Origin of the sequence: Proteus hauseri (genome assembly GCF_040139125.1) — a bacterium.
GTDB classification, from domain to species: domain Bacteria; phylum Pseudomonadota; class Gammaproteobacteria; order Enterobacterales; family Enterobacteriaceae; genus Proteus; species Proteus hauseri_B.
Genome location: NZ_JBEEUB010000005.1, coordinates 230,686 through 285,995, shown reverse-complemented (window position 1 = coordinate 285,995; position 55,310 = coordinate 230,686). Strand labels below are relative to the sequence as shown.

At 36.4% G+C, this 55,310-nt stretch carries 37 protein-coding genes, 1 tRNA gene and 3 pseudogenes (1 of these 41 running past the window's edge); 17 read left to right on the top strand and 24 right to left on the bottom strand.

The window, feature by feature from the left end; genetic code table 11:
- The 8 genes from ABN099_RS10945 to yieE form a co-directional block, all read right to left on the bottom strand.
- The coding region (locus ABN099_RS10945; RefSeq protein ID WP_349463805.1) for a hemagglutinin repeat-containing protein at positions 1–12,453 on the bottom strand (12,453 nt) is incomplete at its 3' end.
- Positions 12,454–12,534: 81 nt separating this feature from the next.
- The gene (locus ABN099_RS10940) at positions 12,535–14,247 is read right to left on the bottom strand and encodes a ShlB/FhaC/HecB family hemolysin secretion/activation protein (RefSeq protein WP_349463804.1); all 1,713 of its coding nucleotides are present in this window, start codon (positions 14,245–14,247) and stop codon (positions 12,535–12,537) included.
- 491 nt (positions 14,248–14,738) lie between these two features.
- On the bottom strand, positions 14,739–16,118 hold the full coding sequence (locus ABN099_RS10935; RefSeq protein ID WP_349463803.1) for an APC family permease: 1,380 nt from the start codon (positions 16,116–16,118) through the stop codon (positions 14,739–14,741).
- A gap of 975 nt (positions 16,119–17,093) precedes the next feature.
- Positions 17,094–19,118: a ligand-gated channel protein gene (locus ABN099_RS10925; RefSeq protein ID WP_349463801.1), complete on the bottom strand. Its 2,025-nt coding sequence runs from the start codon at positions 19,116–19,118 to the stop codon at positions 17,094–17,096.
- A gap of 156 nt (positions 19,119–19,274) precedes the next feature.
- Positions 19,275–20,063, bottom strand: a complete 789-nt coding sequence (locus ABN099_RS10920; protein WP_349463800.1) for an ABC transporter ATP-binding protein — start codon at positions 20,061–20,063, stop codon at positions 19,275–19,277.
- Positions 20,063–21,151 (bottom strand): FecCD family ABC transporter permease, encoded by a 1,089-nt coding sequence (locus ABN099_RS10915; protein ID WP_349463798.1) that lies wholly within the window; start codon positions 21,149–21,151, stop codon positions 20,063–20,065. Before ABN099_RS10915 ends, ABN099_RS10920 begins: the two co-directional genes overlap by 1 nt.
- 575 nt (positions 21,152–21,726) lie before the next feature.
- Positions 21,727–23,214, bottom strand: coding sequence for an amino acid permease (locus ABN099_RS10910; protein WP_349463796.1), 1,488 nt, complete (start codon positions 23,212–23,214; stop codon positions 21,727–21,729).
- A gap of 118 nt (positions 23,215–23,332) precedes the next feature.
- Positions 23,333–24,226: a DNA-binding transcriptional regulator YeiE gene (gene yieE / locus ABN099_RS10905; RefSeq protein ID WP_349463795.1), complete on the bottom strand. Its 894-nt coding sequence runs from the start codon at positions 24,224–24,226 to the stop codon at positions 23,333–23,335.
- Between the two features lie 185 nt (positions 24,227–24,411).
- Between yieE and ABN099_RS10900 the strand changes: the two genes are divergently transcribed.
- The 5 genes from ABN099_RS10900 to yeiP all read left to right on the top strand — a co-directional run bounded on the left by ABN099_RS10900 (position 24,412) and on the right by yeiP (position 29,421).
- On the top strand, positions 24,412–25,500 hold the full coding sequence (locus ABN099_RS10900) for a YeiH family protein (RefSeq protein ID WP_349463794.1): 1,089 nt from the start codon (positions 24,412–24,414) through the stop codon (positions 25,498–25,500).
- 191 nt (positions 25,501–25,691) lie between these two features.
- Positions 25,692–26,537, top strand: coding sequence for a deoxyribonuclease IV (nfo, locus tag ABN099_RS10895; RefSeq protein WP_349463793.1), 846 nt, complete (start codon positions 25,692–25,694; stop codon positions 26,535–26,537).
- A 196-nt stretch (positions 26,538–26,733) separates the two neighbouring features.
- Positions 26,734–27,171: a nucleotide triphosphate diphosphatase NUDT15 gene (locus ABN099_RS10890; protein WP_349463791.1), complete on the top strand. Its 438-nt coding sequence runs from the start codon at positions 26,734–26,736 to the stop codon at positions 27,169–27,171.
- A 292-nt stretch (positions 27,172–27,463) separates the two neighbouring features.
- Positions 27,464–28,705, top strand: coding sequence for a tryptophan permease (mtr, locus tag ABN099_RS10885; RefSeq protein WP_349463790.1), 1,242 nt, complete (start codon positions 27,464–27,466; stop codon positions 28,703–28,705).
- Positions 28,706–28,848: 143 nt separating this feature from the next.
- Positions 28,849–29,421 carry an elongation factor P-like protein YeiP gene (gene yeiP, locus ABN099_RS10880; RefSeq protein WP_193014319.1) on the top strand — a complete coding sequence of 191 codons (573 nt, stop codon included), beginning with the start codon at positions 28,849–28,851 and terminating at the stop codon, positions 29,419–29,421.
- A gap of 188 nt (positions 29,422–29,609) precedes the next feature.
- Here yeiP and ABN099_RS10875 read toward each other — a convergent pair whose 3' ends face one another.
- Positions 29,610–29,936 carry a hypothetical protein gene (locus ABN099_RS10875; RefSeq protein ID WP_349463788.1) on the bottom strand — a complete coding sequence of 109 codons (327 nt, stop codon included), beginning with the start codon at positions 29,934–29,936 and terminating at the stop codon, positions 29,610–29,612.
- Positions 29,937–30,200: 264 nt separating this feature from the next.
- A complete protein-coding gene (locus ABN099_RS10870; protein WP_349463787.1) occupies positions 30,201–30,512 on the bottom strand; it encodes a hypothetical protein in 312 nt (103 codons plus the stop codon).
- Between the two features lie 349 nt (positions 30,513–30,861).
- On the opposite strand from ABN099_RS10870, the gene ABN099_RS10865 reads away from it, so the two are divergent.
- Together ABN099_RS10865 and mepS are read left to right on the top strand one after the other, a co-directional pair.
- Positions 30,862–31,575, top strand: a complete 714-nt coding sequence (locus ABN099_RS10865; RefSeq protein WP_349463786.1) for a phosphatase PAP2 family protein — start codon at positions 30,862–30,864, stop codon at positions 31,573–31,575.
- A gap of 368 nt (positions 31,576–31,943) precedes the next feature.
- Positions 31,944–32,552: a bifunctional murein DD-endopeptidase/murein LD-carboxypeptidase gene (mepS, locus tag ABN099_RS10860; protein ID WP_349463785.1), complete on the top strand. Its 609-nt coding sequence runs from the start codon at positions 31,944–31,946 to the stop codon at positions 32,550–32,552.
- Positions 32,553–32,738: 186 nt separating this feature from the next.
- Here the strand turns inward: mepS and ABN099_RS10855 are convergent, their stop codons facing one another.
- From ABN099_RS10855 to rsuA, 3 genes are all read right to left on the bottom strand, one after another.
- A complete protein-coding gene (locus ABN099_RS10855; protein ID WP_349463784.1) occupies positions 32,739–33,086 on the bottom strand; it encodes a YejG family protein in 348 nt (115 codons plus the stop codon).
- Positions 33,087–33,607: 521 nt separating this feature from the next.
- Positions 33,608–34,792 carry a Bcr/CflA family multidrug efflux MFS transporter gene (locus ABN099_RS10850; protein ID WP_349463783.1) on the bottom strand — a complete coding sequence of 395 codons (1,185 nt, stop codon included), beginning with the start codon at positions 34,790–34,792 and terminating at the stop codon, positions 33,608–33,610.
- Between the two features lie 36 nt (positions 34,793–34,828).
- Positions 34,829–35,533, bottom strand: coding sequence for a 16S rRNA pseudouridine(516) synthase RsuA (gene rsuA / locus ABN099_RS10845; RefSeq protein WP_349463782.1), 705 nt, complete (start codon positions 35,531–35,533; stop codon positions 34,829–34,831).
- A gap of 194 nt (positions 35,534–35,727) precedes the next feature.
- On the opposite strand from rsuA, the gene ABN099_RS10840 reads away from it, so the two are divergent.
- Positions 35,728–37,485 (top strand): DEAD/DEAH box helicase, encoded by a 1,758-nt coding sequence (locus ABN099_RS10840; RefSeq protein ID WP_349463781.1) that lies wholly within the window; start codon positions 35,728–35,730, stop codon positions 37,483–37,485.
- Positions 37,486–37,627: 142 nt separating this feature from the next.
- Positions 37,628–37,912, top strand: a complete 285-nt coding sequence (gene rplY, locus ABN099_RS10835) for a 50S ribosomal protein L25 (protein ID WP_349463780.1) — start codon at positions 37,628–37,630, stop codon at positions 37,910–37,912.
- A gap of 95 nt (positions 37,913–38,007) precedes the next feature.
- On the opposite strand, the gene yejK is transcribed toward rplY, so the two are convergent.
- The gene (yejK, locus tag ABN099_RS10830) at positions 38,008–39,012 is read right to left on the bottom strand and encodes a nucleoid-associated protein YejK (RefSeq protein WP_349463778.1); all 1,005 of its coding nucleotides are present in this window, start codon (positions 39,010–39,012) and stop codon (positions 38,008–38,010) included.
- A 166-nt stretch (positions 39,013–39,178) separates the two neighbouring features.
- Here yejK and ABN099_RS10825 point away from each other — a divergent pair, with 166 nt between their 5' ends.
- From ABN099_RS10825 to ABN099_RS10815, 3 genes are all read left to right on the top strand, one after another.
- The gene (locus tag ABN099_RS10825) at positions 39,179–39,406 is read left to right on the top strand and encodes a YejL family protein (RefSeq protein WP_064719573.1); all 228 of its coding nucleotides are present in this window, start codon (positions 39,179–39,181) and stop codon (positions 39,404–39,406) included.
- A gap of 26 nt (positions 39,407–39,432) precedes the next feature.
- A complete protein-coding gene (yejM, locus tag ABN099_RS10820; RefSeq protein WP_349463776.1) occupies positions 39,433–41,169 on the top strand; it encodes an LPS biosynthesis-modulating metalloenzyme YejM in 1,737 nt (578 codons plus the stop codon).
- Positions 41,170–41,266: 97 nt separating this feature from the next.
- Positions 41,267–41,343, top strand: a tRNA-Pro gene (locus ABN099_RS10815).
- Here ABN099_RS10815 and ABN099_RS10810 read toward each other — a convergent pair.
- From ABN099_RS10810 to ABN099_RS19075, 6 genes and pseudogenes are all read right to left on the bottom strand, one after another.
- The gene (locus ABN099_RS10810) at positions 41,322–42,005 is read right to left on the bottom strand and encodes a hypothetical protein (RefSeq protein ID WP_349463775.1); all 684 of its coding nucleotides are present in this window, start codon (positions 42,003–42,005) and stop codon (positions 41,322–41,324) included. The two genes, ABN099_RS10815 and ABN099_RS10810, sit on opposite strands and share 22 nt — an antisense overlap.
- Before the next feature lie 57 nt (positions 42,006–42,062).
- Entirely contained in the window at positions 42,063–42,386 is a 324-nt protein-coding gene (locus tag ABN099_RS10805; RefSeq protein WP_349463774.1) for a hypothetical protein, read from the bottom strand.
- 64 nt (positions 42,387–42,450) lie between these two features.
- A complete protein-coding gene (locus tag ABN099_RS10800) occupies positions 42,451–43,137 on the bottom strand; it encodes a DUF7424 family protein (RefSeq protein WP_349463773.1) in 687 nt (228 codons plus the stop codon).
- Positions 43,138–43,291: 154 nt separating this feature from the next.
- A pseudogene (locus ABN099_RS10795) lies at positions 43,292–43,542 on the bottom strand (DUF3383 family protein); the annotation flags it as partial.
- Positions 43,543–43,583: 41 nt separating this feature from the next.
- Positions 43,584–44,100 (bottom strand): annotated as a pseudogene (locus ABN099_RS10790) (phage gateway protein).
- Positions 44,087–44,200 (bottom strand): annotated as a pseudogene (locus tag ABN099_RS19075) (phage collar protein); the annotation flags it as partial. The pseudogenes ABN099_RS10790 and ABN099_RS19075, both read right to left, overlap by 14 nt.
- A 913-nt stretch (positions 44,201–45,113) precedes the next feature.
- On the opposite strand from ABN099_RS19075, the gene rlmF reads away from it, so the two are divergent.
- From rlmF to ABN099_RS10775, 3 genes are all read left to right on the top strand, one after another.
- Complete coding sequence (gene rlmF / locus ABN099_RS10785; protein WP_349463772.1) at positions 45,114–46,079, top strand: 23S rRNA (adenine(1618)-N(6))-methyltransferase RlmF; 966 nt, start codon at positions 45,114–45,116, stop codon at positions 46,077–46,079.
- A 525-nt stretch (positions 46,080–46,604) separates the two neighbouring features.
- On the top strand, positions 46,605–46,814 hold the full coding sequence (locus tag ABN099_RS10780; RefSeq protein ID WP_349463771.1) for a hypothetical protein: 210 nt from the start codon (positions 46,605–46,607) through the stop codon (positions 46,812–46,814).
- 846 nt (positions 46,815–47,660) lie between these two features.
- Entirely contained in the window at positions 47,661–48,095 is a 435-nt protein-coding gene (locus ABN099_RS10775; protein WP_349463770.1) for a hypothetical protein, read from the top strand.
- A gap of 440 nt (positions 48,096–48,535) precedes the next feature.
- On the opposite strand, the gene ABN099_RS10770 is transcribed toward ABN099_RS10775, so the two are convergent.
- Together ABN099_RS10770 and ABN099_RS10765 are read right to left on the bottom strand one after the other, a co-directional pair.
- Positions 48,536–48,715: a hypothetical protein gene (locus ABN099_RS10770; protein WP_349463769.1), complete on the bottom strand. Its 180-nt coding sequence runs from the start codon at positions 48,713–48,715 to the stop codon at positions 48,536–48,538.
- Between the two features lie 367 nt (positions 48,716–49,082).
- On the bottom strand, positions 49,083–49,910 hold the full coding sequence (locus ABN099_RS10765) for a topoisomerase II (protein ID WP_349463768.1): 828 nt from the start codon (positions 49,908–49,910) through the stop codon (positions 49,083–49,085).
- Positions 49,911–50,631: 721 nt separating this feature from the next.
- Here ABN099_RS10765 and ABN099_RS10760 point away from each other — a divergent pair.
- Complete coding sequence (locus ABN099_RS10760; RefSeq protein ID WP_349463767.1) at positions 50,632–52,035, top strand: SMI1/KNR4 family protein; 1,404 nt, start codon at positions 50,632–50,634, stop codon at positions 52,033–52,035.
- A 471-nt stretch (positions 52,036–52,506) separates the two neighbouring features.
- On the opposite strand, the gene ABN099_RS10755 is transcribed toward ABN099_RS10760, so the two are convergent.
- Positions 52,507–53,262, bottom strand: a complete 756-nt coding sequence (locus ABN099_RS10755) for a class I SAM-dependent methyltransferase (RefSeq protein ID WP_349463766.1) — start codon at positions 53,260–53,262, stop codon at positions 52,507–52,509.
- A gap of 528 nt (positions 53,263–53,790) precedes the next feature.
- Here ABN099_RS10755 and ABN099_RS10750 point away from each other — a divergent pair.
- Positions 53,791–54,102 (top strand): hypothetical protein, encoded by a 312-nt coding sequence (locus ABN099_RS10750; RefSeq protein ID WP_349463765.1) that lies wholly within the window; start codon positions 53,791–53,793, stop codon positions 54,100–54,102.
- Positions 54,103–54,466: 364 nt separating this feature from the next.
- Here ABN099_RS10750 and lpxL read toward each other — a convergent pair whose 3' ends face one another.
- Positions 54,467–55,310: the 3' portion of an LpxL/LpxP family Kdo(2)-lipid IV(A) lauroyl/palmitoleoyl acyltransferase gene (lpxL, locus tag ABN099_RS10745; RefSeq protein ID WP_349463764.1), read on the bottom strand. 86 nt of this gene lie beyond the right edge of the window; only the last 844 of its 930 coding nucleotides appear in the window; its start codon lies off the right edge, out of view; its stop codon occupies positions 54,467–54,469.

Genomic DNA, 55,310 nt, shown 5'->3' with positions numbered 1-55,310 from the left:
ATATTTCTGCTGCGCTTTCTCTCGTTCTATTGGATCTGTACTATTTCTAAGTGTCTTTTTTGCTATATCGAGCTCTGTCTTTTCAGACACGCTCAACCAATTATTCTCAACCACCACCTTCCCGGCTTGGGCGGCATTGGCAACGCCGGCACTATTATCGCTAATTAACCCGCCGGCAATGCCTGAAGCTAACGTTGCCCATGCACTTATATTCTGCTTTTCAGTTTCAGTAAGTTCTTCCGGGGTTTTGCCATAAAGTGAGTGCGATAAAATACCCATGGTTTCGCCGGTCATCGCACCAGCGGCTTGTGCTGCCGCATTTTCGCCTTTTGCTAATGCAAGACCGGCATTCACTAAACCGTGGGCAAGGGTGCGCTGAATATCACTTTCAACGCTATTGCTTTGAATTTGGTTTTTCACTTCATTGGCAAGATAAGGCGCTGAGCCATTAGCAATCGCGGTGACAATATTGCCACCCATAATGCCTTGCGTAAATGCGGTAACTGCTTGAATAGCTCGGGTATATTTACCGCCCGTGCCAAAGTCAGACTGGTTGGTATAATCTTGTAAACGTTGTTGGAAGAGGTAATTTTGAACATCACGTTCGGTGACGTTATCGTTAGTTTCTGAAAGGGCTTGGTAGATATCATCATAAGCAGTGTCTGAAAGGCGATTTAGTGTTGACTCTTCTTTGGCAATATTGGTGCCACGAATGGTATCAACCGTGGTTGCCAAATCGATAATCTGTGCACCAATTTCACCCACTAACTGCTGTTTCTGTTGGCGGTTTTGCTCTTTCTCTTTATCGAAAATTTTATTTAACGTGCTGTGGGCGTTATCGGTATCTTGGCTTAATTGCGCGATATCTTGCTGCTGATTATCGCTATCACGCACTGTCCATGTGCCTTGTGAAACCGCAGATTGGGTGGTGTTTTCATCGCTGTCACTATGGTTGCCTGCCATGGCTAACGCATGCCCCATATTCGCCAGCATATTGCCTTCAACGCCACCTGAAGTACTTACACCACCAGATTGATGCTCAACTTTATATTCTGCGTAGTTATGGATATCACTAAAGCCTAATGTGCCTGTATCGAGCTGATTATTTTTAGCCTCTGCGGTACTGCTAATTACTGCGCCATCAAGCTGGGTATGTTTACCCACGCTAATATCAAACCCTTGATTGCCTGCAAATAAGCCCGTTTGTTCTTCCACTGAACGGTATTTACTGTCCATTTTATCGCGACTAAACGAAATATTTGCCGAACCACCCGGTGTGCCCATTACATTGACACTACCACCGACACTTTCACTCGATTGCTTCGATTTGTAGTCATCAATCGCTTGCTGGCTTTCAAGATGTAAATCCCCCCCCACCTTAGCAATAACTTTATCGCCTTGCGCTTGAGCGCCTTTCAGCGTTGTATCTTGACCACTTTGTAATGTGAGCGTTTGCCCTGCATTTAATGTGCTATTGGTGTAATAGGTGTGGTCGCCCTCTTCAAAGCCTTTCGCTCGGCTACCATTGGCATTAATATTTACCCCGACTCCACCCGAGCCCACTGTAACGCCTACACCAACAGAGGCGCTTTTGCTGCTATTTTTGCTGTCTATCGTCTCTTGGTTTTGTGCCGATTGTAATGTGATATCTCGCGTAGCACTTAGGGTAAGATCACCACCTGCCTGTAGCTCACTGCCGGTAATGGTGATATCGCCTTGCTCTTTTCCTGTTGCCGTAATAGAGAGGTTTTCACCTGCGCTTAAGCTACTGCCTTGGGCGATGTCTTGTTGCTGTATACGTTCAGATTCAGAGGCACTTTTACCATAAGCAACATTAACGCCAATTAATGTTGTGCTCTCATTATCAGTGCCAGATTGCGCATTATCTAATGCAACCGCACCAGCTGCCTGAGCACCCGAAAGCCCCGCTTTAATGCCTTGAAGTGTGCTAATTTGGCTATCATCAGCTTCTTTAGATGCCTTATAACCTGAAATAGCGCCATTGATTGCACTTCCTGCAGTACCACTTAGTGCGACGGTAAAACCGCTCTGCTTAGTTTTGGTTTTGCTTAGCTCGGTGTAACTGTTTTCGGTAGCCAGAATATCAACAGAATCCCCTGTAAGAGATATCTCTTTTTTGGCTATCATTTCACTACCATCAATGGTGAGATTGTCCCCTGAGCTAATGCGAATATTGCCATCCGTACTGCCAATCACACTGCCTTTTTGAGTCACCGCATTACTATTATTAAGCTGCTCAAATGCAGATTTACCCACAGTAAAGCCGATACCACCAGTCCCACCAATGCCTGATTTTTTAATTTTTTCTTCATAAGATTGGAAAGCAAGCTCTTCTGCAGTGGTAAGCGATAGTTGATTACCCGCATCAAGATTTATATCTTGTGTAGCAATAATCTCACTGCCCTGTGCAATTAAATCATTGCCGGCAGAAATAGAAATTTCATTTCCTTTTAGCTGTGTTCCCGTTGCTTGTTTATTATGAATTTCAGCATGCGTTGTTCGCGTTTCAGAAGAGCCAAACGATTTATCTTTAGTTACACTGTGTGCGATTTGGTCAATAGAGGAATAACCACTCTGTAATGAGATATCATTACCTGCACTTAATCCTAGCGAGCCTGTTGCTTGAATATCGGTTGCAGTAAGTCGAATATCTTCGCCCGAGGTTATTGATATATCACCCGCATAAAGATGAGATCCAATCTCCTCTTCGGTGGTTTTATGCAGATAGTTATTACTATCCCAATCAATATTCTCTTGGCGACGCGTATTTATAGTACCTAATTCAATATTTTTACCTGCGGTTAACGCCAATTGGCTGTTATCACCACTTGCTAGAATATCTGTTGCTGTTAACGCTAAATTGCGCGTTGCTTTTAATGCAATCTCACCATCGGGTGATTCTAAATAAATGGCGGCACCACGGTTTAGCCATTGGTCGGTACTATTACCCGATACTGTTGCTGTACTAATAATGTCATTACCTGCTTGCAGATTAATGCGGCTTTGTCCTGCAATTTGTCCGCCTTCATTTTTAATATCTTGCAACGCAAGTAAATCTACCGTTTGCCCTTTAATTAGCCCTTGGTTAATTAAATTATTGGTTGAAGCTTGTAAGCTTGTTTTACTTAAAATAGTGCCTTCATTTTTTAACTCAGGAATATTATTTAAAATAACTTCACTACCTGAAAGTAATGCACCACCATTTTGTAAATCACCCGGTAGAACACGCGCATAAACTTGGGGCACTAATACTTTTTCAACGGAGCCATTAGGTAATGTTATCTCTCTACTGGTTAATAACACCATATCCGTCGTGATCATTGCCATCTGTTCAGCGGTTAATGTCACACCCGGTTTAATGCCAAACTCTTCACTAAAGCGAATACCCGCATCCATTAAAGCGTGATATTGCTGTTCGTTGTCATTATGTCCATCAAGATATTGATTACCGGTTAGCTGAATAATTTGATCACGGACTATGCGTTGTTCATAAAAACCATCGCCAATACGTTTATGCGTATTATTGTGATCAACAGATAATGCATTCTGCATATAATCTGAGCTTAACCACTCTCTTTTATTGGTAAAGCGGGAGTCAGTTTCAACAATATATTGGCTATCAGTTCCTTTATTGACATTAAATAAACGGTTTTCAGGAAGCTTTAATATAGGCGCTACGGTCTGAATTTTAACGTCTATGGTTTTCTCTTCAGTTGGCTTTTCTAACTGAGGAACGGTAATCACTTTACCAATAAGAAGCTCAGGGTGTTTCTCTGAACGTTTTACTTCTGGTAATACGCTATCAGGCTGCGTAATTGCGGTTTGTTCAGCGTTAAATGTTGAAACCGTATCACCACTTTTTAATACGATTTCTGTCGATTGATTACCATTAATCGCATCATCGAGTTTTGTGGTGGTTATTTTATCAAAGAGATCAAGATCACCTTGGTCTGTTAATAAACTCTCTTTATATTTTGTTAACGATAGATCATCACCCAAATCATAATCTGTTTTTTCAGGCGTAATAGCGGTTAGCTCAGCGGTATCAACATCTACTTGATTATGATGAGCCATTAACCGACCAAATCTTCGTGTCGTAAATACTTTTATTTCACTCTGTTCACTTAGTTCAGGGCGTTTATCTGAAGTGAGATCGGTATTTTCTTTATATTCAAGTAGTCCTAATGGTAAGGATTTAACCACTTCAAAGGGCCCATAATCACTACTTGAAGTCGAACTGCTTTTTTTCTTACCACCAGCTCTACGTTTACCCGGTCTTTTATGCTTTATTGCTGTACCTTCATGGTATTCAATACGCTGACCTGCGGTTTCCTGATTATTAATATGCATACCATCAATAATCAGTTTGCCACCTGCAATAATATGGCTATCAATATTGTTTAAATTATCACCTTTTAACGTGATATCTTTGCCCGCCAATATTAATGCTGGATCACGATGTAATAATTTTGACTCTTCTGTAATTATCTTATATTTAAACTCATAGAAGTCTTTATATTGACGACCATTAAGATTTAATACATGTTCACGCGTATTAATGTTGTACCAAATGCGCTTATCATCAGAATCAAATTTATCGCCACTATGGTCGACACCAAATTGATACATAGGAACTTCAGATACTTTTTCGGGATCACTGATTTTTAAATAGAGATCACGGTTATTAATTTCTGAAATATGAGCAAATAAATTTCCACTTGCCTCAATAGATGCACTTTCATTATTTAATACATCAGCAGCAACACTTTCTGGCAGGCTTTCTGTTTCAAAACCCGCAATAACCATATCGCCACCACTGTAAATAAGGGCGTGATTACGGTTATTTATTGTATTACTCAATAGCTGTAGGTTTTCACGAGAGGCTAATACTGGGGCAATATCTTCAAGCTGGGCATAATTATCAAATTGCTGGCTTTTTAGCTGGATATTATCACCATAAATTCGCCCACCCGCTTGGTTATAAATAGCTTCAGCAGCTAATGTGAGCGTGCCACCAAAAGCATCAATTAATCCTGTATTTTGCAGTTTTTCTGAAATAGTTAATGTCAGCTGTTTGGCACTAATTTCGCCGTTACGTTTTTCATTATCATCAATACTTCTTTTGCTGCGCGTTGTAACTAAATCATCATTTTCTACTGGGGCTACTGACTCACTGTTATTTAAGTTCGTCGCTTGAAGTGAAAGCTGATTACCCGCATAAATAAATCCAGCGTTATGAATTTCATCCTCTGAAGAGAGTGTTAAAGAATTCTGCGCTTTAAGTGTGGCATCTTGTTCTAACTTAAAGGCTGCTTTTAACTGAATTTCACTGTCACCCGCCGAAATAATTTCGCCATCACCACTTAGCTTTTCAGCCCATAAACGAAGCTGTTGTGTCGCGGCTAATAACCCCTTTTTATTATCAATCGCTAATTTATTTTCGCTTTTACCTTCAATGGCTAACATTGCAGCAGATATCAAGCCATGTTGATTATTAAGGTTTTCAGCCGGAATTAATTTAAGTTGTTCACTGGCTTGAATAACGCCTTGATGATTAAGCAAATCATTCACTGCAATATGAATGTTATTTGCTTTTAAGCCTAGATTTTCATCGTCCGTTTGCTGATTATCAAGCTGTTGAGCCGTTACAGTGAGTTGTTCTTGAGATTGGATCTGTCCTATCTGGTTATTTAATCCCTGACTGAGCGTAATTTCAGTATTGTTACCCGCAAGAATAACGCCTTGTTGGTTATCAATACTCTTACCGTTAATCAGTAAGTTATTTGCTGATAAGAGTGTTCCTTGCTGATTATCTAACTCACTTTGGTTTAACTGAATATCCAGTTTGTCAGTTGCCTGAATATGCCCTTTTTGGTTATTAAGCCCTGCAACGTTAAGTTGGGTTTCAGTCGTACCAATAACTTTGCCATTTAAATTGATCAGATCATTTTGTCTGGTATTTAACTTAAGCCGGCTATCTGATTGCAATAATCCATCAGTATTAACCAATTCTTGAGAATGGATATTTAACTCTTTTTTGGCGTATACCGTACCTTGATTATTCTGCAACTCACCGCTGTTAATGGTGACTGTATTAAGTGCGGTTATTTTCCCTTGCTGGTTATCAATATCGCCACTGTTTAATGAAATCGCACCAGAAGATACAAGCGTCCCTTCACGATTAATAAGTGGTGTATTGGAGTGGCTAATTGTTAATAAATCGCCGGAAGAGATTTTTCCTTGATAGTTATTTAACTGTTCTGTTTGTAGGTCTGCTTTTTGACCCACCGTTATTAGCCCTTGCTGATTATTTAATTTTTCAGGGCTAATGAGTTTCAGCATACCAGCAACAGAAATTAATCCATTCTGGTTGTCTAGCTGCTTAACCGTTGCGTTCAGATTATGTTGAGTAATTATGCCCGCTGTCGCGTTGTTATCCGTATTCGTTAACTTACCATCTGCATTAATGGTGAGCGCTTTAACGGCGTAAATTAGCCCCTTCGCATTATTTATATTATTGGCATTAATGGTTAATTGATGGCTATTACTGGCGATGCTGCCTTGTCTATTATCAAGATCGGTTGAATTAATAGTTGCTTGCTTATTAGTGGTTATTTTGCCCACATGATTAACCAGTTGCCCACTATAAATAGTAAGATTAGCTAATGCGCTTATTAGCCCATTTTGGTTATTAATATTCTGTTTCTGCGTGTTAATAACGACATTTTGACTCGCACTAATCACACCTTTTTTATTATCAATTTCAGCTGATTTTAAATTTAACCCGCCCTGCTTGCTGCCTAGTTGTGCTTGGTTATTAATCAGTTTTGCGCTAGAAATATTTAAGTCGTCATCAGAAATAACTCGCCCTTGAGTATTATTAAGCTCACCACTTTTTAGGTCTAATTTTCCTTGGCTAATAATGCCACCCGATAGCGTTTGGCTATTGTTTAATTCATAGCCTTGTGTATCTAAAGTTAAATTATTGGCTGAATAGAGTGTGCCTTGCTGGTTATCTAACGTTTGAGTCGTTAACTTAAAGCCGTTTGCCTGACTAATAACTTCGCCACTACGGTTGTTCATTCCTAAGTTATTAAGCAATAAGGATTTAGCAGAAAAGATATAGCCAGATTGATTATTTAAATTACCTGTCACAAGGTTTAATACCCCATGACTAATAATCCCTGCTTGAGACAACGTGTTGCTATTATCTAATTGATTATTTTTCGTTGTGATATCTAATTGCGTTTTTGCCGTAATAAGACCATTTTGGTTATTAATAGCACCACTTTCGATTAATACCCGTTCTTCTATGCTACCAATCTTACCTTTCTTATTATTAATATCTTCAACAAACAGTGACTGTTTAGCCGTTGACGTGATTTTACCTTCAAGGTTATCAATATTACCGGCGTTAATTTCTAATTCGCCTTTACTTATAATACCACCACTTGTTGCCGTATCACTATTATCAATGCGCTGTTTGTCAGTGTTAATATTTAATGCTGTATTCGCCGTGATCAGCCCTGCATGGTTTAATAGTTCATGGCTGGCGATAATTAACTTGCCTGTTTGGCTGGCTAATACACCTTGCGTATTATCTAGTCGCTGTCTGTTGGTATTAATATTTAATTCTGTTTTGGCTGTAATTAATCCTGATTGATTAAGTAACTGAGCGCTTTCTATTACCAGTTTTCCAGTTTGGCTTGCTAATGTGCCTTGGTTATTATTAATGTTACCTAATGTCAGCTTATTTTCTTGTTTTGCTATAATGCGACCTTGCTGATTATCTAATGACTTGGCTGTTATTTCGATATCACTATGGCTGATCACACCAAGGTCATTTAGTGTATTGTTATTACTAAATTGATCAGATAATTCTATTTGCAGTTTTTCTGATGAATAGATCAACCCCTCACCATTATCAAGTTCACTGCCTTCTAATACTAAGTCTTGCTTAAGACTTGCTAGTTTACCTTGTTGGTTATTTAACTGATTGAAGGTAATTTTGCTACCATTCTCAGCCGTTAAATTCCCTTTATTGTTGTTAATATCACCTGCATTAAGCGTTAAATTAGCTTTGGTTAAAATGCCACCATTATTTTTGCTGTTGCTATTATCAATAATATTTCCGTAGGTATTAATGACCATCTCTTTTAGGGCGTAAATTAACCCAGAAATATTTTTGATTGAGGCTGAGTCAATAGAAATGGTGCCATTATCAGCGGAAATAACACCGTCGTTATTGACGAGTTGTTGCTGATGCGTGTTGATTATTGCATTGTATTTTGCAATTAACTGACCATCTTGATTGTTGATTTCGCCACTATCAATGGTGATATTTTTTTGGCTAACAATTCCGCCACTTTTCAAGGTTTGCGAGTTATCGATAGCATATTTATTTGAATCTAAATTAAGAGAACCTTGGGCAGAAATAACCCCACTACGGTTATCAATTTGATGTGTATTTAAAATAAGTGATGACTTCTCACTTCCTAAACGACCTTGATAGTTAATTAAATCGCCATAAGATAAAATATTCGCACTATTGCGCGCAATTATTTTACCGAGTGTATTATCTAATTTACCTTGCGTTTCAATGGATAGTGCATCGTGGCTAGTGATTTTTCCTTTAGCATTATTTAACTCACTTCCCATTATAAGCGTCATTAATTTATTAGAGACAAGTGATCCTTGCGTATTATTTAACGCTTGTTTTGTCTTAATTTCTAACGTCTCAAGAGCACTTATTTCTCCTTGGGTATTGTTTAATTTACCATTAGTTAAAATATTAACTGAAGCATTACTAATCAACTTGCCTTTGGTATTATCTAATTCACCCGTTGTAATATTGAGTGTGTTTTTACTAAAAATCTGACTATTGGTTTTAGTACTTTGGTTACTTAAACGCTCACCTTGGGTATTTATGGTGATGTTATTGGCACTTATTGAACCATTATCATTAATCAGTTGTTTACTGGTAATTGATAAATCGCTATTTAGGCTGCCTAATATGCCTTGTTGATTAATTAAGTTACCACTTTTAATGGCTAACTGATCAGCGGAAACAATACGACCTTGCGTGCTATCAATATCACCACTATTGATAGTTAATGTCCCTTTTGTTTCGATACCTTTATTACCCTCAATTGTTTGACGATTAATCAGGTTATCACGCAAAGTTAATTGTAATTGTTGAGGAGAAAACAGATGCCCTTGGCTATTATTTAGCGATATTCCTTTTAATGTTAAATTCGCTAACTCGCTAAGGATTTGACCTGATTGGTTAGTCACGATGTTAGTTTGCAAATCAACTTGCTGCTTAGCTAAAATTTGCCCTTGCTGATTATCAAGGTCGCCACTGTGAATATTTAATCCACCTTGGCTAACTATTCCGCCACTTTTTTGCGTTTCACTGTTCGTTATTTTTTGCTGGTGGCTATCAATAATGAGATCTTTACCAGTAATAATCAGCCCCGCGTGATTATTTATCGTACCTGTTTTTAACGTTGCATTATCCGATAAGGTTAATCGACCAAGTTGGTTGATAAAACTGGCTTTGGCTGTATTTAATTGCAATTGACTCGCGCTAATATCACCTTGGCTATTATCTAATAATCCCGTATTCAGTAGTAAGTTTTGTGTTGCCTGAATACCTTGATCCTTTTGTGTATCACGGTTAATTAACGGCTGGTTATTTGAATTAATAGTGATATTAAATGCTTGTATTAACCCTGATGTATTATTCCAACCTTGAGTATTAGCGGTAAAATCGCCTTGCGTAACTAGTTTACCCTGTTGGCTATTAACTGTTTTACTTTGGAGATCAATACTGTTTTTAGCATTGATAACCCCTTGGCTATTGTTAATATCACCAACGTCTAGATGCAACGCCCCTCGGCTAATAATACCGCCAGATTGATGCGTATTTTGGTTATTTAATTCGCCGCCTTGAGTTGCCAACCACAAGGATTTTTCTGATTGAATAATACCTTGGCTGTTATCAACGTTATTTGCCGTTAATCGTAGTCTATCTTGCGAAACTATTGCACCTTGTTGGTTATCTGCATGTCCCGTTAAAGTGATATTTAACCCATTAGCGCCAATTTCGCCTTTGGTGTTATTTAATGTACTCGCTTTTATTTCGCTATTACTTTTACTAACAATTTTCCCAGCATTATTATCAAGCTTATTGTTCAGGGTAAGAGCAATTGCTTTATCAGCATGAATATTGCCTTGCTGGTTAGTTAATATATTGGCATTAAGTTTAAGAGTGTCCGCTGATATCAACGTACCTTTATTATTAGTAATAGCGTCTTTTGCGGTTATATCTAGGCGACTTTGATTTAAGGTTCTCACTTCACCTTGTGTATTATCTATCTCTTGAGCATTGAGTGTTAATGCGCCCTGTGTCTGAATATTACCGCGTTGGTTACTGAGTGTTTTTTCTACGTTAATCGACGTTAATTCAGTACCCGTTTGCTTTAAATTAGCGTCATTATGGTTAAGATTAACCGCATTAATCTCTATTTCTTTCGCTTGGGTTGTGGCTTTTTCTAAATCTAAATATTGCCCTTGCAGAGAAAGCTGCCCCGTTGTTAATAGGGAACCTTCTTTACCTAATAGCGTTTCAGTTTTTAGCGTGATAGCACCTTGTTGAGGCAGTGATATTGTGCCTTGCTGATTATTTAGTGCCGTTGTTTTAATTATTAATTGGCGACCAAGACTTTGAATATCACCACGTTGATTATTAAGATTTTGATGATTTAAAGAGAGATTTCCGGCGGTATTAATCTCTCCTTTTTGGTTATTGAGTACAACAGAATTGAGTTTTAAATCATGACTACCTGATTGGCTTAATTTACCCTCACTATTATCAATCAGATTAGGGGCAATGAGTTGGAGCTTATCGCCACTGATCTCGCCTTTACGATTAATAATCTCTGTTTTGGCATTAAGCATTGCTGTATTGGCATTCACTTGGGCGAGCTCTGTTTTAATTTGCCCTACTGATGCCGTAATGTGTAGATCTTTACTTTGTGTTTTGCTGTTTGAAATATCAACATTTTTAGCCGTTAGATTAATTTTATCGCCACTTAAATGCTGACCAGCAGAAACAATATCATCCGCTATATTCAGTGTTAGCGAGGCAGGATTAACGGCATTACCGCTATTATCGATACCAGCACCTAGTTGGCTCTTTTGTGTTGCCAAATAACCTTTAGCATCAATTTGAATATTCTCTTGAGCGACTATTTTGCCTGATGCGGTTTGAGAAACGTTTTCTGTTGCTTTTAGCTGAATATTATTTTTAGCTTGCAGTGTGCCACTATTAACAAGATCACCCGTGGTATTTAGCGCTAGGTTTTTATCGCCTGCAATCACACCTTGGTTATTTACACTTGCCGTATTAATTTGTAATTGTGTTTTAGACTGAATTAGCCCGGTATTTATTAACTGACCGTTTTCATTTAGTGTTAAACCACCTGCTTCAGCACCAATTTCGCCTGCATTGCGTACACCAACACCATGTTCTGTGCCAACCAATTTAATTTTGTTGGCATACATACCCCCCACCAGTGCGACATCAATGGCATAATCATTTTGTTTAGTTGCCGAATTATCTTGGCTAATTACATTACCATTATTATCTAATTTATTTTTACCCGTCGTAATTTCTAATTTATTGGCTTGAATACGTGAATTAACTTCTACGGCGCGCGCTAAAATACGCGTGTAATCGCTTTGGCTATCATTTAGACCACTACCAGAAATAACTATTTTTCCGTTATTAACTTCATAACCAGAAATTGCCCCCTCTTGCGTTAAAGCTTTACCTGCAACTAAAGTGGTATTTACGGCATTAATAAAGCCACATCCTTGGCAACTAATACCGGCTGGGTTAGCGATAATAATTTCTGCTCGTTTGCCAGCAACTTCAATAAAACCATTAAGTTGACTAGGATTTTGGCTATTAATTTCATTTAAAATAACATTCGCTTCGCCTTTAACCAGCCACGGATTTCCCGTTACCATTCCAGCTAATTGTGTTTGTGTATCTTGTAGGCTGTTATTGAGGATCGCACCTTTATTATCAACATCAAATTGCGTAAATTGGTTTCGTGAAACACCATGTTGATTAGGTTGCTGAATATTAACCTGTACTATGCCATTGCTGGTTTGTAATACCGTTGCTTGTTGGTTATTAGGCGCATGTTGATCTGCAATAATTTGACTGGCTTGCACAGAAAAACTGACCATGCCTTGCATCAGTAATAAAATAAATGCCACGCTATTTAGCGAACTTTTAATGGGTGATGAAAAAAGAGTATTACGCTTATTATTTTCACCACAAGATTTAGTTAATTCAGAAACAACAACCATTGATTGTCGAGTACGATTATAAATAACGCGATAACATAATTTATTCATGTGTAAGATCCTTGCCTAAAAGACAATATAAATTTTATTTAATTATTATTTTTTATTTAATATTTTAGTTAATGCTATATTTTAGTAATTAAAGTTAATGCTAAATCCTAAATTAACGTGTTCCGTTTTAAAACCATCAGGTTTTGATAATGGCGTACCAATAAAAGTGTCATATTTTATTTTTGATGAGAATAGTGAGCCTTTTATTCCAATAACGCCACCAGCAAGATGTTTACCTAATAAACGAGGATTGTCCGTATTATCAGTTAATTTACCGTAATCAATACCTAAATAAGCAAAATGCGCTGTAGAAGGATATTGCCAACTTAACGTATTTTGCACATACCAACCTTCATTGGCACTTAATGTTCGTTCACCATCAAAACCACGAATTGTCCAGCGGTTACCAATAGCCAGTTTATCTATTGCGGTTAATGAATCATGGGTCATTTGTCGGCGATAGTGCCCTTGATAACGAAATGCTTGTTGTCCTATTAATATAGGAATTTCTAAATCCGCTCGCCATGTCAAAATATCCGCTTTATCTGTTGCATAATAATTATCAAGGTAGGCTTCTTCATAAGCAGGAACAGAACCGAACCAACGCGTTCCTCGTTGATAATTCACGCTACCTTCAAAAGTAGCAAAAGAGAAATATTGGCGATGCGATAAATTAATTAACCAGGAGCTTACTCTTCGACGCTGTATTTCAATTTCAGTATTATCAACATAGTTACGTAATACTTTAGCTTGAACACCATAGCGCAATGCGGTTTTACTGCTTTGATTACGAAAAAGTGTATAAGATAATCCCATATTCACATTTTCACTTTCACCCGAATAGAGAATATCTTTTAAATGCCCTGCAACGGTTTGTGAGTAATCATAACGCGACGCATTGATATCAAATAACCAGTAACCAAAAGGTACAGAATAGTGCACCATTACGTTCTGATTATTTTTATTACCAGCAAAATCTAAATCACGTTCAGTAGAAACATAAAATAGATCACTAAGAGAGAGTGGATTATCGAGTGATAACATCACACCACCTTGATAGCGTCCTGTGGCTGGTGATCCTGCATCATTTATCCATAAAGAAGTATGCCAAAAACGCGACTGTTTCCGTTTAATAATAATTTCACTTTCACCGGCATTTTGCCCTGGTTTTATCTCCATTTCGGCAGAAACCACCGGTAATCTTTGCAGATTTTCTAGCCCTTGTTCAATATCTCGTAAATCTAGTAACTGTTTTTTATGTGCTGGCATACTGGTGAAAAGTGTCGCGTATTTATCTGAATCATCACTGTATTTAACTGCACTAATCATTCCCGGAATAACGGTAAGATAAAGCGTACCACTGCTAATATCTTGCTCAGGTACAACAATACGTGTTGTTATCCAACCATGAGTTAATAATCTATTTTGCAGACGATTAACGACGCTATTTATTCCTTTTACACCTAAACATTGTCCAGTAAATTGATGCGTAAATAGAGATAAATTAACCCAGTGAGGAATAGCTTCTCTATTATTTATTTGAATATCATTAATAAGGAAACAAGGCGTATCTTCGGTGCTCTCTTCAGAGAGAGAATATGGGCTAATATCAAAATGAATATTAGGAACTTCAGGCGTCAGCTGTTGATAAAGCGCCTCTTGCTGGCTTTTATTATGTTGCTGCTGCTGATTAAATCTTTCCGTTGCATCTGTAGATATATCAGCATGTGCTGTAGATATATTGAGTATGATAAAACATACCCAAAAATTAAATGTGAGTAAAAGACCTTTCATATTGTATGTGTAATTATTCTATATAAGTGTTTTTTAATTGTATTTATTGAGAGTACGCTAATTCTTCAATATTATTAATATTAAAAAATATAAAGTAAATACCTAAAAATGAATAACCAACAAAACACCACACCCTTACTAATATTAGGGTAAAAGAACTCAACCTATCTCAAACACTTAGATTTATATAAATTTAACTTAATGAATAAGGTTATTCACTCATTTAACTTGTTAAAATAACAACAAATAGCCTAATTTAGGCTTCTTATAATAAATAAAAACAATAAACAGTCTCTTATTGGTGAATATTTACAATAAAAATCATTAATTTTAATTAACAAAGATAGTGTTCTAACAAAAAAAGATAATAAAATGGAAGTTACAAAAAAGAAAAATGGCGAGAGGGAAAATAAGGGAAAATATAATAGACAAAAAAATGGCTTCATTACTGAAGCCATTTATCTCTGATTTGCGCGTTTTTTAATTCGCTATTACTTCTCTGGCATTTGTGGCATTGGTCGACGGAAACGTCGAGTGATCCATACCATATAGAGTAAACCTATCGCACCCCAAATGAGTCCTAATTCCATAGAACCAGGTTCAAGGTTTATCCATAAAACACCAACCGTCGCAGCACCAATAATAGGTAATATTAAAAAGTTAATATTATCCATAATGCCTTTATTACGACGCTCGCGAATATAAAACTGTGAAATAACAGATAAATTCACAAACGTAAAGGCAACCAGTGCACCAAAGTTAATTAATGCTGTTGCGGTAACTAAATCAAAGAATACCGCGCCTAACGCTAAGAAGCCGACTAGTAATACGTTAAATGCTGGTGTACGCCATTTTGGATGAACATAACCAAAGGTTTTTTCAGGGAAAACACCATCACGTCCCATAACATAAAGTAGACGTGCAACCCCTGCATGTGCTGCCATACCAGAAGCCAGTACAGTAACGCATGAGAACACTAAAATAATGGACTGGAACAGTGCACCAGCAACATATAACATTATTTCTGGTTGTGACTCATCTGGTTTTTCAAAACGCGAAATATCAGGAAAATAGAGCTGTAAGAAATAAGACACAATGATAAAGATTAATCCACCAATCAGCGCGGTTAAGAAAATCGCTTTAGGAATAACATTACCTGCGTTCGGTGTCTCTTCTGACAAGGTACTAATGCCGTCAAAACCTAAGAATGAGAAACAGAGTATTGTTGCCCCGGTTATCATAGGTATTAATTCAGCATCAACTGACGCAAACGGGCGAATAGTCCATAACTCCCCTGCACCTTCTCCGTTATATACGCCATGGATCAGTAACCCAACAAAAACCACCATCACTGCGACTTGTACAATAACGATAACGGTATTTAAGTTAGCAACAACGTTAATTCCGCGTAAGTTAAAGAACGTCATTAATGCGACTAAAACAAACACAAAGATCCACGGATCAACGCCTGGGAATATTGCCTGTAAATAGATTTTTGCCAGTAAGATATTAATCATTGGCATAAATAAATAGTCTAATAATGAAGACCAACCCACCATAAAGCCAACATAAGGGCTCATGGATTTTTGTGCATAAGTATATGCAGAACCCGCTGATGGAAAACGCTTAACTAATTTCCCGTAGCTTATCGCTGTAAATAAAATTGCAATTAATGCAATAGCATAAGAGGTCGCAACATGCCCATTAGTAATGCCGGAAACAATACCAAAGGTATCGAAAATAGTCATAGGCTGTAAGAAAGCAAGCCCCATCATGACTACCTGCATTAGGGTCAATGTTTTGCGTAACTGAACTCGGTTATTAACACCAGTTTGATTGGTGCCGATAGAGGAGATGACGTTATCTGACATGAGCGAAACCTCCCATAACTTCGGACTGAGTTTTAAATAAACTCATCCGACAGTTACTGGGAAGACTTCGCATCTGCCTATAAACAGAATAGAAAGAATTTTTTGAGGATGTGAATGTATTTTGGAGACGCCATGCTCCGTAGTCATCATTACCGCAGGTGCCGTTAGGCCCGACTGCGAAAGAGAATAATTGTACCATATTAGCATTCCTCTATCATGACAACCCTTTCTCTAAGGGGCTGGCTGCTAATCAAATTATGTTATCTATTCAGACTGAAAAGAGTCTGACCTCTAGGTGTAGTAATTAGTAAAAATGCAAAAAAAAACCGATGCAGTTTAAACGCATCAGTCATATTTTTAGTGGGCGCATTTTGCACGTCTCAGAGTGAAATAGCAATAGATTTTCATGAAAAAATCACCTTTTTTTATGATCTTTTTAAACATTAAACTTAATCAACATCTAATGTTACATTCTATTGACAAAGTTAGCCCTTTTATCACAAATATTAAGATAACCTGAATATCTAAATCACTGTCTGAACGCTAAAAACACAAACGCAACCCATTGATAAATAATAAATAAGTTATAAAAGTTAATAAAAAGCACAAAAAAACAATCTAAATGAGACAGTTAAAATACATTAATAAGATTAATGCTATTAAATTGTAAATTTAACCATTTTATTTCCACAATAATCATTATTTTTAAGAAATAGTCTGTTTTTTAATAACCTATTCTTAAGTTTGTAGAAATAACAGAATAAAAATTAGCTAAATAGTTAAATAAATAACGAGAAACCGCACTATTTGCTAATCAATAAAGATAAATACAGGTGCTTTATTACGCTAAATATAGTCTGCTCTTATTACGTTTTCCAGTATTAATCTTCATCCATTAAGAACAAAAAAAGGCGCCACAAAAGTGGAGCCTTAATGACACAAACTTGAGGGTATAGCTAGGTTAGAAATTGCACATTAGAAATTATAGTTTAGACCAACATTATAACGACGACCTTCTAATGTTGTCTTAAAGTTTTCTTGATCAATACGGCGATCTAACACGTTATAAACACCACCAATCACATTTAATTGTTTGGTTAAGCTATAACTGGTTCCGATATCAACAAAAGCATAAGACGGTGTACCTTTCGCCATACTGGTACGTGATAAATAATCCGAGGTTTTACCACGGAAATTAATACGTGCCCATGTTGCCATTTCTGGTGTGGTGTCCCAATTTAACGTTGCATTCGCCATATGACGAGGCTGTTTATTTAACGGTTTACCGCTAAAATTCCCGCTCTTTTGTTCAGAGTCAGTAAAGGTATAGTTAGCCGCTAAATTCCATTCTGGTGAAATAGTCCAGTTACCTGTCACTTCAACACCACGCATATTCGCTTTATCAACGTTCGTTCTATCACTCACAAAGTCATAGAAATTGCCATTGTTACCTAAACCATCTTGTGGTTGATCACAATCGCGCAAATCAGGGTTCATCTTAGAACCATCTTTATTTTTTTGACTATCACAACGACGAATTTCCGTTATTTTATCTTTAAAGTCTGTATTAAAGATGGTGACACTCGCAGTAAGATCTTCACGGTTATCCCAGATAATACCAATCTCTTCCGTGACCGATTTTTCTGGTTTTAAATCTGGATTACCATAAATAACAGCATCTAAGTTACCACCACCTGTTCCTTGTCCCCACGATGCTGTTGCTTGGCGTAAATCAGGTGAACGATAACCTGTGGATACACCACCTTTTAATGTCCACTCATCAGCCATATGCCAAACGCCGTAAACCCGAGGTGTCCAGTGCGTACCAAAGTTTTCATCTTTATCCATACGCAAACCACCCGTTAATGCAAAGTCGTTGGTCATTGCCCACTCATCTTCAGCAAATAGTGCCCAACTATAGCGGTCTAGTTTGTTACCACCTTTAATTTTATTGCCTTCATCTTTTAGCTCTTCATAACGATATTGCGCACCCACACTTAAAGTATGAGCACCAAGCATTAGCACGGTTTGGTTACGTACTGTTGTATCGTCATAATCCATTTTTCGAGAGGGGTTACGGTTTTCATCACGCTGAACATACGTATTCATGGTACCGAAATCATAAATACCATCATGAGTTAACGCATAATGAGTAAGTTCATAGTCAGTAAAACTACTTTCAGGGGCTTTTCCTCGGCTAGGAAGCCCTGATTTTGAATGCCACACACGCGAGTCACGATGTTGATTATCTTTTTTAAACTCAAAATCTATCGTATTTTGTTCATCAGGTGTCCAACTTAATGTACCGCCACCTGTCGCCGTGATTTGACGGTTATAACCGTTTACTATTTTGTCTTCACTACGATGCGAATATTGACCTTGAATTTTCAAACCTAGCACGTTATCGATTAATGGACCACCAGCGTAGAAACTGCCTTGGTTGGTATTACCAGAATCTTTACGTTCTGTAATCGTGCTGTCTGCACGAAGACTAAAGTTCCACTCTTTCTGCGCTTTACGAGTGATAATATTGATAACACCGCCCATTGCATCTGAACCATATAAAGAAGACATTGGTCCGCGTACAACTTCAATACGTTCGATAGCCGGTAATGGCGGTAACCATCCCTGCTCTATCCCTGCGTTATCACTATTAGGACGCGTTTCACGTGATGCAACACGCTTACCATCAACAAGGATCATGGTATATTTAGGATCCATACCACGAATACTTATATCTGAACTACTACCGCCACCAGTGACTAATACCCCTGGTACATCTTTTAATGCATCAGTAACATCTCGGTAAGATTTGGTTTCTAACTCTTCACGAGTCACAACAGAAACCGATGCAGGTGCATCCTCAACGGTCTGTTTAAAACCAGAAGCCGTTGTTACAAGAAGTCTTTCTGTATTTTCTGCTGATGCAGTCATAACAAAACTTGTTGCAATTGCAGCAATAACACCAAGCGCGATTTTATTTTTATTTAACACTACCATTCCCGATTCTCCAAGAATATATATTCTGTAAGTTATATAGATGGATAGATCGACAATTGCTCAAAATAAGGGTAATAAGAATTTAATTACCCTTGGTTATTTTAATATTATTTTTATATCCCTATTTATTGCATTCCTATATTTACTGCTTTATTTTTATTTCTCTATTTTATTCACTAATCCATCAATAATAATTTGAGGAATTCCTTGTGAACAATATTCCAATCGACCTTTAACACCGTAAACATCAGCAAGGCTTTCAGGTGTTATTACTTCATCAGGTTCGCCTTGAGCAATTAATTGCCCTTGTTTTAACATTAATATGTGCTCACCATGACGTAGTGCGATATTTATATCGTGGACCACAACCACTGTAATAATATTTCGGCGATGTGTTTCTTTCGCGACTAAATCCATTACGTGATATTGATAATTAAGATCTAAAGCGCTTAAAGGCTCATCCAATAATAAAAGTGATGGCTGTCTTATTAATGACTGAGCCAATCCTACTAATTGTTTTTGCCCACCAGATAATTGGTCTAAATAGTGTAACGCTAAATGTTCAATACCTAACTGACGTAATAAATTCATTACCTCAGCTTCGCTATGTTGATTATGTAAACCACCAGAAGCGCGTTGTGCAACAATAATGGACTCTAATACATGTAAATGTACACCAGCGGGTAAAGTTTGTGGTAAATAAACCACATTTTGTGCTCGCTCGGCAAAATTCATAGTACCAAGATTATTACCATCTAAACTGACTCTGCCTGATGATTTATTTAATCCTGCTAACGCTCTTAACAGCGTTGATTTACCACTACCATTAGGTCCGAGTAATACAGTCACTTTTCCTTTCGGTAATGGCGCAACATTAAGTGAATTAATAATGATATGTTTAGCGTAACCTGCGCTAAAGTTTTCTATTTGTAATCCTTCAATCATTATATATTTCCTCTATGACGCAAAATCATACTGAGGAAGAATGGCACACCCACTAATGAAGTCACGATACCAACAGGAATAATCACACCCGGTATTAGATTTTTAGACGCAATAGAAGCTAAAGATAGAACTAACGCCCCCACTAAAGCACTTGCTGGTAGATAAAAGCGGTGATCTTCACCGAACATCATACGAGCAATATGAGGTGCAACTAAGCCAATAAAAGCAATAGGTCCAACAAAAGCAACCGCAAGTGCCGTTAAAATACTAATGCGTAGCAACGAGCCTAGTCTTAAGCGTTTTACATCAATCCCAAAGCTAATTGCTCTATCTTCACCTAGACGTAGCGCTGTTAATTTCCATGAACTCATCCATGAAATCGCCATAATAATGGCAAATGCCCCTGCCATTACGCCTAGTTTTATCCATGTTGCACGCGCTAAGCTCCCCATTGTCCAGAACACTAACCCTTGAAGCGTGTCTTCTGTGGCAATAAATTGCATCATTGAAACCAATGCATTAAAGGTAAACACCATTGCGATACCAAATAACACCACGCCAGACGTTGGGACTTTTGTCCAACGAGTAATACCGTCCAGTAGCAATGCGGATAACAGCGCAAAAATAAACGCATTCGCTGAGATAAACCATTGGTCAGGAATACCCGGAATACCAATACCTAATACAATTGCTAATGCAGCACCAAATGAAGCGGCATTAGATAAACCTAAGGTAAATGGGCTGGCTAATGGGTTATTTAAAATGGTTTGCATTTCAGCACCCGCTAACCCAAGAGACATTCCAACAACAACCGCCATTAAGGCATAAGGCAGTCGGATATCCCATACGATGACTCTTGAACCCGCATCCACTAATTCAGGCTGAAAAAGTGTCGTTAGCAGTTTTTCTAAAGATAATCCTGAAGGTCCCATCGTAAAATCGAGCACGACAGATCCACAAATAATTAAAACAATAATGCCCAGCCATAACACACGCTTATTCATCATCTGGCGATAGTGCGCTTTGACATGATCAGAAGCGTTTTTTTCACGCTCCTCAGCGGTTAGCTGCTCTGAAAGAAGGCTCATATTACTTGTTGTACCTATTATTTTTTTTCTGTTTTTTAGCTTTTACTGGTTGGTTATAGAGGCAAAAAGCTATCGTACAACTCATTAATTGTTGGCTAACTGCAAAAATACAGTTATCTATGTAAGATGATGCATTCAACAAAAAACTGAGCCGCAAAAATATTATACGGTGAATTATATCTGCTGTATAAATTATTATATGACGAATAGTTATATAGAGATTGAATACGGTTGTAGCGGTAATTAAAAAGCACAGACTCGCTATACCAAGAAAAATAGCAAGAAAAATAGATTGACTATTTATCAGGTTATTTCTTATAGCGTTTGTTGTTACTTTATTTGTATTAAACATTTCGCCTACAACCAATAGCACCATCATCACATTATTATGTAAATTAATTGTCAGCTAACAATAAAGCAAATAAGAATACTTATCAATGCGATTACTAATTTAAATCTGTTTTTTGTATCTTTTATGAAGATAATTGATTAAAAAACAAAAAAACGCCTGATTTATTGTGATCTAACTCACAAATCAGGCGTTTTTTAATTTAATTAAATAGCGCTATATAAGATTACTTTTTGTTCTCAATATGCGTTGGAAATTCCATTTCACTATAACGGATAAAGGGTGTTTTCTTCACAATCTTATAAGAGAACCAAATCAATAAGAATAATGGGATACCAATATAGGTCGCAATTGCACCATACCAATCAATAGTGTCAGCTAAGAATGCCTGATAGTTTTGCCCTAATGTAATAATTAAGCACAATACAAAAGCAAAGATAGGACCAATTGGGAAGAAACCTGAACGATATGGTAAGTCATTTAAATCACGTCCCTGAGACACATAACCTTTACGGAAGCGGTAGTGACTAATCGCAATACCTAACCATGCAATAAACCCTGTCATACCTGAGGTATTTAATAACCACAGATAAACAGTTTGGTTACCATACATAGAGCTTAAAAAGCATAATCCAGCAACAACCGTTGTGGCATAAAGCGCATTACGTGGCACACCATTTTTGGATAATTTACCAAAAAATTTCGGTGCTTTGCCTTCTCTTGCTAAAGTAAATAGCATACGCGTTGACGCATACATTCCTGAGTTACCCGCAGAAAGTACCGCCGTCAGAATAACCGCATTCATAATTGCCGCAGCAGAAAGTAACCCTGCATTTTGGAATACCAGTGTAAATGGACTCACACTAATATCGCCCACATCATTACGTAGTAAGTTAGGGTCAGTATAAGGAATAATTAAGCTAATAATTAAAATTGCAAAGATATAAAACAGTAAAATACGCCAAAAGACTTTGCGCACTGCTTTAGGAATATTTTTAGCGGGATCTTTAGATTCACCCGCTGCAATACCAATAAGTTCAGTACCTTGGAATGAGAAACCAACAATCATTGCCACACCAATCATTGCCGCAAAACCACCAGCAAATGGTGCATCGCCTATTTCCCAGTTATGCCAACCTGCGTGTTCAGCACCTTTCATGATCCCTGTTATCATCGCAATACCGATAATAATAAAGATAATGACGGTAGAGACTTTAATTAATGAGAACCAATATTCCGCTTCACCAAAACCTTTCACCGAAATATAGTTAAGCAAGAAAATAACACCCAGGAAGAGTGCACTCCAGATCCAACCATCGATATCAGGGAACCAATAAAGCATGACTAATTGCGCAGCAACAAGGTCTACCGCAATAGTAACAGCCCAGTTATACCAATAGTTCCACCCTAATGCGAAACCAAAACCTTCTTCAACATATTTAGAGCCATACGTTGAAAACGAACCTGAAACTGGCATAAATGCTGCCAATTCACCGAGGCTGGTCATCAAGAAATAGACCATTAGCCCAATTAACGCATAAGAGAGTAATGCGCCACCAGGTCCGGCTTGTGCAACTGTTGCACCTGATGCCACAAAAAGACCTGTACCAATTGAACCACCAATAGCGATCATCGCTAAATGTCGCGCCTTTAATTCTCGGCGCAAAGTGCGTGGTGCGCCCGAATTGATAGCACCATTTTGTTGTTCTGACATATTATTCCACTTTTCTATTCACTGTCCTGTAAGGATTGTATGCAAATCTGCCAGTCGTGAATAGCAACGATCCATGATTATAAGATACCTTCATGATCGCGCGTCAATTATTAGCAATTTATGGAAAATTGCTGATTAAATGTTCTGCATTACAATACTTAAGCAGCTTTTTCAATGCATCAGATACGTGTTTTTGACGATGATAAACGAGATATAAGGTACGTTGCAGCGTTAACCCCTCTACCTTTATCTCTTTTAACCTGCCATTTTTAAGTTGTTCTTCTATTACTCGGCGTGATAAACAGCTAATACCCATATCATACATAACAGCATGTTTTATCGCTTCTGAATTTCCTAGCTCCATTTCAATGCGATAACCGGGTAATGACGCAAATAGAAGATGATTAAGTACATCTCGTGTACCAGAACCATTTTCTCGTAAGATCCACGGAGCAGATTGCAAATCAGTTAACGTAATACTTTTAGTGTTAGCTAAAGGGTGATTTGGAGAGCAAAAAATAACCATTTCATCTAATAACCATTTTTGGCTAATAAGTTCAGAGCTTTGACAAGCGCCTTCAATAAGACCTAAATCAACACGAAATTCACTAACAAGTTTAACCACCTCTTCGGTATTTCCGATGCTCATTTCTAAAGGAATATCAGGATAGTTATGATGATAATGCCCTAACATTTGCGGCAAAATATAGTTACCAATAGTTGTACTTGCGGCTATGCGTAATGAGCCATTTCCTGCTTGAAATAGTTGCTCTACTTCTGTTGCTCGTTCAAGTAAAGAGAGTGCTTTAGGATAAAGTAACCGCCCATGTTCATTGGTGACTAAACGTTTTCCAACTCTATCAAAAAGCTGTACACCCAATTGGCTCTCTAGATCAGTCAAAGAAGCACTGACGGCAGATTGAGATAATGCCAGCTGTTGTGAAGCTTGCGTTGTAGAACCGCATTTGAGTACTTCCGTAAACACTTCCAGTTGCCGCAACGTAATTCGCATATCCGTTTCACCTTTTTGCTGTCACATTATATAACATACTATCCACAAACAAATAACATACCAAGAACAATTGATAAAATATACATCTATTAGTTTTACTGGTTATTATTATAAAAATAATGAGTTTAATAAATAAGATTATTTGCTATATGCTTATGCAAAATTTATATAAGCAAGGTTTCTCTATGTCTGAGCAAATTCAACCTATGACATTAGCTAAAAAATGTTTTACGCCAATTTATCGTTGGCTTCCCGGTTTATTGCTAACAGGAATACTCACCACTCTCGCGATTTTTGTAGGTGATATTCCTTGGTTTTCCAAAATGGGATTAGGTGCTTTAACTCTCGCTATCTTATTTGGCATTATCGTTGGCAATACATTTTACCCTGTTGCAAAACCTTATAGCGACGAAGGCGTTAAGTTTGCTAAGCACTACTTATTACGTGCTGGTATTATCCTTTATGGCTTTAGGCTGACATTTCAGCAAATCGCTGATGTTGGTGCTACAGGATTAATTATTGACGCTATTATGCTGACATCAACTTTTCTTATCGCGATGTGGGTAGGTAAAAAATATTTTGGCTTAGACGAACAAACCGTCATTCTTATTGGTGCAGGTAGTAGTATCTGTGGTGCAGCTGCGGTTATGGCTACAGAGCCCGTCGTAAAAGCACAAGCCAGCCAAGTTGCCGTTGCGGTATCAACCGTGGTTATCTTTGGGACTATTGGTATTTTCCTTTATCCTTGGTTCTTTCATTTAAATGCGTTTGCTGGTTGGTTACCTTTTACTGAAGAGACTTTTGGTATCTTTTCTGGCTCTACCATTCATGAAGTAGCTCAAGTTGTTGCTGTAGGTCACTCTATTAGCCCAGATGCAGAAAATGCAGCCGTTATCAGTAAGATGATCCGCGTTATGATGTTAGCGCCATTTTTAATTATTCTTTCTACTTATTTAAGTAAAAAGAATAATAAGAATAGCGCAGGTACTGCACAAAAAAGTCCTATCACCATACCTTGGTTTGCGGTGTTCTTTATTTTAATGGCAGGCTTTAACTCTTTAAATTTAATTCCTGCTGCGTTAGTTAGCTATATTGTTACTATTGATACCATTTTACTGGCAATGGCGATGGTTGCTTTAGGTTTAACAACTCATATTAGTGCGATTCGCCAAGCCGGTGTTAAACCACTGCTGTTGGCACTGTTCCTCTTTTTCTGGCTAACCATTGGTGGTGCTTTTATTAATATCTTTATTCAAACTGTATTAATGGCTTAGTTTTTACGCCAACAAGCCATAACAGTAGCTTATAAGTAAATATAAAGCTCAATTCGTCCTCCTTGAAAAACTATTTTTCTATTACGCAACTGTAAATCAGTTGCGTTTTTTTTCATTTAACATATCAATATAGTGTTATACACTTTTATATTTGTTATCGTGGTGTGAAATAAAATCTAAGGAGAGAAATCATGAAATTTATTGGTGCACATGTCAGTGCTGCTGGTGGCGTCGATCAAGCTGTATTGCGTGCACACGAAATAAAAGCTACTGCGTTTGCCCTCTTTACTAAAAACCAACGTCAATGGAAAGCAGCACCATTATCAAGTGAAGTCATTGATAAATTCAAAAAAAACTGTGAAACCTATGGTTATACAGCGGCTCAAATTTTACCCCATGATAGCTATTTAATTAATTTAGGCCATCCTGAAGAAGAAGCGCTAGAGAAATCAAGAGACGCATTTTTAGATGAAATGCAACGCTGTGAACAATTAGGTATTGAGCTACTCAATTTTCATCCCGGTAGCCATTTAAGTAAAATAGATATCGATAAATGTCTGCAACGCATTGCTGAATCTATCAATATCACTTTAGATAAAACGAAAAATGTCACTGCTGTTATTGAAAACACCGCCGGACAAGGCACTAACTTAGGTTATCGTTTTGAACATCTCGCTGCGATTATTGATGGCGTAGAAGATAAATCTCGTGTTGGTGTGTGTATTGATACCTGCCACACTTTTGCCGCAGGATATGACTTGCGTAGTGTTGAAAGTTGCGAAAAAACCTTTACAGAATTTAGCCAAATTGTTGGTTTCCAATATTTAAAAGCAATGCACTTAAATGATGCAAAAAGTGAATTAGCAAGTCGCGTAGACCGCCATCATAGTTTAGGTGAAGGAAATATCGGTAAAATTCCTTTTACTTATATTATGCAAGATGATCGTTTTAATCATATTCCACTTATTTTAGAAACGATTAATCCTGATATTTGGCCTGACGAAATTGCTTGGCTAAAATCACAACAGACCAATTAATCACCATTAAAGGTGAATATTATTGCTCCCAAGGCTATTTTTATCATAAGCGCTAAGGGGGCTATTTATTTTATCACCCCTATTTTCATTCAGTAAATATCTTGCGTTTCCCTTGAACTTTTAAAATAGCCCATGGACAATACCCTCCGTAAAAAATGACTTTTCTATAACAATGTAAAAAAATAAGGAGTGTCAAATGTCTGCTGTAGATGCGGCTAAGCATGTGGTAGTGGGTGTAGGCGTCATTATCGTTAATGAAAAAGGTGAAGTTTTATTAGGAAAGCGTTGTGGATCACATGCGCCTTATTGGTCAATTTTTGGCGGTCATGTTGACCCCGGTGAAACCTTTGAACAGTGTGCAATTCGTGAAATTGAAGAAGAAATTGGTATCACGATTGATGCACCTAAAGTAATAGGCATCAGTAATAACTTAGAAACTTACCAGCAAGAAGGAAAACATACCGTTTCTATTTGTATGTTAGCGCAATTCCAAGGTGGCGAACCGACACTAATGGAACCAGATAAATGTTCAGAACTTCGCTGGTGTTCACCCGATAATCTGCCAGAACCTCATTTTGAGGCAAGCCGCAATTCCATTGCTTTATGGAAAAACCAACAGTTTTATCAAGGTTAATTAGTTTTCTGCCTATCTCCTTCATTATTCTGGATGTTTTTTGTTCAGAATAATGCTTATAACCTCTTTTTAAAATTAAATTCCCTACTTTTCCCTCTTCTATTTCTGATTTATTTCTTATTATAAGCTTGTTAATCCATTGATTTATATAGTCACACCTTTCTATTGTATTATTTTTATTCACTTTTTTAACTGCTAATGCTTTCTAACTTCTATTTACACACTCTAAACAAGCGTGTATTCTTTACACCATCAAGCTAGTACATTGAGTCGAAACTTATAAGGACATCGTATGTCAGAAGTCACATCAATAACAAAACGCCCATCGGTGCTTGGTGGCGCAATGATTATTGCCGGCACAGCAGTTGGTGCAGGCATGTTTTCAATTCCAATTGTGACTTCCGGTGTGTGGTTCACTGGCTCTATTTTTCTGCTGATTTATACTTGGTTTTGTCTGTTTATGTCCGGCTTAATGATCCTTGAGGTCAATCTTCATTATCCTTTAGGTTCAAGTTTTCATACGATCACCAAAGATCTATTAGGCAAAGGCTGGAGTGCAATTAATGGCTTATCAATTGCTTTTGTACTTTATATTTTGACCTATGCTTATATTTCAGCGGGCAGTTCTATTATCGTACAGAATTTCGCAGGTATTGTGAGTGTACCTCAAGCTATTGCTGGTTTGCTTTTTGCCTTATTGGTTGCCTTTTTTGTTTGGTTATCAACCCGCGCAGTAGATAGATTAAGTACTATTTTAATTGGTGGTATGGTTATTGCGTTTATTCTTGCTATTGGCGGCTTATTTACTGAAGTAAAAATGCCAGTGTTATTTAATACCACAGAAAGCCATCCTAGCTATTTACCTTATGCATTAGCTGCATTGCCCTATTTACTTACATCATTCGGTTATCACGGCAATATTCCGGGCTTAGTGACTTATTATAAAAAAGATGGCAAAGCAGTAATGAAAAGCCTATTAATAGGAACATTAATCTCACTGGCAATCTATATTTTATGGCAGTTTGTGGTACAAGGTAATATTCCACGAGAAGATTTTAAACAGGTTATAGCTGGTGGTGGGAATATTGGTAACTTATTAACACAGATGCGTAGTAGTACTGCAAATGAGATGGTATCGCACCTATTAGATATTTTCTCTTATATGGCATTAGCGAGTTCATTTTTAGGTGTCTCTTTAGGCTTATTTGATTACTTAGCGGACTTCTTTAAATTTTCAAACAGTGGTAGTGGTCGATTAAAATCAGCGTTAATTACGTTTATTCCACCTACTATTTTGGCCATTATCTTCCCTGATGGATTCTTGTATGCCATTGGATTTGCAGGTCTGGCAGCGACAATTTGGGCGGCAATTATTCCAGCATTAATGGTGAAAGCAAGCCGCCAACGTCATAAAGAGCAAAGTTTCAAAGCACCTGGTGGTATGTTTATGATTATATTTGTTATTTTATTTGGATTGATTAACGCTTCTGCTCATATATTAGCAAGTTTTGATCTTCTCCCTATCTACCGCTAATCTTCAGTTAAAGCCAGCAAATGCTGGCTTTACGCTTTTCGTCAAATTCCCTATAAAAAAGTTTGCGAATAACTTGCCAAGTTTCTGTACTGCGAGTAATTTTGTCGCCATTCTCGTCAATGTTATTTAATGGAAGGTTTTATATGGCAAAAGCCAATGAAATTAAACGCGGTATGGCAGTCAGTTATAACAACAAACTATTACTTGTTAAAGATGTCGATATTCAAGCACCAAGTGCTCGTGGCGCGAGTACTCTGTATAAAATGCGCTTTACCGATATTCGTACAGGTCAAAAAGTTGAAGAGCGTTTTAAAGGCGACGATATGGTTGATACTATCAACTTAACCCGTCGTGCAGTTAGCTTCTCTTATATTGATGGTGATGAGTATATCTTTATGGATAATGAAGATTACACGCCATATACCTTCAAAAAAGATCAAATTGAAGATGAATTGCTGTTTATTCCAGAAGAAGGCTTAGCAGGAATGCAGGTATTAACAATGGATGGGCAAGTGCTTGCATTAGAACTTCCACAAACGGTAGATATGGAAATTGTGGAAACTGTACCTGGAATTAAAGGCGCTTCAGCAAGTGCTCGTACAAAACCTGCAACACTACCGACAGGATTAGTGATTCAGGTGCCTGAATACCTGTCTACTGGCGATAAAGTCCGCATCCATATTGCAGAACGTCGTTATATGGGTCGTGCTGACTAAATAAGTGCCAAATCACTCCTTCACTTAGCAAAATATCGCTAATGTGTGGCTAAATAGGTCAGATAATCGTAAAAACCTTCTGTTGCCGACGATTATTTGACTTGTTTACCTCAATTAATCACCCTTTTTATTTATTATCTTTTTACCTTGCCATTAAAAATGAACCAAACATGGCGCTAAAAATATGATTAAAAATAGTGAACATCGATTATTCCATTCTTTTGACTATTATCCATCCAACGAATTTCCGCTTTCCCCATATCTTGAGGCAAAATAATGGATTGTGAGTTATCAAAAGAGGCAGGAACAATAGGTTGAGTTGAAGTAAAGACTTGATTGTGTTTGTAGCACTGATATTGCGCTTTATTGAGTGTGAAATTCATTTCACAGGCTGGGTCTACAATAGCACCTCGCAGATAAATCTGCCCTGTGGTTTGCTCCGGAGCGGATGCCCAAGCAAGAGATATCGAACTGGAAACGAGAAGACTGCATAATACGGTCAGATATTTTCTCATAACGACCTCACTTCTTGTTTGCTCTAGTAGGTATGAGGATCACACCCACCCGACATAATTTCATCATAGCAATAAAATATGACATTTATATAGACAGAAGATGAATATTTGATATCTATCAAATATAAGCATTCGTTATTTATAAATAGGAAATCAACGTTGATAAACTTAAGTCAAATATCTATAACCGTAATTAAAGATAGGTAAAACATTAAAATTTTATTTAAATAATACAAATAATTTTATTATCTAATTCACAAATAATTAATTATATACAATATTCATTATGGCTAAGTCATCCTTAATCCACTTAATATCCATAGTGCCTTTATTATTAATTAATTTTGAATTAAAATGTTTGTTTGGTTCTAAATGATAGCGTGACTCTTCCATTTCACTACCATTCCAACACCTTGTTTTAAAAGTGTTTTTATTATTTTCCATTTCACAATTACCTTCAACAATAGCACCAACAAATGTAATTGTACCAGACCCTATTACTCTATTTTCATTAGCAAACAATGATGTAGTTAATAATAAAGACAAGCATGAAACTACCTTACATATCTTTTTCATGGTTAATCTCCCTGTGTTTATAGATGACGCCAAGATAGGCAAGCCAATATGTTATTAAAGACCTAACTAATATCGGCTCGTTACTTTTTTTATTTAACTTTTATCATTACTTTAAGATTAGAAAAAAATTATAAAACACTCAAATTAAGACTATCGAAAAAATATCTTTAAAGTTTGACTTAGGGCGGAGTTAATGGGAATAACAGAAATGAAACCTCTAGATAACAATTTTCAAAGCATCTATTTGCAAAGATATATTTTTTTATTTTGACTATAGTCCTATAATCAATTTTAACCTTAGTGTGATCGTGATCACTAAATTCTCGTAATACAACCAATTTAATTATTTATGAAACTTTCTAACATCCGCAAAAAAACCAGCCTTATCTTAATTTTTAATTTATGTGGCTTGCTCATTTTCTGTTCTTGGTATTTTCCTGCACAACATGGATTTTGGCTATCATTAGACAGCTATATTTTTTATTTTTTTAATCAACATATTCTTTCTGATTCTTTTTTTGCAACCTTTGTGGCTTACGTTAATAAGCGATCATTTGATCTTATTATTTTGCTCGCCATGGGTGCTCTTTATTACAATACATTTCGCAAACAAAATTATACGGGGAAACGCCATCTTATTATTGTGGGATTAGTGATGGTGATTAGTGCTGTGCTAATAAATCAGATTGGTCAAAATATACCAATAGAAAGACCTAGCCCTACACTTCATTTTCAAGATGCGCATCGAGTGAGTATTGTGACGGGAATACCGACAAAGGACGCTTCTGGCGACAGTTTTCCTGGCGATCATGGCTTAATGCTACTTATATTCTGTAGCTTTATATTACGTTATCTCTCATTTCGTTCATTTTTATGTGCACTGTTAATCACTATTGTCTTTTCATTACCACGAGTAATGGCAGGTGCTCATTGGGCTTCTGATATATTAGTAGGTTCTATCTCTTTAACATTAATTACCACTAGCTGGTTATTAATTACACCACTGTCAGATACCATTATTAAGGGGTTAGAAAAAATACTTCCTTTTAAAGAGAAAAAATAGATTTATAAAAACGAGAAATCTATTGAAACAATAAATAAGTGCAAATTATTTGCGCTTATTTATTTTGGTCAGAATTATATCAATTTAATGAAGTTTTGATGACAAAATGGAATCTATTTTAAGTATTAGCACTTTATTATCTAATGTTTTGTAAATTAACCCTCTTTTCTCTCGCCATTTAACTTCTCTTTATGTACACTTTTTGGGTTTCCTCATTATTTATTGTTTAATGAGGATAATTACGTGCTTTAGAGCACGTTTTTCGCGAAATGTGGTTGCCAGAGTTAAATTACACTATATTCTCTGGTTATTTGGTGAATTATTCATGTGCAATTCTGCACATAAGGATGTAAGGGAAATCTGTCACAATGAGAAACAAACCGTTTATGAGAATGCTTAAGCTCATACCGGCGTTCATTGTCGTAGCTACGTTATCTGCATGTAGCTCACAGAACGCAAATTCACGCTTAGCGAATTCTAGCAATACCCCACTTAATACATCATCTAGTACTTCTATTTCTCAAGCATCTCAGGATGAATTTGAATCATTGGTGAAGAATCTCGATATAAAATCTAAGATACTTGACCAATATGCAGACTGGAAAGGCGTAGCGTATCGTTTAGGTGGTAGTACTAAAAGTGGTATTGATTGCTCTGCATTCGTTCAAAGAACATTCCGCGATCAGTTTGGTGTAGAACTGCCGCGTTCAACCTCGGATCAACAATTTTCAGGTACTCAAGTAAATAGAACAAAATTACAAGCTGGTGATTTAGTTTTATTTAAAACGGGTCGCACAATGCGCCATGTGGGTATTTACATTGGTAACGATAAATTTGTCCATGCTTCAACAAGTAGTGGTGTAATCGTTTCAGAAATGTCGAATACTTACTGGAATAACCGTTTTTATGCAGCAAGAAGAGTCATTGATAAAGAAGCTGCATTAGCTGACAATCTCTCATTGAATACATTAAGATAATTATTTCCCTTATATCTTATGAAAAATAAAAGAGGCTCATTAAATAATGAGCCTCTTTTTTATTCTTCATTTATCGTTATAGCAGCTGAATATGATATTGGTGTGAGTTACTTAGTGTTGAGCCCTATTGATCCAATACTAACCATGCTCTTAACAACGATAGACTTTTACTTTAATAAGTAAGAGTTACAAATAAGAGTATGCAGTAGGAAACGGCTCAGCGATAGCAACACCCGCATTTTTTAAACAACACAATGCTGCGCATTCATCATCGCTACACAAGAAAAGGCAAGGTACGCCATCCCACTCAATAATAACGCTTTCAATATGGAGATTATTCAGATACTGACGCAAATTTTGTATTGCTTCATCCAGTGACATACCATCATGGCTTAACAATTTTAAACCAATCAACGTATTTTGCTTTCCAGCATCATTCTCAGGCAGTATCTCTACTCTTGTACCTGCAAAGCCTGCTAGCCACCGATAACTCAGCGGCAGCTTATGGACTACCGAAAGTTGTACATTATCCACAAATCAATCCTGTTTCATCAACACGTTAGTTTAATGCATCATCAATACGAGTTTGAACTGACTTGCCCACACTTCATATTAAAATCTTGTTAATTATAAAACACAATTATTACAATTGTTTTACAAAAAAAGTGAAGATCGCTATTGAATCATTTTATAGCTCTGATGTTTCCATGCATTCATTCCTATGCGGAATGTTATCTTCAATTATTCTTTCATTTATTTAACATTTTATCAACTATATAAAGTTTTTGTATAAAATATTACGCATTCAAGTAAAACAATTAATCAATTTTCATCATGATGATTCATAACCACAAAACAATGACAGATGATCATTAAAATAAATTTTACTTAAATTAACAAATACACAACATTAAGTATTGATTGAAATCAAGAAATGCCTCTAAATTGAAACGATTCATGGCGGATGTCAGAAGGAAATTGTGAAATGCTGTGCAGGGAAGCACAGTTAGGAAGAGTTCACGCTATAAATAAGATAAATTTATAGCGTGATATTCTTATTTATAACGGCGAGCAAGTAAAATAAACCCCATTGCACACAATACACAAAATGCCATCGAACTAACCATTGGCCACTCTGTTTTAGCTGGCAACATTGCAATTGCGGTGCCAACTAACGCCCCAACACCAAAGCGTACTGTACCCGCTAAAGAAGAGACCGTACCTGCCATATGAGGATAATCATCAAGAATAACAGCCATGGCATTAGACGTTATCATGGCGATCCCTCCAACATACATTGCAACCCCAACAACGAGGAAATTGAAATGTAAGTTGAAAAGCACCACTAGAATTAAAAATACGCCCATCATACATTGAATAGTTAATCCAAAGCGCAGCATGTTTAAAGCACCAAATCGGCGGACATATCGCCCATTAATGCCTGTCATAATGATTAAAAAGATAATGTTAAAACCAAAGTAAAAACCAAATTGATCAAAAGGAATACCATGTAATTCAATATAGACAAAAGGGCCCGCACTTAAAAACGAAAACATTCCTGCAAAAGAGAAACCTGACGCCAAGATATAACAAAAGACACGACGAGCTCTAAATAAGCTAATAAATTGCCCAAAAGTCACTCTTAAGCTAAAGCGTTGGCGGCGCTCTTTAGGCAATGTTTCTGGAATAAATAGCGTTATTAATAGTGCCGCAATAATTGCTGCTATTGATATACTCCAAAAAATAGCATGCCAAGAGAACCATCTCATCACCCCAGCACCTAATAAAGGTGCGAGTAATGGTGCAATAGTCATCACTAAGGCAACAAAAGACATACTTCTAGAAAAATCATCTCTAGAAAACATGTCTCTCATTAATGCATTAATGACAACACTCGCCGCTGCTGCTGCAAAGCCATGTAAAAAACGCATGCCTATCAACATATCTATAGATTCAGATAATGCACAAGCACCTGACGCAAAAGCAAAAACAATAACACCACCCAAAATAACAGGCTTACGCCCCAAACTATCAGCCATAGGACCATAAACTAATTGACCAATAGCAAAACCAAAAATATAGATACTTAGTGTCATCTGAACTTTACCGCCTGGCACACCAAAATCTTGTGCGATAGTCGGTAAGCTAGGTAGATACATATCTATAGCCAATGGCATAAGCATGGAAATTAGTCCCAGAATAAAAATGAGACTAAGGTATGACGAACGTTGCTGTTGCACGCAGATAAACTCCCAAAAACGGCAGGATAATAATGACTATTGAGGTATATGGATGCTGTTGATTTCTTCTTCAGTTAATAGGCGATATTCGCCTTCTGCTAAAGTTTCGTCTAGTGTGATATCCCCTATACGCTCGCGATGTAAACCACAGACATGATTGCCAACGGCGGCAAACATACGTTTGACTTGATGATATTTACCTTCACTAATCGTCAACTTCACTTCCGTTGGCGTAATAATTTCTAGTGTTGCTGGTCTTGTAAGCTCTTTTTCGCCATTTAATTGCACACCTTTTTGGAATTGCTCAGCAACATTATCCCCAATAGGCTCTTCAAGAGTAACAAGATAGGTTTTTTCACAATGGTGTTTTGGCGCAGTGATACGATGAGACCATTGCCCGTTATCCGTTAATAAAACAAGCCCTGTTGTATCGATATCTAAACGCCCCGCAGCATGTAATTTATGCGCTAGCGGTTCATCAATAAAATAAAGAATTGTTGGATTAACAGGATCGTCAGTAGAGCACACATAGCCCACTGGTTTGTTCAACATAAAGTAGCGAGGACCTAAGATTTGTGTCAGCACATTGCCGTCATAGGCTACATTTTGTTCTGGTGTAATTTTGGTTGAACCAGACTTAACTACTTCACCATCAATTGTCACTAGCCCTGATCTAAGTTCACGAGCAACCAAATTACGGCTAATTCCCAATTGCTGGGCTAAAAATTTATCTAATCGCATGAATTTCTCTGAAAAATGGAAGAATACCATCTGATATGAGGCATCTATTAAAAATGAATATTAACAATAAAACAACTAATTAATTTACCAATGAACCATTCCGCACATTACTGTATTTAAATACAGCATACTGATTCGCACTCACCATAAAAAAATGCTACGCTGATAGCCTGTTTTACTTCTTATATACGGTTATGGCTTTTACACTCAGACCTTATCAACTCGACGCAGTTAATGCGACAATCTCTTATTTTCGCCAACACCACACACCCGCGCTGATAGTGTTACCAACAGGTGCAGGTAAAAGTTTGGTTATTGCAGAACTGGCAAAAAGAGCCCGTGGACGTGTATTAGTCTTAGCGCACGTTAAAGAATTAGTAGAGCAGAACCATAGCAAATATGAGGCTTACGGTCTATCAGCAGATATTTATGCCGCTGGATTACAGCAAAAAGAGAGTAGCGGTAAAGTGGTATTTGGCAGTGTTCAGTCAGTAGCTCGAAATTTATCCCAATTTAGTGAGAAATTTTCACTACTTATTATTGATGAATGCCACCGAATTAGCCTTTCTGAAGATAGCCAATACCAACAAGTTATTAAACAGCTGCAATCAGTTAATCCTCAATTACGTATATTAGGACTTACTGCAACACCATATCGTTTACCTAGTGGTTGGATTTATCAATATCATTATCACGGCATGATTAAAGGGGATGAAAATTGCTTTTTCCGCGATTGTATTTATGAACTGCCGCTACGTTATATGATAAGCAACCATTTTTTAGTGCCCCCTACCCGTTTAGATATGCCTATTTTGCAATATGATTTTAGCAAAGTAAGAACTAGCCAAAATGGTATATTTAATGAGGAAGATCTTAACCGAGAAATAAAAAAACAGAAACGAATTACACCTCATATAGTTACACAAATTATTGAATACAGCGAAAAATGCCGTGGTGTAATGATTTTTGCAGCCACAGTTGAACATGCCAAAGAGATCCTTTCTCTACTTCCTAGCAATGAAGCCGCTTTAGTCAGTGCAGATACGCCATCTCAAGAACGTGATGATCTTATTTTACGTTTTAAACAGCAACAATTGCGCTATATGGTCAACGTGGCGGTATTAACGACGGGATTTGATGCTCCCCATGTAGATTTAATTGCTATTTTACGTCCCACAGAATCTGTTAGTCTTTATCAACAAATTGTTGGTCGTGGATTAAGATTATATCCAGGAAAAACCGAATGCTTGATTTTAGATTATGCAGGTAATCCTCATGATCTTTATCTTCCTGAAGTAGGAAGTAAAAAGCCAAACCCTAATAGCCAGCCAGTACAAGTTTTTTGTCCCATTTGCCAATTTGCTAATACGTTTTGGGGAATAGTTGATGGCGATGGAGATATCATTGAACATTATGGTCGTCGCTGCCAAGGTTGGGAGTTAGATAACAACGGTCAAAAACAGCAATGCCAATTTCGCTTTCGTTTTAAACTTTGTCCCCATTGTAATGAAGAGAATGACATTGCAGCGCGCCGTTGTGTTCACTGTGACGAAATCTTAGTTGACCCTGATGATATGCTTAAAGCCGCACTAAAATTGAAAGGTGCGCTTGTGCTACGTTGTGGTGGCATGCAATTTACTCACGGAAACGATAATAAAGGCGAATGGCTAAAAATTAATTATTATGATGAAGATGGTACTGCTGTTTCTGAGCGTTTTCGCTTAACAACCCCCGCTCAACGAAAAGTATTTGAATTAAAATTTTTACGCCAACATCAACGAGCTCCTGCGATCCCTTTTATTTGGCACAATGCTGACGATATCATCAAGCAATTTAGCTTGTTGCGTCATCCTGATTTTATTGTTGCTCATAAAAAAGGCGACTTTTGGCAGATAAGAAACAAGATATTTGACTATGTAGGACGCCACCGAAAAGCAGATACCTTGTATTAATATGGATTTATATTTGCTGTTAAGGCGCTTTTTCGTTAAAATGCGCCCGCTTTATCTATTTTTAGATAAACCAAATATCGAGCTTGTTGCTGGGTCGCCTGTAACAGGTATGTACTTTCTTTCTTTTTTAAAGAGAAAAAAGATGTTAACTATTAATGCAACTGTACGTAAAGAGCAGGGAAAGGGTGCGAGCCGCCGCCTGCGTGTGGCTAACCGTTTTCCTGCTATCGTTTATGGCGGAAATGAAGAGCCAATCGCTATTGATTTAGACCACAACGAAGTTATCAACCAAGAACACAAATCTGAGTTCTACAGTGATTTCGTTAACCTGGTTATCGATGGCAAAGAAACTAAAGTTAAAGTTAAAGCAGTGCAACGTCATGAGTATAAACCAAAAGTTACTCATATTGACTTCCTGCGCGCTTAATTAGCCACCCTTCGAGCTTTATTTCGGGACGCCGAGCATATAACGCCACTTTTGTGGCGTTATTTGTTTCTAGCATTCAATCATCTTTATCATCATTACTTCTCTGATGATCTACGCTGTAATTGATCACGTAAATTAGGCGGAGTGCCTTTAATCGTTAACGTGTCTGTTGCTGGATCCCAAAAAATTCTTTCGCCTAATAATTTCGCATCGAAATTAATTGTCATTCCACCGCCACTACCTGCGTATTTCATCAACTGGCGTAATGTACTACGGTCAGCCGGGAATGTTTCAGCAAGTTCATAGCCTTTATCTTCAGTAAACTGAGCAAAGTTTTGATCACCAAGTGCAGGTAGCTCTTGAGCCAACTCATTCAATGCAATCTCTTCGCCTGATTGTAATTGTTCATTACAATAGCTATACACTTGTTCACGACACGTTTGGCGTTCTTGCTTATTCATTTCAGAAGCTTCACAAAAATCATCAACGGCTTGTAATAAGCCTTTATTTTGAATTTTTGTATTTAAGCCTTCTTGAGCACCCAAGAAATCCATAAAAAAGTCAGAAACTTTACGCCCGACTCGACCTTTTAAAAAAGTTAAGTAGCGTAATGAGTCAGGTGCAGTTTCCCACTCAGTTAAATCAATACGAGCAATAATATCTGCATGTGGAATATCAAGATAGCGCGTAGAAGAGACATCAAGGCTATCGTTAACCCACATGCTGTTGCAGCTATTAAGTACTGCAATCAATAAATAATCGACCGCTAAATAGCGATAATGACAAAATAGAACGGTTCCACCCTCAGCAAAAGGGTATTTAGCAAGTTCGTCTTTTAATCGTACCGTTGCAGCTCGTGAAAAACCTAAAAAGTCTTCTTCGCCTTTACGTTGCAAACGCAGTGCCTCAGCGAGTTCACTCTCTTCATTAAATAAGCCATAAGCTTTGGTTTTAGCGCTATAAACACGATGTAACTCTTCTATCATTTCCTGAACAACAGGCTGAATTTCTAATAGTGAATCACGTAGCACAACTTCTAATGTCTGCTCATCGCGCTTTATCAGCTGATGTAAGACTAATTGATTAATATCTAGACTCATGGACGCCCTCCTTTATCCCAAACCTTCTTGTGCGCGTATTCAAACATTCCCGTCTAACACTGGCAAGGAAAAAGCGGCAGAAAATTAATTTTTTTAAAAAGCAGAAAAATTGTCGCCCTTGCGGTAATATATAGCGTTTTATTCATTTAGTAGGAATTCATATTTTATGCCACAACAATCCCGTTATAGTGATGAACAAGTCGAGCAATTATTAGCAGAACTTGTCAGCGTTCTTGAAAAACATCATACTCCTACAGATCTCTCTTTGATGGTGTTGGGAAACATGGTGACAAACTTAATTAATACAAGTATTGCCCCTGCTCAACGAATGCTGATTGCAGACTCTTTTGTTCACGCTCTGCGTGCTTCAATTGATGAAGGCAAAATTCACTAATAAACATAGAAAAACTATTTATAGACATGGTAACGAGACATCAGTCCTATCGTGAAAAAGTATCCCAAATGATCAGTTGGGGACACTGGTTTGCGCTATTCAATATTATTCTAAGCTTATTGCTTGGGAGCCGTTACCTGTTTATTTCAGACTGGCCGGGCACATTTGCTGGTCGTCTTTATGCCATCATCAGTTGGATGGGGCATTTTAGTTTTATCGTCTTTGCCATCTATATTCTTATTCTTTTCCCACTCACTTTTGTGGTGGTATCACAACGGCTTCTTAGAGTCGTTTCTTGCGCTTTAGCCAGTGCGGGATTAACTATTCTTCTTTTTGATATTGCTGTTTATCAACAATTTCAGCTTCATCTGACACAACTTGTTTGGGATTTAGTCATCAATCCAAATGAAGGTGAAATGGCGCGAGAATGGCAACTTATCTTTATTGCTATCCCTATTATTTTCCTTGTTGAGATGCTATTTGCTACTTGGAGTTGGCAAAAATTACGCAGTTTAAATCGCCAACAATGGGGAAAACCTTTAGCCGGTGTATTTATTTCCTGCTTTATTTTATCGCACTCAATGTCTATTTGGGCTGATGCTAATTTCTATCGCCCTATCACCATGCAGCGTGCGAATTTACCGTTATCATATCCAATGACAGCCCGTAAATTTCTTGAACGTCATGGCTTTATTAATCAGTCTGAGTATGAGCAACGCTTAATTAGCGAAGGCAATCCAACAGCTCAAAGTATTACTTATCCACTTGCACCATTGGTTTATTATAAAGATGCGTATTCCTATAATTTACTCATTGTTGTTGTTGATGGATTAGGTAATGAAGAAGTGGCTCAATTACCTAGCTTGCAGCAATTTGCCGATAATAATCTTTCGTTCTCTCGCCACTATTCATCCGGCATTGATAATGATACAGCACTATTTGGTCTATTTTATGGCATCTCACCCTCTTATTTAGACAGTGTTTTAAGTAGCCGAAAAACATCTGCACTGTTTGATGCCTTGAATTATCGCAACTATCAATTAGCGCTATTTTCAACTAATGGATTTCAAACACCACTGTTTAAACAAGCGGTATTATCTGACTTTTCTATTCCATCAACACGCAGTGATAATAACGATGAGACAATCAGCAACTGGCGTAATTGGTTAGTAAAAGATAACAAAACTGCACCTTGGTTCTCTTTTTTACAGATTAATGGTTACACCGATAAAGCAACTCAAAAAGAGCAACTCAATAGCCAACTTAAGAGCATATTTACAACATTACAAGAACGTAATGTATTAGATAATACGGTTGTTGTAGTGACATCAAATTATCACCAAGATAGTGATAAAAAACAGCATAACCAGTGGCTTTCCAATAAGAGCACGTTTAACTTAGCTCAGTCGCAAGTACCTCTTATTGTTCATTGGCCGGATATGACACCACAGCAGATAAATAAGATGACCAGCCATCAAGATGTTATGACTACCTTGATGCAGCATGTGCTACACGTTATTAGCCCTGCTGAAAATTATTCTCAAGGTGAAGATCTGTTTGCAAGCAGTCGTAATCATCCTTGGATTTTTACTGGTGATGATGAGACCTTTGTCGTTTTCTTACAAGATAATACCTTGCTGATGGATAAGCATGGCAGATACGCCTTATTCGATAAATCCGGCAAAGAAATAGAATCAGAAAAACCAGACTTACGATTACTGTTGCAAGTACTGGCTGAGCAGAAGCGTTTTATCGAGCGTTAGTGCTGTTTTAAACACCAATATTAATGTGCAAAAAGACACCACTTAAACCCTCAAAGGGTTGCTTTAACAGCGAAAAACAGTATTATACGGGCTCAAACGGCATGTAGCGCAGCCTGGTAGCGCACCGTCATGGGGTGTCGGGGGTCGTAGGTTCAAATCCTATCATGCCGACCAAAATTCCTTAGAAAAACCAACCTGTTAGGGTTGGTTTTTTTATGTCTGGAATTTGTGCGGGGTAAAATGGTTTTATCGTCCGATACTCCCATGCCCTCCAGTGTTTTCTTCGCTTTATCAAAGCTCATGCCTTGAACTTTGTCCGCTGTCTTAAGCACTTTTTCCATTGAATCTTTGGTATTGCCGAACAATTTCGCCATCGCGGATAAATCGGCTTGCGCGGACTCTCTAGAACTCCCTAGTTCAGCCATTGCACCAGAAAATGCATCAACGTCTGCAGTAGCAACACCGATTTGTTTACCCAGTTTATCCAGCGTTTCAATCTCTTGGGAACGAGAAACGGATTCGGCAAAAATACTGCCAATGCTCATCACGATACCAACAGCACCAAGGGCTTTTGTCGCAAATCCTGCAACAGAGCTTCCCGCCTCTTGATATTTAGAGCCTGTTTCTGAAAGTTCTTTTTGTAGATGTTCTTGGACTTTGGCTTCTTCAATTGCTGTCTTTATGCCTTTTGTCCGCATAGTTTCAATAAATTGCGTATAATCGGCATTTAATGCGGTAACAATGGCATCAATAACCTCTTTACCTTCACGATTCTTTTTCTCTGCATCAGTGAGCGAAACCAATTCATTATTGAGAAGGGATAACTCATCTTGCATCTGTTGATATTGGGCGTTGAGTGCTTCAGATGAAACACTGCTTTCATTTACGCCTTATTATAGTTCGTCACGCTGGATATCAAGCAAGTTTATTGATAACTTTAGGTCATCAATTTTAGCGGTGATTGAGGCTATTTTTTCTTGCGTATCACCAGCTTCGATATCAATATTTATCGGATCCCCTGATGACAACGTTTCAATACTGGCAATTACATTTTGAATAAATTGCGTAAACCCATCCGCACCCATCGTTGCGGATTGTTGCGCTTTTTTCATCTCAGCGATAATGTCATCGGTCGATTTGCTCACCCAATTAAACGCATCATCGGCTTGGCTGGTATCAAATTCAAATACCTGAACAAATGTATCCATTAACGACATAAATTACCTTTCTTTGGGCGTAAAAAAACCGCCAATTAGGCGGTTGAACTGTTATAGATGATAATTACGGCTTCAATTGTGTGAGCAACTCTTCTAAATATTCTGCTTTCACTAAAATTGATGTGATCTCACCATTTTCAATCATTGAATTAGAAGCATCTGATAATCTTAACTTAATTTCTTTGCCTTCAATTCTAACGCCCCCTAGTGTAATTGGTGAATCTTTAGATTTAACGCCAGTCATATATACACCGAGCGCTGCAACATTAGGAATGGGTTGCTTACCTTTTTCCACAACTAGCGTCATAGCAAGATTTAATTCACCTGGTGAGGATTTCTTTGCACTTGCTAATTTATTTGCTGTATCGCCCATTAAAACAATACCTGCGTAAGTAATGTTATTCGCGAAAACATAAATTTCAGCATCTACTGTTTTTGGATTATCATCAAAATAACCCACACCGACTGGCACTGAAAAACTCGCATAAGAATTAAACTTCTGTTTATAACATTCTTTAAATTCAATATTTTTAAATATGGTTGGCAGTTTTTGTTTTATTTCAATTAAGCTTCTTGATTCTTTCCTTGAATCATCAAAATCATTACATGACGGAACCTCAACATTAATACTACCCTGCACTAATTTGTGCTCGGTGGAAAGAAGATCGTCAGTATTGACTTTCGTCTCCACATCAACTTTACAACCAGAAAGTAATACTATAGCTGCTAATACTCCGATAGCCTTTTTCATATATTCACCAGTAAGTTAGATTATCAATCAAGTAAAACACACTGTAGTTTATTTTAAAGTCATATGGTTCATTTTTGTGATGCTGCTGAGGCTTCGTTATAGCGATTAGTAATCGCGATTTCCCACAGTTCAAAGGCTTCCTATAACTCTATGGTTATTTTGAGTTCTGTGTACGAACCCAGTCGCCCTTACCGTAAATTAATACGTATCTCATCACGTACTCGGGTAAATCAGATGGCCCTGTGTTTTCGACAACTTGAGCGTTATACCAATAACCCTTGTTTTGTATATCGTGCCACACTAGATCATCACCAGAAGCGTCTGCACTGCGATTTTTTGCACATCGGTTAAGGTTTTGCCCGCTTTAATCGCCTTGGTTACAGCACGAGCAATCACTGCACTCGCGATATCAACATAGCGAGTTTGTTTGATAGTCATAACGTTCCTTAAATACGATAGATATCGGGATACAACGCACTCATGGCGTCTGTATCAGGATGAAGTGTGCGATTAAATGTCACATTGAAATCAAATGAGGGGTTTTGTTCGTAGTTGCCCTGGTCATTCAGAAAATAAGGTGTTCGAATACCGCTTGCCCGCTGAACGCCAATGCCTTGTTTTCGGAGTGCTTCAACAAAGGGTAGTGAATTGACAATCATTCTGACAATCGCAGTGATATCAGTAGCCGTGTAATGACCTAACTTAGTAATTAAAGCCTGAACTTGGTACGTTTTTTCGGATAACTGGTTTTCTTGGTGATTGGCGTTATTGCCTTGAACGTTATATTTTCGCCCTTACCAACCATGACCGTTTTCATTGATAGGAAAAAAACATCACCATATTATCTTCACGGCCTTGCTTGGTGGGTTGAAAACCTGCTTTAACGGGGATCTCAATACCGGCTTCTTTTAACTGCAACAAGAGTTGTTTGCGAATAGCAACATCAACTTCATAATCCGTCATAAGTACCTGCCTCAATACAAATCACTGATTTCCAGCCATCTTGTTCGTACCAGTCTGCATCACCCACCACATCATATTTTCGACCATTGAACAGATGAAAAGATTTTTGATTTAACTATTGAGCAGTTTGTATCTTGGATAGATAAAAAATATTACTGCCCTTCTTCACAAATATATAGTGATAAAAAGCATCCTTTGGCAGGCTATTTTTTCTATAAGCAAAGATTTTCACTTAATGAGGCATATCAGATATTTATTACTAAATATGCGAATGAAGAGGATGTTGTGGAAGCTTATGGTGTGGTGCTGTTGAAGTATTTTGAATTGGTGCAGTAATGTTCAGTGTTCTGATTCGACCATTAAATGCAATTTTTTATACATAAATTTAATACAAGTTGTATGCTGGATATATTTGCAACTGTTGGCTGTTTTTTGCGTGTTTAAAAATTAATATAGTTGCCAAATCTAAATGTCTGTTATGTGCCAATAGCGGATGTTGTTTAAACATGAGCTAGTTATGTGCTACAAGGATACTTTTGTATCACTAAATCGATATGTTCTGACCGATCTGCTTTAATCAAACAGGACACTTTAATAATGGAATATAATCCAATTATGTGCAGATATTATTAGTTGGACGATTTACATTTTGTGTTAGTTGTTCCATGTTTGGTATTAATGTATTCAATTTGGTCAAATCAGCTTATTGAATCTTACATCTAGGCAGTTTATTGCTTAAAACGGACGGGTATATATCCTTATTCATTCAAACCGCAGGTTCGTTGGCCGCACTCAGCCAGCCGAGTCACATACTGATGTATGTTCCCTGTCTATCTTCCCTTGCCGCCTTCCTGCATCTTGAATAACGTTGGGTATAAAGAGCAGGGCATTCCGGCATAAACTCTGAATACTGGCTTAATACGGTTTCATCCCGAGCTGTTAGCTGCAACTTGAAAGCTATAGTGTATATGGTATCGTACGCGTCAGAAATACCTTTAAGAGAGCCCTTCACGGTGGAAAAAAAGAAAACCTTCCTGCAGCAGAAAAGCGGCTTGCACCCGCGTAACCGTCATCGCTCACGCTATGATTTCCCGGCGCTGATCGCCAGTTGCCCTGCACTGGAGCCGTTCGTCAAGCCGAACGCCTGGGGCGACATCTCGGTAGATTTTGCCGATCCTGCGGCGGTTAAAATGCTCAACCGTGCGTTGCTGCAACATTTTTATGGCATCGAACACTGGGACATTCCCGCCAATTATCTGTGCCCACCGATCCCCGGGCGTGCCGACTATTTACACCATCTGGCCGACCTGCTGGCGACCAGCAACGGCGGTGAGATCCCTCGCGGTAAAGGCGTGGCGATCCTTGATGTGGGCATTGGCGCCAACTGTATTTATCCGATTATTGGCCTGCGTGAATACGGCTGGCGTTTTACCGGTTCGGAGATTGATCCGGTATCGCTCAATACGGCCAAAATGATCATAGAGATGAATCCGACACTGAGAAACGGCGTGCGCCTGCGTTTACAAAAACAACCCGAATTTATTTTGAACGGCATTATCGGTGTAGCGGAGAAATTTGATGCCACACTGTGTAATCCACCGTTCCACAGCTCTGAACAGGAAGCCCAAGCCAGCACCCGCCGCAAACTACACAAGCTGGGTAAAGGCGAGGTAGCCGACGCGCCAGTACAGAACTTTGGCGGCAAAAATAAAGAGCTATGGTGTGAAGGCGGTGAAGAAGCCTTTGTGCGTAAAATGGTAGAGGAGAGCGTTAGCCTGGCGCAAAACTGCCTGTGGTTCACCTCGTTGATTTCTAAAAACACGACCTTGCCTTCGATTTATCACGCGTTGAAGCTGGTGGGTGCGGCCGAAGTCCGTACCATTGAAATGGCGCAGGGGCAAAAAATCAGTCGCTTCGTGGCCTGGACTTTCCACGACGCACAACAGCAGGTCGCCTGGGCGACAGAACGCTGGCGTTAATTTCCCTGGTGCCGGTTATTTAACCGGCACCGATAAAACTTCGCATTTCCCTTTCAATTTCTGCATGTTGCGTTATTCTCAATATGTCTTCCAATACTAAAAATCTTAAAAAAGTTATTTATTCAAAATACAATAGTTACCTTACTTAATTGATATTTTAATCCGGTATATATACCCAATGTAATTCAAGCTGCAGGCTGAGCGCAGCCAACGAACCAGCGGTTTGAATGAATAAGGGTATATGATCACATTATAAACACATTAAGGAAGATGCATGGTTCGTAGGAAATCATTCAGGCTTGGAATGACGCAAGGAGCAGCTTGTTTGAGTATACATCCCATGAGTCTCCTTTCCTCCCTCCTGTTTTAAATGACTGGCAGAACTAGCAGCCTCATAATGTCGCAGTACTCACTGCGGCATTATTCATCGAATCCGTTTCTGCTAAAATCTATCGTACTTGAAGAGGATCGGAAGTAATTCACGGTCAAACAGCTTAGCCAGCCCCCATTTATTGGTGCTTAGAATTGTTCGTAATCCGCTATCAGCAGCGAGAACATCAGGTGGGGGCTGGGCAATACAAGTGGCAGCGACAGTGTATTGATAACCTGTTTTTTGGTCAACTTCATCATTTATGCCTATGTTGGGTTAATCAGATTAACCTTCCCGATAAACAAGGTCCTCATTCACCGACCGTGAATGTCCGCTCTTCGCTTAAAGCAGACGATCATGTTTAGTTATATTCTACCTACGAAAGCTGTTGGCTTAAATCTAAGCTAACATACATATAATGGTTAGTGGTAAAACCACCCTTAACCCATTGATTCTTATAATGTATATTTAGCACTGTATGTAATCACATAAAAATATTATTTTTATTAATAATTACAGAAAAGCCATCAGGAAAAGCAAAAAATATATCTATATTTATACATTCACATATATTTCACCTCGTACATTAATTGCTATGGTTGTGCGTATTACTGGTTTCAGTATGTTAGAAAAAACCAATAAGAACATATCGTACTAAATAAATAGCAAATATCAATTTATCAAAACCTTCAGATAAAAATAGTTGGCATTTAGTTGCTTTATTTATTGCTTTAGTTTTTTATTAATATCATTTGCCATCTCATTTATATATATCATAGTTAAAAATAATAAATTTTTCTTTTTTACCTCCCTATTTTTTATTTATTATTCTATTATCTTGTATGATTACAATTCAATATTTTACTTAACTATTATTTTCATAGTATTTCTTGATGAAATATTTATTATTTTTAGCAGAAACTTTCAGTCGAGTAACAGATAAAAATATATAATGCATTATAAGAAGATACCTGTTTTTATTTTAATTCTCACAAATAAAAAACACCACACATTCAAAATAAGAGCATCCAATAACGATATCACCTAAAACCTCATTAGATAATACGCCTATTGAGAGTATCAGATTATGTCATTCGACATAATACAAGTATTAATTTAATATAAACAAATTTATTAAATGTTTTATTTTAAAAATTAATATATGATTGTTAAATATAAAGCATTAATTCCTAATACAGTAAAGGACTATTATGATTAATAAATTAAATTTCGCTATTTTTTTCTCCTCCTTAATCATACTAAGTGGTTGTACTCAAAGAGATCGTGATGCTATCTCAGACTTAACTTATGCTCTTACTGGAGTACCAGGCGCTAAACATAAACAAGCTTTAGAAAACCAAGAGCAAGAAGCACCAAGTAAAGCAAGATTAGAGAGACTACAAAAGATAGAAGAGTTCAAAGCACGTAGGTCGTATTGGGTTGGTAAATCAGTGGATGATCTTATTATGTCTTGGGGTAGCCCTAGCAACACGCATAAAAGAACAGATGGTGGCACACAATACACATGGAAATGGACACAAAATAATGGATGGGGGCAATCAACGATTTGCACAAATAATTTTGTTGCCAATAAAAAGGGAACCGTTACAGATTGGAATTATTCGGGATGCTGGGAGCACTTATAATAACCCCCCAAATAATATGACAAAATTAATGTTATTTCTTCATATCATCTGAATTTTCATATTGAATAGGTGAGTGTTCTACATAAGTAACTCACCTTTTACTATACTAATATCTTCCCATCCCTCCCCCTTATTTCTATTTCACATGTAATAAATCTTTAAAATTTTATTACACCGTCGGTAAATAAAACCAAATATAAGCTATCACAATATAAAAAATGTTGATGATTGCATATAACGAAACTAATTAGATAATTATTACATTTACCTAACCTAGAATAATGCAGACAAAAACTTCACATTTTTATGATAAAGATTATCAATCTACGGGCATTGAAAATTTAATAAAAAATTTACTGTGCTATTATTTTTAATAATCTAAAATTCGTTAGTTATACAACCATCAACTTGATATTTTTATTTAAAATGAATTTATATTATTATTTAAAATTCAGTAATTTCTTAAAATAAAAACCTTTCTTAGTTCTTGGAAATCGGTTTCCATTATATATTTTCCGCTCATAATCTCTTCCAGCATAATTATCATCACCATAAAATTGACCGTACAATGCTGTTTTAGGGCATACCTCATTAGAAAAAAATCTATGATCATTATCCACTTGGAATATCCTTAATATACTTTTATATATCTAATTTAAAACGCTTAAAACCTACTTATTTAACATATGGCTTATAAATAAAACTTAGATTTATTTATAAGCCTTAGATTTAATCTAATACCATACTACTTAATTTATAATACATCCAATATTGAGCAAGTATTTTTAAATTAAATTTAAACTTACGATATTCATCACAAGGAAAATAAACTTATTAGACATAAAAAATAAAGAGAGTACAATGCTAGCAACAGGGGAAATTAACCTTAAAATAAAAACACCAAAACAATATTAATTTATATTAAAATAGATATTGTGAAAATTATTTTGATGTTTTATATAACGTTAATTCAAAGTGTAAATATTTCTACATCTCATAAAACATTGCAAGCCTGATAACACCGGCAGCATTTTTTTCTGGAAGTTCAATAACTAACTTCCAAAAGTCTTGATTTATATCGCATGCTATTTTCTCTTTACCAACACCATTAATAGGATCCATCATAATATAAACATCATCATGATAAATTTGTTCTAATTTATTTAAAACAGCTCTCCCATCATTTATTGCCAGTTCACGCTCCTGCTCAGTTACAATATGCTTATTTTCGCCATAAGCTATTTTCATTATGCTTTCATTTGCATCTAAGCGCTTCTGAATGATATTTTTAGGAATAAAATTCACTCCATTTATACCACCATTTATATGAGGAAATAAAAATTTAAAACAGTTCTCATTACTTGATTTTTGTATACTTGCAACTTGTTCAAGATTGATCTTCATATAATCAACTACATTAGTATCTGGTGCATTTTGTATACTTTTCATTTGAATTTTTAATATTTGTGGCTGTATCACATCAATCATCTGTTGCTCAGTTTTTTTCTCTTTGTGCATCTGAGCTAACTGGTTAAATATACTTTGCCATAGTTCGGGTTCCAACTCTTTAAAAAGAGCAATTGAAGGTACTGTAGCTAAAATCTCATCTATTTTTTTAGCTTCAACGAACCCGGAATGATTACCATTCTTGGGAATTAAAAAATTAGTATCAATATAGTTCCATATAATTAATGCAACAATTATAGCTACTATACTTGTTTTTTTCCCAATCCATCCCTTTTTCCTAATTACTGAAATTAGCGTATATAAAACGGCACCAACAACAGCAGATAACATTACATGTTCCCAATTCATAAAATATCCCTTAATTTATGCCCAAATAAAATATTTAAAATAGAACCCTTAATTTACATTTCTATTTTATTTAAATACTATATTTAAAAGCAAGGTTATAAAAATTAATTAATAAAGAAATACTTTATATTACAAAACTAATTTAACTTAACTAACTCAAACTAACTATTGCTTTCAATAAAGAATTGTTGATGAAATAGCAACAAATATCTAAAGCTAAATTCAGATCAAAAAAAGGGTTCTTATTGTTTTTGATAATAAAATTCCCACACTTATTTCAGTAAAATAACAGATAAATTTAGCTATCAGTATAAATTAATTATAACCATAACTAAATCAGGGTTGACAACTCAAATGATAATGATTATCTTTTAACTTGTAAATAGTTGAGCGCTTTACTCAATCTTTTGCAACGACATTGCTCACATTGCTTCTAGTATTTATTGACCAACTCTCCTAGCGTTGGTCTTTTTTTATCTAATTTTTAGCTATTTTTTATTTTTCAATTCAACGCCATACAAATTAACATTTTTAATCGTTGCCATTATTTTTTATCGAATTAATTAAAATTTCTATTCTGTTATAAATTTTATCTACGATTTCATTAATTAGTAGTGTGATATTTTTACAAAAAATTTTAACATATTGAAAATATCTAGAAAAAATAAACAATTACTTTATATTATCAATATCACTCCATAATCAATAAGGATTTGAAAAAATGGGTTTTATTTCATCTATTTTAAAAAACAATAAAGATAACTCACCGCAGGCGTTATTGGAAAAAATAAATAGCCAGAATGCTAATAATACGATTGAACGTATACGTGAAAAGTTAGTACTTGTTGCCAAAATAGATCATGAATTAAATGGATTTGGTGCTAGTAAACATCAATATAAACTTAATCCTACATTACCTTTGGAAAAGGTAAAAAAACTACAAACGGAATCAGGTTGCCGTTTTCCAAAAGATTATATCGACTTTATTACCCAAATTGGTAATGGTGGTGCAGGACCCTATTACGGCATGAGTGGCTTTGACGATGAAATAGATAGAAACGGTATAGGCAATTGTGCTCTACCTTGCCTACTTAGTCCTGATATGTCTATTTCAGAGTGGACAGCATTGTGTGAAGTACCTGAAGATTGTAGCGACGAAGAATTTGATATTATTTGCGATAGAGTACACCAAGGCACTCTTTATTTAGGCACTTGTGGTTGTGAATATGACTTACTACTGATTGTAAATGGTCCTTATCAAGGTCATATTTTATATACTTCTCATTGGGTTGATTCAAATACACCTTACATATTCTCTTATGAAACCTCATTTCTTGAATGGTATGAACGCTGGCTAGATGAAGTTATTTTAGGTTACAATACTAGCTGGTTTGGGCATCGAATGGGTGGAGATGAAGAATTCTTAATTGATGCAGCCAAAAATACAGATGATATTAACAAAAAGATAGATGCAATAAACGCATTAACTAAACTCCCCAAACTCTCAAATAATGCACTTAATTATTTAGAACAACAAATAGAAACCAATGAGATAACACTTTATAAGGCGGTACTAAATGTACTTTCTGAATACTCTCGTGATCGTACAGTCTCTTATATTAAAAAAGAGTTAAAGATCCCATATAATGAAAAGACCAAAGTTGTCATTCCAATAATTTATTTTAAACAGAAAGAGAATTTTCAATTATTTTATGATGATCTCTTACCTATTCTTAAAGAGGTAGATGACGACCATACATTAAGTAATATTGGCTATATTCTAACTAGCTTAAACGCTGTTCGCGTTGAGGATTTCCAACCTTTCTTTACTCATCAAAATCAAAATATAGTCATAAGTGCAATTTATGCTGCATCACACGATATTGATTTAAAAGATAAAGTTAAATATTTCTTTGAAAACATTATTTCTAGTAATGAAAGAATAAGCCTAATTGCCATTCAATCAGCAACTAAAATAAATCAGATAAACGATGACTTACTGCCTTATTTGAAGAAAGCATGGCAGATGTATCCTGTTGAAAAAGATCCCTATATACGCACAAATATTAAATCTTATATTACTAAAATAGGCATGAGTAAAAAAATTGATGTAAATCAGTGGTAAAATTACTTTATTCTTCATGTTCTATTTTTCATATATAACCCTTTATTGGTAGGTTGCTAAATAATGCTACCTACTAAGTGGAATTGTCATAAATTACAAGATAGATTATTAAGTAGTATTAATAAGAGATAGATTTTCTATAAAATGTATATAAATTTTATATTTAAATTATCATTAACACTAAGAGTAAAAAACCTATCTTCTTTATTAATTTCATTATAAACAATAAGTTATGCGTTTCTGCTGGATTTTATATAACTTATTTTGTATTCACTATTCATTTATTATCAATATTTTTTCTCGCTATTTGTTACAGATTGATATCTTTTTTTCCATTACTATTGCCCTTAGTATTTCATCACTGATAGATATTTTAAATTTACCCCGCCTTGTGCGGGGCTTTTTTTATCTAGATTTTATTATCTACCATTGGTGTTAACTTAAAGCTAGTCTATAAAAAACTTATGAACATTATTTTTTATAAGCTTCAAACGTCATGATTTCAGTAGCATTATTTGGTGTTTGCAAATATTTATAATCAGCTGAAATAGTGATATCACTAAAACCAGCAGAAATAAGGAGATGCTTAAATTCTGAGACCCCAAACCATTTCAATTTAAATACTTCCCACTCACTCTCAATAATTTTCCCATTTTTCCATTTATCATAGCGATGATGAGCGATTGTAAGTTGATTAATATAGTCTATCTCTGCATTTATTATCTGTAAGGTTATTAAACCATCTTCAGCTGTTTTAAATTGTCGGCTATCACACTTTCCTTGAATAAATTGATGAGCGAGACTAATGTCAATCAGTAAACGTCCTCCTGATTTGAGTGCTTTAAAACATTGAGCTAATGATTGGCGTACTTTCGCTTCACTATCGAGTAATAAAAAAGTTCCTGTTGGAATAATAATGGCTTCAACAAAAGATTTAACCTCGAAACACACTAAATCACCTTTTGTAACGCGATCTTTAGTAAATCCATAGTTAACAAGATTATTCGTACAAAAATGAAGCATGTCATCAGATAGATCAAATCCCTCAATATCAAAACCTGATTGCAACAAAGGAATAAGAATACGCCCTGTACCTACTGCTGGTTCTAAAATTTTGCCTTCAATGCCTTTAAGACGTTCTTGATAATATTCCACATCACCAAAACTACATCCAATGGGCTTATCTATTTGATAGACTTGGGCAGATAAAGAGCGGTAACTCTGCATAAAGTTCCTTAACTTATTGAAGTTATTATTCTATTTGTTATATTTTATTGAAGAGAATCAAAAAGTACAAGTTTTAGCCAATTAATATAAAAATCATGAAATAAAATAGTTTTTAAATTATTACAGAAATATTTTGTTAAGTTTATTTTAATATTGAAACTATCAAATTTATAAAATGAGTCCTTTAACTACTAAATGTATCTTTAATAATTAAGTAGTATAACTAATTATAATTATATTTACTTATTTTAAGTCCGCTATTGTAGCCTGGTTTATTTTCATTTAAAACTCATGCACTTATAAAGATAACTTATAATAAATAGCTATTGAAATTTAATCTCATCATTAAAAAATCATTTATAAATCTTTATATTATCGTCATTAACCATCAAGGTTTGTTACAGATTGATATCTTTTTTTCTATTAATATCTTTCCCATCGATAAGGCACTTATACATTTTTAACCAAAATAAAAACATGCCAATAACTATCGCAATATTTAAATAAATATAAATACTAGGAAAAAATATGAAGAAGAATCTTTCTATTGTAGCTTGCTTTGCTGTTCTATTATCAACTTCAGCACTAGCTGATGGAAATAAGCTTGTAGGTTCTGGAACCATTACATTTACGGGTAATATTGTTGATGGTAATTGCCATGTAGACTCTATTGGTAATACTTTTAACACCAGCTGTTGGAATGGTAATGAAATGGAAACTACTTCTTATAATTTAATACCTCATGAAAAGTTTAATTCAAAAATTGCTGCTAATAAAGGTTCTATGAATATTAATTGGATTAACGACAATGCAGCAATAATGGATGTTATTTATTACTAATCACTTTTATTATAGTTAAAATAGAATAAGTTATTTTAATAAATCATAATATAAGCGACAGTGAAAACAAATATAAATTCACCAATAACATCAAAATATAATAATATTTTTTATGATAATGCATGGTATAGGAAATAGATAATAGGCACCCGTTTATGGCGCTCAATGAAGAGAATAGTCCCCCCTTTATTGATACCCATACTAATCCTAGGGTTGACAATGAGAATGATAATGATTATCTTTATATGGTGATTGGTTGAGTGTTTTACTCAGTTTTATCACAACGACATTGCTCACATTGCTTCCAGTATTTACTGTGACCAACACTAACCGTGTTGGTCTTTTTTTTATTTCTCTAGTAATACTATTTGTAAAAACTTGCTTCACCCGCAGGTCTAGTTTTGAATCGTCGATGTGCCCATAAGTACTGTTCAGGCGCTCTCATTATTTCAGCTTCAATCAGTCGATTCATTCTGTCTGTATCATTTTGAATATTTTCGGTAGGGTAGTCCGTAATTTCAGCACCAATAATCAAACTATAGTGTTTAGGCTTATTCCCTTGATTTCTTACGAGCGTTACGGTTAAAGAAGGGGCACCTGATAATTTAGCTAATATAACAGCCCCTTTTGATGTGGAGGTTTTTTCAACTGAAAAGAATGGGGAAAATGTAGTGCCTTTTAATCCAAAATCTTGGTCCGGTGCAAACCAAATAGCTTTACCTTTTTTTAACTCCATGACCATAAACTTCAAATTACGTCTATCGATCATACCTTTATTAGAACGACATCTTGCTTTTGTCTGAATAAATTCCATCGCTTTATTGTTATGAGGTCTATACATTGCATTAACAGGAAAACAGAGCCCCATAATACGCCCACCAAGCTCCAATGACATAGAATGTATACCAATTAATAAAATACCTAAGTTTTTATCGTTCGCGTCTGTAAAATTAGATATTCCACTTACATCGTATATATTCTTTAATCGGCGATCACTCCAAAACCATGCCATACCTGTTTCAAATAATGCAATTCCCAAAGAGGATAAATTATCCATTACCAATTTATCTATCTCAGCTTTATCCTTATTAGGAAAACATAACTCTAAATTTCTTCTAATAATTGAAACTCTTCTTTTTACAAAAAAACGAGACAATTGTCCTAAGTGTTTTCCTAAAAACAGTAGCCATGTATAAGGTAATTGAACC

What these genes read in the sequence shown, in the direction of transcription:
- ABN099_RS10915 (WP_349463798.1), bottom strand. Translation starts at nt 21,151, where the DNA reads ATGAGCCTTCTTTCAGAGCAGCTAACCGCTGAGGAGCGTGAAAAAAAC.
- ABN099_RS10825 (WP_064719573.1), top strand. Translation starts at nt 39,179, where the DNA reads ATGCCACAACAATCCCGTTATAGTGATGAACAAGTCGAGCAATTATTA.
- ABN099_RS10935 (WP_349463803.1), bottom strand. Translation starts at nt 16,118, where the DNA reads ATGTCAGATAACGTCATCTCCTCTATCGGCACCAATCAAACTGGTGTT.
- yieE (WP_349463795.1), bottom strand. Translation starts at nt 24,226, where the DNA reads ATGCGAATTACGTTGCGGCAACTGGAAGTGTTTACGGAAGTACTCAAA.
- mepS (WP_349463785.1), top strand. Translation starts at nt 31,944, where the DNA reads ATGAGAAACAAACCGTTTATGAGAATGCTTAAGCTCATACCGGCGTTC.
- ABN099_RS10755 (WP_349463766.1), bottom strand. Translation starts at nt 53,262, where the DNA reads ATGCAGAGTTACCGCTCTTTATCTGCCCAAGTCTATCAAATAGATAAG.
- yejK (WP_349463778.1), bottom strand. Translation starts at nt 39,012, where the DNA reads ATGAGTCTAGATATTAATCAATTAGTCTTACATCAGCTGATAAAGCGC.
- ABN099_RS10840 (WP_349463781.1), top strand. Translation starts at nt 35,728, where the DNA reads ATGGCTTTTACACTCAGACCTTATCAACTCGACGCAGTTAATGCGACA.
- ABN099_RS10865 (WP_349463786.1), top strand. Translation starts at nt 30,862, where the DNA reads ATGAAACTTTCTAACATCCGCAAAAAAACCAGCCTTATCTTAATTTTT.
- ABN099_RS10800 (WP_349463773.1), bottom strand. Translation starts at nt 43,137, where the DNA reads ATGAAAAAGGCTATCGGAGTATTAGCAGCTATAGTATTACTTTCTGGT.
- ABN099_RS10760 (WP_349463767.1), top strand. Translation starts at nt 50,632, where the DNA reads ATGGGTTTTATTTCATCTATTTTAAAAAACAATAAAGATAACTCACCG.
- ABN099_RS10870 (WP_349463787.1), bottom strand. Translation starts at nt 30,512, where the DNA reads ATGAAAAAGATATGTAAGGTAGTTTCATGCTTGTCTTTATTATTAACT.
- ABN099_RS10775 (WP_349463770.1), top strand. Translation starts at nt 47,661, where the DNA reads ATGATTAATAAATTAAATTTCGCTATTTTTTTCTCCTCCTTAATCATA.
- yeiP (WP_193014319.1), top strand. Translation starts at nt 28,849, where the DNA reads ATGGCAAAAGCCAATGAAATTAAACGCGGTATGGCAGTCAGTTATAAC.
- yejM (WP_349463776.1), top strand. Translation starts at nt 39,433, where the DNA reads ATGGTAACGAGACATCAGTCCTATCGTGAAAAAGTATCCCAAATGATC.
- ABN099_RS10750 (WP_349463765.1), top strand. Translation starts at nt 53,791, where the DNA reads ATGAAGAAGAATCTTTCTATTGTAGCTTGCTTTGCTGTTCTATTATCA.
- rplY (WP_349463780.1), top strand. Translation starts at nt 37,628, where the DNA reads ATGTTAACTATTAATGCAACTGTACGTAAAGAGCAGGGAAAGGGTGCG.
- ABN099_RS10765 (WP_349463768.1), bottom strand. Translation starts at nt 49,910, where the DNA reads ATGAATTGGGAACATGTAATGTTATCTGCTGTTGTTGGTGCCGTTTTA.
- ABN099_RS10875 (WP_349463788.1), bottom strand. Translation starts at nt 29,936, where the DNA reads ATGAGAAAATATCTGACCGTATTATGCAGTCTTCTCGTTTCCAGTTCG.
- ABN099_RS10920 (WP_349463800.1), bottom strand. Translation starts at nt 20,063, where the DNA reads ATGATTGAAGGATTACAAATAGAAAACTTTAGCGCAGGTTACGCTAAA.
- ABN099_RS10910 (WP_349463796.1), bottom strand. Translation starts at nt 23,214, where the DNA reads ATGTCAGAACAACAAAATGGTGCTATCAATTCGGGCGCACCACGCACT.
- ABN099_RS10805 (WP_349463774.1), bottom strand. Translation starts at nt 42,386, where the DNA reads ATGTCGTTAATGGATACATTTGTTCAGGTATTTGAATTTGATACCAGC.
- ABN099_RS10940 (WP_349463804.1), bottom strand. Translation starts at nt 14,247, where the DNA reads ATGAAAGGTCTTTTACTCACATTTAATTTTTGGGTATGTTTTATCATA.
- rsuA (WP_349463782.1), bottom strand. Translation starts at nt 35,533, where the DNA reads ATGCGATTAGATAAATTTTTAGCCCAGCAATTGGGAATTAGCCGTAAT.
- nfo (WP_349463793.1), top strand. Translation starts at nt 25,692, where the DNA reads ATGAAATTTATTGGTGCACATGTCAGTGCTGCTGGTGGCGTCGATCAA.
- ABN099_RS10890 (WP_349463791.1), top strand. Translation starts at nt 26,734, where the DNA reads ATGTCTGCTGTAGATGCGGCTAAGCATGTGGTAGTGGGTGTAGGCGTC.
- ABN099_RS10810 (WP_349463775.1), bottom strand. Translation starts at nt 42,005, where the DNA reads ATGCAAGATGAGTTATCCCTTCTCAATAATGAATTGGTTTCGCTCACT.
- mtr (WP_349463790.1), top strand. Translation starts at nt 27,464, where the DNA reads ATGTCAGAAGTCACATCAATAACAAAACGCCCATCGGTGCTTGGTGGC.
- ABN099_RS10900 (WP_349463794.1), top strand. Translation starts at nt 24,412, where the DNA reads ATGTCTGAGCAAATTCAACCTATGACATTAGCTAAAAAATGTTTTACG.
- ABN099_RS10925 (WP_349463801.1), bottom strand. Translation starts at nt 19,118, where the DNA reads ATGGTAGTGTTAAATAAAAATAAAATCGCGCTTGGTGTTATTGCTGCA.